The 57,671-nt window shown below is 69.4% G+C and carries 48 protein-coding genes, 2 pseudogenes and 2 CRISPR repeat arrays (1 of these 52 running past the window's edge); of the genes and pseudogenes, 17 read left to right on the top strand and 33 right to left on the bottom strand.

Annotated elements, in window-relative coordinates; translation table 11 throughout:
* Positions 1-105 carry the 3' end of a hypothetical protein gene (locus tag JKV81_RS16945; protein WP_202076580.1) on the top strand. 135 nt of this gene lie to the left of the window's left edge, so 105 of the gene's 240 nt are visible here — the last part of the coding sequence; its start codon lies beyond the left edge, outside the window; its stop codon occupies positions 103-105.
* Positions 106-242: 137 nt separating this feature from the next.
* On the opposite strand, the gene JKV81_RS16940 is transcribed toward JKV81_RS16945, so the two are convergent.
* The 10 genes and pseudogenes from JKV81_RS16940 to JKV81_RS36840 all read right to left on the bottom strand — a co-directional run bounded on the left by JKV81_RS16940 (position 243) and on the right by JKV81_RS36840 (position 11,071).
* The gene (locus JKV81_RS16940) at positions 243-623 is read right to left on the bottom strand and encodes a DUF6009 family protein (protein ID WP_202076579.1); all 381 of its coding nucleotides are present in this window, start codon (positions 621-623) and stop codon (positions 243-245) included.
* A gap of 127 nt (positions 624-750) precedes the next feature.
* On the bottom strand, positions 751-2,298 hold the full coding sequence (locus JKV81_RS16935) for a DNA primase family protein (RefSeq protein ID WP_202076574.1): 1,548 nt from the start codon (positions 2,296-2,298) through the stop codon (positions 751-753).
* Positions 2,295-3,314, bottom strand: coding sequence for a bifunctional DNA primase/polymerase (locus JKV81_RS16930; protein WP_202076610.1), 1,020 nt, complete (start codon positions 3,312-3,314; stop codon positions 2,295-2,297). Before JKV81_RS16930 ends, JKV81_RS16935 begins: the two co-directional genes overlap by 4 nt.
* 1,255 nt (positions 3,315-4,569) lie before the next feature.
* Entirely contained in the window at positions 4,570-6,312 is a 1,743-nt protein-coding gene (locus tag JKV81_RS16925) for an endo-1,4-beta-xylanase (RefSeq protein ID WP_202076573.1), read from the bottom strand.
* A 344-nt stretch (positions 6,313-6,656) separates the two neighbouring features.
* Positions 6,657-6,929 (bottom strand): hypothetical protein, encoded by a 273-nt coding sequence (locus JKV81_RS16920; protein ID WP_202076572.1) that lies wholly within the window; start codon positions 6,927-6,929, stop codon positions 6,657-6,659.
* A 95-nt stretch (positions 6,930-7,024) separates the two neighbouring features.
* Positions 7,025-7,381, bottom strand: a complete 357-nt coding sequence (locus JKV81_RS16915) for a hypothetical protein (RefSeq protein WP_202076571.1) — start codon at positions 7,379-7,381, stop codon at positions 7,025-7,027.
* Positions 7,382-7,577: 196 nt separating this feature from the next.
* Positions 7,578-7,929 (bottom strand): annotated as a pseudogene (gene cas2e / locus JKV81_RS16910) (type I-E CRISPR-associated endoribonuclease Cas2e).
* Positions 7,926-8,884: pseudogene (gene cas1e, locus JKV81_RS16905) on the bottom strand (type I-E CRISPR-associated endonuclease Cas1e). Before cas1e ends, cas2e begins: the two co-directional pseudogenes overlap by 4 nt.
* A 4-nt stretch (positions 8,885-8,888) precedes the next feature.
* Complete coding sequence (cas6e, locus tag JKV81_RS36300) at positions 8,889-9,656, bottom strand: type I-E CRISPR-associated protein Cas6/Cse3/CasE (protein WP_372444184.1); 768 nt, start codon at positions 9,654-9,656, stop codon at positions 8,889-8,891.
* Positions 9,657-10,018: 362 nt separating this feature from the next.
* Positions 10,019-11,071, bottom strand: a complete 1,053-nt coding sequence (locus JKV81_RS36840; RefSeq protein WP_372444182.1) for a CRISPR-associated endonuclease Cas3'' — start codon at positions 11,069-11,071, stop codon at positions 10,019-10,021.
* Positions 11,072-11,825: 754 nt separating this feature from the next.
* Between JKV81_RS36840 and JKV81_RS16895 the strand changes: the two genes are divergently transcribed.
* Positions 11,826-13,337 carry a S1 RNA-binding domain-containing protein gene (locus tag JKV81_RS16895; RefSeq protein WP_236056899.1) on the top strand — a complete coding sequence of 504 codons (1,512 nt, stop codon included), beginning with the start codon at positions 11,826-11,828 and terminating at the stop codon, positions 13,335-13,337.
* A 154-nt stretch (positions 13,338-13,491) separates the two neighbouring features.
* On the opposite strand, the gene JKV81_RS16890 is transcribed toward JKV81_RS16895, so the two are convergent.
* The 5 genes from JKV81_RS16890 to JKV81_RS16870 all read right to left on the bottom strand — a co-directional run bounded on the left by JKV81_RS16890 (position 13,492) and on the right by JKV81_RS16870 (position 19,010).
* A complete protein-coding gene (locus JKV81_RS16890; RefSeq protein WP_202076570.1) occupies positions 13,492-14,736 on the bottom strand; it encodes a ParB/RepB/Spo0J family partition protein in 1,245 nt (414 codons plus the stop codon).
* A complete protein-coding gene (locus tag JKV81_RS16885) occupies positions 14,733-15,890 on the bottom strand; it encodes a ParA family protein (protein WP_202076569.1) in 1,158 nt (385 codons plus the stop codon). Before JKV81_RS16885 ends, JKV81_RS16890 begins: the two co-directional genes overlap by 4 nt.
* Before the next feature lie 202 nt (positions 15,891-16,092).
* Positions 16,093-16,426: a CRISPR direct-repeat array (repeat unit 29 nt; unit sequence CTGCTCCCCGCGCACGCGGGGATGGTCCC).
* Between the two features lie 406 nt (positions 16,427-16,832).
* A complete protein-coding gene (locus tag JKV81_RS16880; RefSeq protein ID WP_236056897.1) occupies positions 16,833-17,987 on the bottom strand; it encodes a hypothetical protein in 1,155 nt (384 codons plus the stop codon).
* Positions 17,988-18,375: 388 nt separating this feature from the next.
* Entirely contained in the window at positions 18,376-18,747 is a 372-nt protein-coding gene (locus JKV81_RS16875) for a fic family toxin-antitoxin system, toxin component (RefSeq protein ID WP_147982283.1), read from the bottom strand.
* 2 nt (positions 18,748-18,749) lie between these two features.
* Positions 18,750-19,010, bottom strand: a complete 261-nt coding sequence (locus JKV81_RS16870; protein WP_147982252.1) for a hypothetical protein — start codon at positions 19,008-19,010, stop codon at positions 18,750-18,752.
* Positions 19,011-19,230: 220 nt separating this feature from the next.
* On the opposite strand from JKV81_RS16870, the gene JKV81_RS16865 reads away from it, so the two are divergent.
* The gene (locus JKV81_RS16865) at positions 19,231-19,497 is read left to right on the top strand and encodes a hypothetical protein (RefSeq protein ID WP_147982253.1); all 267 of its coding nucleotides are present in this window, start codon (positions 19,231-19,233) and stop codon (positions 19,495-19,497) included.
* The gene (locus JKV81_RS16860; RefSeq protein ID WP_202076566.1) at positions 19,490-20,482 is read left to right on the top strand and encodes a sigma-70 family RNA polymerase sigma factor; all 993 of its coding nucleotides are present in this window, start codon (positions 19,490-19,492) and stop codon (positions 20,480-20,482) included. Before JKV81_RS16865 ends, JKV81_RS16860 begins: the two co-directional genes overlap by 8 nt.
* 800 nt (positions 20,483-21,282) lie before the next feature.
* Here the strand turns inward: JKV81_RS16860 and JKV81_RS16855 are convergent.
* The gene (locus JKV81_RS16855; RefSeq protein ID WP_202076565.1) at positions 21,283-22,233 is read right to left on the bottom strand and encodes a hypothetical protein; all 951 of its coding nucleotides are present in this window, start codon (positions 22,231-22,233) and stop codon (positions 21,283-21,285) included.
* Between the two features lie 49 nt (positions 22,234-22,282).
* Positions 22,283-22,759, bottom strand: a complete 477-nt coding sequence (locus tag JKV81_RS16850; protein WP_202076564.1) for a hypothetical protein — start codon at positions 22,757-22,759, stop codon at positions 22,283-22,285.
* Positions 22,760-23,033: 274 nt separating this feature from the next.
* Here JKV81_RS16850 and mobF point away from each other — a divergent pair, with 274 nt between their 5' ends.
* A complete protein-coding gene (gene mobF, locus JKV81_RS16845; RefSeq protein ID WP_202076563.1) occupies positions 23,034-27,116 on the top strand; it encodes a MobF family relaxase in 4,083 nt (1,360 codons plus the stop codon).
* Positions 27,117-27,702: 586 nt separating this feature from the next.
* On the opposite strand, the gene JKV81_RS16840 is transcribed toward mobF, so the two are convergent.
* Complete coding sequence (locus JKV81_RS16840) at positions 27,703-28,776, bottom strand: pentapeptide repeat-containing protein (protein ID WP_307820557.1); 1,074 nt, start codon at positions 28,774-28,776, stop codon at positions 27,703-27,705.
* A gap of 219 nt (positions 28,777-28,995) precedes the next feature.
* Positions 28,996-29,832 (bottom strand): alpha/beta fold hydrolase, encoded by an 837-nt coding sequence (locus JKV81_RS16835; RefSeq protein ID WP_202076553.1) that lies wholly within the window; start codon positions 29,830-29,832, stop codon positions 28,996-28,998.
* Between the two features lie 183 nt (positions 29,833-30,015).
* On the opposite strand from JKV81_RS16835, the gene JKV81_RS36560 reads away from it, so the two are divergent.
* Positions 30,016-30,384: a transposase gene (locus tag JKV81_RS36560; protein ID WP_202076551.1), complete on the top strand. Its 369-nt coding sequence runs from the start codon at positions 30,016-30,018 to the stop codon at positions 30,382-30,384.
* On the opposite strand, the gene JKV81_RS16825 is transcribed toward JKV81_RS36560, so the two are convergent.
* From JKV81_RS16825 to JKV81_RS16795, 7 genes are all read right to left on the bottom strand, one after another.
* The gene (locus JKV81_RS16825; protein ID WP_307820556.1) at positions 30,274-30,714 is read right to left on the bottom strand and encodes a hypothetical protein; all 441 of its coding nucleotides are present in this window, start codon (positions 30,712-30,714) and stop codon (positions 30,274-30,276) included. The two genes, JKV81_RS36560 and JKV81_RS16825, sit on opposite strands and share 111 nt — an antisense overlap.
* A 136-nt stretch (positions 30,715-30,850) precedes the next feature.
* Complete coding sequence (locus tag JKV81_RS16820; RefSeq protein ID WP_202076550.1) at positions 30,851-31,180, bottom strand: DUF6233 domain-containing protein; 330 nt, start codon at positions 31,178-31,180, stop codon at positions 30,851-30,853.
* 5 nt (positions 31,181-31,185) lie between these two features.
* Positions 31,186-31,533, bottom strand: coding sequence for a DUF8825 domain-containing protein (locus JKV81_RS16815; protein WP_236056906.1), 348 nt, complete (start codon positions 31,531-31,533; stop codon positions 31,186-31,188).
* Positions 31,534-31,983: 450 nt separating this feature from the next.
* Entirely contained in the window at positions 31,984-33,543 is a 1,560-nt protein-coding gene (locus JKV81_RS36555) for a hypothetical protein (RefSeq protein WP_202076546.1), read from the bottom strand.
* The gene (locus JKV81_RS16805) at positions 33,543-33,935 is read right to left on the bottom strand and encodes a hypothetical protein (RefSeq protein ID WP_202076544.1); all 393 of its coding nucleotides are present in this window, start codon (positions 33,933-33,935) and stop codon (positions 33,543-33,545) included. The genes JKV81_RS36555 and JKV81_RS16805 overlap by 1 nt, the downstream gene beginning before the upstream one ends.
* A 118-nt stretch (positions 33,936-34,053) precedes the next feature.
* Positions 34,054-34,605 carry a hypothetical protein gene (locus tag JKV81_RS16800; RefSeq protein WP_236056895.1) on the bottom strand — a complete coding sequence of 184 codons (552 nt, stop codon included), beginning with the start codon at positions 34,603-34,605 and terminating at the stop codon, positions 34,054-34,056.
* Between the two features lie 23 nt (positions 34,606-34,628).
* Entirely contained in the window at positions 34,629-35,726 is a 1,098-nt protein-coding gene (locus JKV81_RS16795; RefSeq protein ID WP_202076540.1) for a C40 family peptidase, read from the bottom strand.
* A 276-nt stretch (positions 35,727-36,002) separates the two neighbouring features.
* On the opposite strand from JKV81_RS16795, the gene JKV81_RS16790 reads away from it, so the two are divergent.
* The 10 genes from JKV81_RS16790 (at position 36,003) to JKV81_RS16745 (ending at position 47,664) form a co-directional block, all read left to right on the top strand.
* Positions 36,003-36,863: a hypothetical protein gene (locus tag JKV81_RS16790; RefSeq protein ID WP_307820555.1), complete on the top strand. Its 861-nt coding sequence runs from the start codon at positions 36,003-36,005 to the stop codon at positions 36,861-36,863.
* A gap of 24 nt (positions 36,864-36,887) precedes the next feature.
* Positions 36,888-37,226, top strand: a complete 339-nt coding sequence (locus tag JKV81_RS16785; protein ID WP_236056893.1) for a hypothetical protein — start codon at positions 36,888-36,890, stop codon at positions 37,224-37,226.
* Positions 37,227-37,236: 10 nt separating this feature from the next.
* A complete protein-coding gene (locus JKV81_RS16780) occupies positions 37,237-38,022 on the top strand; it encodes a hypothetical protein (RefSeq protein ID WP_202076536.1) in 786 nt (261 codons plus the stop codon).
* Positions 38,012-39,883: a hypothetical protein gene (locus JKV81_RS16775; RefSeq protein WP_202076535.1), complete on the top strand. Its 1,872-nt coding sequence runs from the start codon at positions 38,012-38,014 to the stop codon at positions 39,881-39,883. The genes JKV81_RS16780 and JKV81_RS16775 overlap by 11 nt, the downstream gene beginning before the upstream one ends.
* Before the next feature lie 3 nt (positions 39,884-39,886).
* A complete protein-coding gene (locus tag JKV81_RS16770) occupies positions 39,887-41,410 on the top strand; it encodes an SCO6880 family protein (RefSeq protein ID WP_202076534.1) in 1,524 nt (507 codons plus the stop codon).
* Complete coding sequence (locus JKV81_RS16765) at positions 41,410-42,993, top strand: putative type IV secretion/conjugal transfer ATPase (RefSeq protein ID WP_202076531.1); 1,584 nt, start codon at positions 41,410-41,412, stop codon at positions 42,991-42,993. The genes JKV81_RS16770 and JKV81_RS16765 overlap by 1 nt, the downstream gene beginning before the upstream one ends.
* A complete protein-coding gene (locus tag JKV81_RS16760) occupies positions 42,993-44,714 on the top strand; it encodes a type IV secretory system conjugative DNA transfer family protein (protein WP_236056892.1) in 1,722 nt (573 codons plus the stop codon). The genes JKV81_RS16765 and JKV81_RS16760 overlap by 1 nt, the downstream gene beginning before the upstream one ends.
* Positions 44,715-44,734: 20 nt before the next feature.
* Positions 44,735-45,250, top strand: a complete 516-nt coding sequence (locus JKV81_RS16755; RefSeq protein WP_307820554.1) for a hypothetical protein — start codon at positions 44,735-44,737, stop codon at positions 45,248-45,250.
* A 67-nt stretch (positions 45,251-45,317) separates the two neighbouring features.
* A complete protein-coding gene (locus JKV81_RS16750; RefSeq protein ID WP_202076529.1) occupies positions 45,318-46,571 on the top strand; it encodes a hypothetical protein in 1,254 nt (417 codons plus the stop codon).
* Between the two features lie 196 nt (positions 46,572-46,767).
* Positions 46,768-47,043: direct repeats of the CRISPR family, unit length 31 nt; unit sequence CGTGCTCCCCGCACGCGCGGGGATGGTCCCG.
* A 72-nt stretch (positions 47,044-47,115) separates the two neighbouring features.
* Entirely contained in the window at positions 47,116-47,664 is a 549-nt protein-coding gene (locus JKV81_RS16745) for an SUKH-4 family immunity protein (RefSeq protein WP_202076527.1), read from the top strand.
* A gap of 422 nt (positions 47,665-48,086) precedes the next feature.
* On the opposite strand, the gene fxlM is transcribed toward JKV81_RS16745, so the two are convergent.
* The 7 genes from fxlM to JKV81_RS16710 all read right to left on the bottom strand — a co-directional run bounded on the left by fxlM (position 48,087) and on the right by JKV81_RS16710 (position 55,749).
* A complete protein-coding gene (gene fxlM, locus JKV81_RS16740) occupies positions 48,087-49,310 on the bottom strand; it encodes a methyltransferase, FxLD system (protein ID WP_202076525.1) in 1,224 nt (407 codons plus the stop codon).
* 86 nt (positions 49,311-49,396) lie between these two features.
* A complete protein-coding gene (locus JKV81_RS16735; RefSeq protein WP_202076523.1) occupies positions 49,397-50,563 on the bottom strand; it encodes a lanthionine synthetase C family protein in 1,167 nt (388 codons plus the stop codon).
* Positions 50,560-53,574 (bottom strand): lantibiotic dehydratase, encoded by a 3,015-nt coding sequence (locus tag JKV81_RS16730; RefSeq protein ID WP_202076522.1) that lies wholly within the window; start codon positions 53,572-53,574, stop codon positions 50,560-50,562. Before JKV81_RS16730 ends, JKV81_RS16735 begins: the two co-directional genes overlap by 4 nt.
* A 73-nt stretch (positions 53,575-53,647) precedes the next feature.
* The gene (locus JKV81_RS16725) at positions 53,648-53,830 is read right to left on the bottom strand and encodes an FxLD family lantipeptide (RefSeq protein WP_202076521.1); all 183 of its coding nucleotides are present in this window, start codon (positions 53,828-53,830) and stop codon (positions 53,648-53,650) included.
* 163 nt (positions 53,831-53,993) lie between these two features.
* Positions 53,994-54,707, bottom strand: a complete 714-nt coding sequence (locus JKV81_RS16720; protein WP_202076520.1) for a hypothetical protein — start codon at positions 54,705-54,707, stop codon at positions 53,994-53,996.
* A gap of 62 nt (positions 54,708-54,769) precedes the next feature.
* Entirely contained in the window at positions 54,770-55,108 is a 339-nt protein-coding gene (locus JKV81_RS16715; RefSeq protein WP_202076519.1) for a DUF6415 family natural product biosynthesis protein, read from the bottom strand.
* A 131-nt stretch (positions 55,109-55,239) separates the two neighbouring features.
* Complete coding sequence (locus tag JKV81_RS16710; protein ID WP_236056887.1) at positions 55,240-55,749, bottom strand: ATP-binding protein; 510 nt, start codon at positions 55,747-55,749, stop codon at positions 55,240-55,242.
* A gap of 219 nt (positions 55,750-55,968) precedes the next feature.
* On the opposite strand from JKV81_RS16710, the gene JKV81_RS16705 reads away from it, so the two are divergent.
* On the top strand, positions 55,969-57,309 hold the full coding sequence (locus JKV81_RS16705) for an NsdA family TPR-like regulatory protein (protein WP_202076518.1): 1,341 nt from the start codon (positions 55,969-55,971) through the stop codon (positions 57,307-57,309).
* Positions 57,310-57,671 lie beyond the last annotated feature (362 nt).

Below are 57,671 nucleotides of genomic sequence, written 5' to 3'. Positions count from 1 at the left end.
GGGCTCACCGACGCGGTCCTGTCCGGCGGCACCGCCTTCGGATCGACGATGCTCATCTGCCTGGGCACCGTCGCCGCCGTCAGGGAACTGCGCCGGTCGCGGTGACTGTCCGGTGAGTCCGCCCTCGGCAGGGTGTTCCTCGTGCCGCGCCCCTGGTGGAGCGCACGAGGGGCATCCGATGCCGGATCCCGGCGGAGGACACCGTCGGGAGCGCACCCTCCTGAGTCCCTCAGGAGGGGCTCTCAGGAGGGCACTATCTCGTTTCTGCGCTTCCCCTGGGAGCGCGGGGTCTTCTCCCCCACCCGCCGAGGCTCGATCGTCCTCGGGTCGACCGCCTCCCCCGGGGCGCCCTCCTTGTAGAGGCCCTCGGGGTCGTTCGGTCTGTCGTGGGGCAGCAGGAAGAAGGTACGGCGCTGGAAGAGGCCGCTGTCGGGATTGGCCTCGGCGTCCCTGTCGAGCTCCGCGTAGCCGACCATGCGTCCGTCACGGGCGTAACGGGGCTTCCCGCCACGGCGGGTGCTCTTGTCGAGCGCCTGGCGGACGTAGTCGAGGTCGTCGAGGTCCTCCAGCCACACCACGTTCGCTTCGTGTGCGAGCTGGCTTTCATGCAGCAGCGAGCTCATGGACGCAGCTCCTTGTCGGTCATGTGGTGGTGCTTACGGCTACTCGGCGCGGGCCAAGCAGTGCGGTGGTCCGGGACGCTCCCATGGTAAGGCGATGTCCGGATCCTGGGCAGGAGGCCGTGGTTCCTCATGGGCGTCCACCTGTCGGCCCGTCAGGATGGACGATGTCGTCCTTCAGCAGCGCGACGGCGGGGTAGTACTTCTTGCCGCTGGACTTCAACATCTCGGCAGGAGAGGCGAGTCCCACCTCCTGCCGGATGCGGCCGGCGAAGGCCCTGGCGGTGTCCGCCCGGATGCCTTCCGAACTGCACCAGCTGGTGTAGGTCGCGTAGAGGAGGCCCTGTTCCACACGCAGGTCACCCGTGTCCGGGCTCTGGCGCAGGCAGCACTCGGCGAGGAAGCGCCCGATGTGGTCCTCGGTCGTCTCGTACGCGGCGGTGGCCAGACGTACGGAGGACGGCCCGCTCAGGGGGTCCCGGGTGGTGAGGTAGCGGATCGCGCCCTGGATCAGCCAGTGCAGGATGCCGGGACCCTCCTCCTGGACGAGTTCGCCGGCCAGGTTGTCGATCTTCCGGTCGGCCGCGACGACCCGTTCGAACGGGATGAGCCTGATGCGGCGCCAGAACGCGTGTCCTCCGGTGCCGACCTCCGGCTGGTGGTTGCCCAGCAGCCAGAGCTTGTGGGTCGGGGTGAAGCTGAAGTAGTCCTGCCGCATACGGCGGGCCTTGATCTTGTCCCCGCCGGTGAGGAGCTTGACCCGGGCCTCGTCGAACTTGTCGTTGGGCTTGAGCTCGCTGCAGACGAAGATGCGGCGGCCGTGCAACTCCGTCAGTTCCGTCGAATGCTCGGCGAAGTTGCCCTTGTCCATCAGGAAGCCGGGCGGGGCCGCGTCGGCGTAATCCCCCATGACCTGGATCATGACGTCCAGGAGAACCGACTTGCCGTTGGCGCCCTTGCCCCAGAGGAACGGCAGGACCTGCGCCCCGACGTCGCCGGTGATGGAGTACCCCAGCAGCAGGTGAAGGAAGTCGATCATCTCCTGGCCCTTGGCGTCGGCGCCGAAGGTGTCGTCCAGGAAGGCGTGCCAGCGAGGGGTCGGCATCGCCTGGGGCGCCACCTGGGTGGCACGCGAGTGGAGGTCCCGCATGGGATCCGGCTTGTGCAGACGGCCGTTACGGAGATCGACGACGCCGGCGGGTGTGCACAGGGAGTAGGCGTCACCGTCGAGGATGTCGGGGTCGAGACTGAGCGCGGGCGCGGCTTTCGCCTGGTGAAGCAGCGCCTTCATCCCGCTCGTGGACATGGTGCGCCGACGGTGCTGGGCGATCTCACGGTCGCTGAACATGCCGCGGGGGTCGGTCGGAGACATCTGCTCGGCCATGTCGCCCGCGGCCCACAGAGCGGCCTTCTCGCCGCCCACGCGCTTCCACCGGAACTGGTCCCAGCAGTACCAGCCGAGGCCTTCGACGTGACGAAACTGGTCGCTGTAGAGCTGGGCGAAGAGCTTCGCGTTGCCGCGGTCGGTGAGCATGGGCGGCAGCAGTGCCGGTGCCTCGGCCGCGACAGGCGCCTGTACCTGCTGGGGAGGCACCCACGCGGGGGCCGCGCCCTCGAGGTCGAGCATCTGCTGAGCGGCGGCGACCGCATCGAAGCGGCTGCTCTCGGCGCTACTCATGCGAGTCCTTTGGGGTGGAACGGGCGGCTGGCGCCTGCGGAAAGGGCTGCGTCGATGATCGTCTCATTACGGCGGTTCTGGTGGGGACGAGCATAGTGAGCGGCTTCTGCGAGCTCTTGGCGGGCTTCGGCCTGATTCAGATGTCCTGCTGCGGCGAGCCCTCCCGCTGTGAACGCCGCCCGGTTGAGCTTCTCCGTGAAGCCGGTGCCTTCGGCATGGGCCGCACATGCACGAACGGTCTCGATGAGCGGCCGCAAGAACGCCTGCGCGCCACCGGTCCGGGTGGGCCTGGCCGGACGGTGCGGCCGCGGGCCGGGAACCGGGGACACACGAGGCGTCACATGGCCCGTGCGCCTCAGCTCGGCGGCCAGCCAGGCCGGGAGCGGGGCAGGCTCCCGTACGGCCCCCAGGGGCCTGTAGACGCCTGCTGCGGTACGGGTCGTCGGCGCCACGATGTATCCACCGTGCGCCCTCACATCCACCTGCCAGGCGAGCGCGGTCCTGGGACTCGATCCGGTGGAGGAGCGATAGCGCACAGCAGGTTCGGAGTTGACGTACCAGATGTGCAGTCCCCCGGACGGGGTGCGGACCCGCAGAGTGCTCTCGTCCTCGGCCGGATCCGGCTTCTGCCGGTAGGCAGCCAGCAGGGCCAGCGTGTCGAAGCCTGAAGCGAGGCCGGCAAGGTCGACCTGCTCCGGGATACGGATGCCCGGGAGAAGCCGGTCACGGTCCGGGACCTGGGCGGCATGGGCGTCGACGTCCAGGACGACAAGGTGGGCAGGCCCGCACGACACGCCTACGCCCGCGCGGGGCTCCCTGCTCCACCAGGCGTCGACGAGAGCGAGGTCGGTCGTCGCACTGTGGAAGCCGTGACACCACTTCCCCTGCGCATGGCAGGGGCAACTGGAGGGATCGTGGCTGCGGACCCGGCACTGCTCACAGTTGGCGGCCGGCGTCTTGCGGCCCGGTGCGAGCGGGTGGACCGGCCACTGACGGCCTGCGAGCCACCGGGCCACGTCCGCGGGACGCGGCTGCTGCGCGATCCCAAAGGAGGCGGTGTCGGCGGGGCGCTGCACTGTTCGTCGGTCCGTTCCTCTTGTACGGCTTGCACGGCCAAGGCTGCTCTTCAGGCTGTTCCTCGCTCGGTCCTGGACATATTGCCTGGTCAGGCGGGACCACTTGAGGGACCGGAGGGACTGAAGGGACTGAGTTTCCCTTATAGCAGGCAGAGCCTAGCGGACGGGGTTGCCGCTCTGTGGGAGGCATGAGCACTTATGGCAAAAACAGTCCCTTCAGTCCCTCCGGTCCCTGGTTCGGGGAGCTGAGAGCCCGTCTGTCGGTTGGTTGGTCGCCTGCATCGGGGGGCGTGCTCCGGCCGGCTGTTCGCTGACTGTCCGGCGGAGGGACTGAAAGCCTGCAGGGGCGGGGGGACTGAACGGTCCCCCTTCAGTCCCAGTGGTGTTTCCGCAGGTCAGAGCACATATGCCGAAGAACGGAGGGACTGAAGGGACCCATTTTGCTAGTTATCAGCGCACCAGAGATATGTAAGGGTCAGTCTTACGTACGCGCGCATACACGCGCCTGCACGCAGGTGGAACAGGGGATTTTGGTCCCTTCAGTCCCTTCGGTCCCTGGGAGTACCGCCCTGACCTGGCTTTTTACCGAGGGACTGAAGGGACGAGGGACTGAGAGAGTCTGGCCCCTCCCCCCGTAGGGCAATCTCTCCTTCAATCGTCTTTTCAGATGATCAAGGGCTCGATGCTGCGGACAGAACCCCCCGCCGGCTGCCCCTCCTTCAGGCTGTTCTTCTCCAGCTCCGCCGGGCGATCAGTCGGCCGACGAGCCCGACCTGAACCAGCCGTCCGAAGCTCAGGCCTCTCTGTGGGGGCCGCTACGGCCGTTTTTAGCGCCCCAGGCCGGCGCTGCGCTCTGCCTGTTCCGATGTCCACGAGCGGTTTTGCCTTGCAGGCTTTTCTGTGAGGCAGGCTCACATCTGCTGGACCTCAGGAGACCAACGCGGACCTGGAACAGCAGGGGGCATACCGTGCCTCGGTCCCCGCCCTCACCCGCCGGAGGCGCCAGCTCTGACCCTGCTGTCCACGTCGAGCGCTAGCCCTCGCCAGAGTTGCCGCCGCTCTCCGCACAGAGGCCGCAGCCCTTGACGGGGAACTTCTCACCTCGAAGTTTCGTGCCGGTCCGCCGATACCGTCGGCGGACCGCTTTCGTCCCGTGGACTGCGAGTGGGCAAGTTGAGGGCCACAAATTTGGTGCTTACGCCTCGTCAAAGGCCTCGAGCAGGCCCTCGTACGCCGGCTTCGGCCGCAGGGCCGCGTCCCACGGCAGGGAATCGGCCGTGCGCGGAGGATAGATCTTGGTGTCGGCGGTGGAACCGTACCGGTCGGTGATTCCCCATGTGGAGAACGATGTGCAGTTCGGCTCCTCCAGGCAGACCCGCAGCTTGCCCGCCATCTCATCAGCCTGGGTCTGTCGCCCGTCGTCCTCGTCCTCACCTATGGGGACGTCCATCTCCGACACCCGCGCCTGGACCCCGAGCTCCGCCAGATCCCGCACATGGCTGCGGAAGGTCTCCGGGTCGACGCGGTCGCCGGGTGCGTACTCATGGTTCTGGAAACCCACGCCGTCGATCGGTACGCCGCGTTCCTTGAGCCGCTTGACCAGATCGTAGAGGGCGTCCCACCGCTCGCCTTCCTCCTCGACCCCGTACTCGTTGAGGAACAGCCGTGCCTTCGGATCGGCCCGGTGGGCGGCCCTGAACGCCTCGTCGATGTACTCCTCGCCCATGGCCTCGAACCACGGGCTTTGCTCGGAGCGCAGACCGAGATCCCCGTTGGTGTAGCTCCTCTCGTCGTCGGACAAGGGTTCGTTGACCACATCCCATTCCGCGACCTTTCCCTTGAAGTGCCCGGCGACCATGGCGATGTGCCGGAGCATGGTCCGGCGCACCTCCTCGGGGTCGTCGTCCTCCCGCATCCAGTCGGGCAGAGCCTCGTGCCAGACGAGGGTGTGCGCGTGCACCTTCATGTCGTTCGCGCGGGCGAAGCGTATGAGTAGGTCCGCGTCGCGGTAGTCGTGGACGCCCCGGCGTGGGTGAAGGAACTGTGGCTTGAACGCGTTCTCCGGAGTGAGCATGGAGAACTGGCTCCCCGCGAGCGCCCGGTAGCGTGAGTCCGTGAGCAGCGGGTTCTCGGCCAGGGCGGCGCCGACGTCGAACGGCCGCCCCACGTCTGCGGCCCGCGCACGCAGCGAGTCGTCGGACTGCTCCTGGCGTAGCCGCGGCGCCTTGATCACGCGGAGCGAGTCACCGCTCTCCGCCCGCGCGAGCAGCTGCGTCAGACGCCATCCCTCGCGGCGCTCGTCTTCGCCCGCGTCCGCCTCCAGACCGAACCAGACAGTGCCCTCGGCGAACACCCCCGGGTCCGGCACGGTTCCCAGCTGCCGCCCGTCGGCTTGCACGCCGAAGGCGTCACCGATGCTCGACACGGCGAGCGTCACCGTCCCGGAGCAGCCGCAGTCGAAGTCCTTGGAGGTGGCCGGCTCATCGCCCTCGCCGTCCCATATCTGTACCTTCACGTGTCCGCCGGCGGTCACGCCGACGCGGAGTGAGGGCCGCTCCTGCCGCCACTCGTCGTAGATGACCGGTACACGTCCGTACAGCCTCAGCCATGCGTCGCCGTCATCGTCACCCACTCCGGACATGCGCGCGGTGACGGTGAAGTCGCCGTCGGACCTGAGATGCGGGCCGGCCAGGTTCAGCGGGGGGTTGGGCTGGCCGCCGGAGGAGTCCTGCTCCACGATCTGCCGATCCAATGCGCTGACCCGCAGGATGTCCTTCCGCGCGGTGGTGCCCGGCATCTGCGTCCAGTCGTGGTTCCGCAGCAGGTCTACGTCGTTTCCGCCGCCCGGACCTTCGCCCTGCCCTGTGCACCCGGCCGCCACCGCCATGACGAGCACGACGGCGGTCAGTCGCTGCCACGTCCCCCCACCAAGGCCCACGGCCCCTCCCAGCTCTCTTGTTCGAGACAAGATCAACGTCTCGACATCGGAACGCAGTTCATCACACCTGAGGTACAGCGACCTTGTGGTCACCCGGTGCGGGAAACGGACGTAGGCTGCGACCTGCCTCGCTCTTCTCACGTCGGTTTTGCCGCTGGCCCGGCCGCTGCGGGGCCAGCGCCTGCCGACCGCCCAGCAGATCAACGGGACGCCGAAGACGGCAAAAGCGTTTCCGGGTAGGCGTCCGTGATGGGTGCCGGCTGGGAGCCATATCCGGCTGCGGACACCAGTCCGCGCGCTGTCTCCCGTTCCGTCGGCTTCGACCGCTGCCATGCCGGCGGACCTCACCGCGCGCAGTCGATACCGGCGAGACGGTTCATCGTGATCTCCCCGCCCGCCAGGTCGTACCGGACGAGGTCCAGTACCGCAGGCCGCACTGTCCCGTAGCGCTCTTCACGGCGTGTGGAGACGACACCACCGATCGAGCGCTCGGGGACGACCGGCGCCCGGAACACGGCGACCGAGACATGGGCGGTGTCCCGCATGGTCGTGTAGTCGTTGCTGGCGAGCGCCCGCGGGCCTTCGGCCGTGCCGGCCTCGTGCAGTCTGGTCCGCAACTGGACCAGACCGTCACTGGGGGCCCCGCACACGAACAGCCCGCCTTTCGATCCCCCCAACCCGGACAGCTCGATCTCGATCGGTGGGCAGTCCTTCAGCGCGGTTTCGACGAGGTCTGCGAAAACGCCACCTGGTGCTGCGGCACCTGGTCTTGATAGCCCTCCAGGCTGCGCACAGTGCTGTGCAGGTTCCCGGGAAGGTAGGTGAAGTGGTGCGGCGACAGGGCCGCAGCGATCGGGCCCAGGTCCTGGGCGATCGCATCCCGGATCGCGCCGTCGATCGGCACGACCAGACTCAGCCCCCAGCGGGGATCGCCGTGGCGCGGAAGGGAGCCGGCGTTGTAAGTACCCTCCGCGAGAGCGGGCTCCGCGTCGCCCCACATGGCGTGGAACTTCGCGGCCAGATCGGGCACCCGGTAGGCATCAGGTGTCTGGGATATCGGCTCGGGCATCAGTCACTCACCAGGTGTATTCGGAGGAATCTGGCATATTCGAAGGTCAGCGATCAGCTCATCGTGCGCCGACGCCGGGATCATCCCCGCACGCGCGGGGAGCACGCTTCGTGACCTGCGGCGTTGCTAGGCTCGGGCGCTGTTTTTGAGTAGTTTCACTGAAACCGGCATACCATTCGAAACACTCATTCCGCCCTCACCTTCGCCCGAACCGACGCCGCTTTGCTGCATTGCTCCAGCCCTTCTTCTGCGTCGGCCCGGCGGAGGAGGCAGTCTTCGCGTTCGGGCGTCGGATAAGGGTCAGGCCCTCGTGGTCGACCGGGTGCCAGGCGTGGTCGTGGGTGCGGAAGGTGAAGCCCTGTTCGTTGTCCGTGGTGTGGGCGAGCAGGGCCCGGCCTTGCTCGGCGTACTGCTGGACTTCTTCCCACAGCAGGTCGCGGATCCGTGCTGACGGGTTGCCGATGAACACGCCTGCCGAGATCTCGAGCAGCCAGCGCGTGAGAGCCGCGCAGTCCGGCTGGGCAGTTGGTGAGGACGATGACCGTCACCAGGACGCCTCCACGTCGCTGTAGCCCTCTCCCCCGCCGTAGTTGCGCCCTGCCGCCACTGCCCGGCCGCCGTCACTTTGCAGCGTGACCACGTCGGGGTCCTCGTTCGAGACGGTGCCGCCGGGGGCTCCCCCGGGAAGGAGGAGTCCCTTGATGTCCTCGACGCAGCGGTCCAGCAGGGTCGTCTCGTTGATGCGGTCCCGCAGCGCGCGGCGTGTGCGTGGGCCGACGTCCTCCTCGTCCTCGGCGGCGATGTCGAAGGCGAGCGGGATGCCGATCTCGGTCTTGTACAGGTCGGCGACATCGAGGACGAACGACAGTTCGTGACCGGAGTGCACGAAGCCCAGAGCCGGGCTGCAGCCCAGGGAAGCGACGACCGCGTGGGCGATGCCGTACATGCACTGGGCGGCTGCGGTGACGGCCTGGTTGACCGCGTCGCGGCTGGTGAAATCGCCGGGGGTGTACCGACGCCCTCGCCAGGGCACTCCCGTACGGGCGGCCTGGGCGCGGTAGCAGTCCTTGACGCGGCGGCCTTCGCGACCGAGGAGTTCGTGGCGCGTGAGGCCGGCCGGGTCTTCGTCCGGAAAACGCAGGCGGTACATCGCCCGCGCGACACCGAGCCGGCTGCGGACGTTCGCCCATTGCACTGCCTGCGCCTAGGCGAGAGCGGACGAGCGCGTCAGCGCACGCCCTCCGGCGTAGTAACGCACGCCCTGTTCGCCGACCCAGCAGACCGCTCCCCGAGGACACTCATCGCCTGGTGTGTGATCCGGGTGCCCGGGCCCAGAAGCAGGGTGCCGATGGTCGCCGACGGGATGTGGGTGGTGCCCTCGGCCGTGATGGCGTTGGCGTCGCGATGCACCGTGCAGCGCTCGAGGTAGATGAAGGAGGACCGCTCCCCGGTGCGGGTGAGCTGGCGAGGGGTGAGGGCGGCGCGGCGGGAGACCGTCGTCATCGGCTCACCCTGCAGTACCGAGAGGCGCGAGGGTGAGCAAGCCGCAGCCGTATGCCTTGGCCTTACCGATGCCCTGCCGCAGGGCTCGGCACAGCAGTTCGGGATCGGTGACCTCGAGCCGGCCGTCGAAGGTGACGGTGACCAGGCTGACAGGGGCCTTGCGGGCCGCCTTCGGACCCGGGCCGCGGGACTTGTCGAAGGAGAGCGAACGCTTGTCGTGGACCGTGAGCTCGTAGCGGTCGCCGTGGTGAGGCTGACCGGTGTGCGTGGTGCCGCTGGGCAGCAGACGCCGTTCGGCGGGCTTCTCGAGGACACGGAACCCGCACCGCTCCTGCCGGTCCAGGAGCCAGCCCATCTGGTGGACGGGGGTGACGTGTGCGGTGCGCTTGGTGGGCTCGTCGTCCTTGCGGCGAATGTGCTGGATGGGGTTGGCCGTCAACCTGAACGTCCACTGGCCCCCTGCGGCGAGCTGGTCGAGGAACGGGCCGTACGGGCGGCTCTCCCAGCCCGGTGCGGTCGCGGAGGCGACTGCCGGCCGGTCGGCGAGGAGCGTCAGGTCGTCGTCGATTCGCTCCAGCTCGACGTCCACAGAGCGGCCGGAGGCCGGGGGACGCCGCAGGACCGGCGCCCCGCCAGGCGCGACAGCCGTCAGAAGCGGGTACTCCTCCGCCTGAGCGACAGTGTCGAAGTCGCGGGAATCGGCCTTCTTCCTGCCTGAATACGCCTCGACCAGCTCGCGTCGCCGGTTCGTCGGGAGAGTCGCGGAGAGCACCACCACCGGGACGCGGTAGGCACCCAGCCACGCGAGTACCCGGTCGAGGTAGACGCTCATGTAGGTGTCGTAGGCATGCGCCTCGTCGATGACGATCACCTTGCCGGCGACCGCGAGGTGGCGGAGAGCCAGATGGCGGCTCTTCAGGCCGGCGAACAGCAACTGGTCGATCGTGCCCGCGACGAACGACGACAGCATGGCCTTCTTTCGCCCGCGCAGCCATGCGTGGGCGATCAACTCGGCGGAAGCTGAGCGGGTACGGCTGGAGGGCCTCAACTGCCGCCCGCCGTCTGAGTTTTCCGGCGCGTCGTGATCAAGAGCCTTGACCTGGCCCCGGTCCATCAGGTCGGTGAAGTCCTCGTTCAGGGCGGACTTGGAGTGGGCCAGCAGAACCGAATGGCGCGTCCCATCCGGTGCGGGAAGCCGGTCGAGCCAGTCCAGGAGGCGGGGGAACATGGCGTTGCCCGTGGCCATCGTCGGCAGAGCGAAGAACACCCCGCCGCACCGGACCGCGCGGCGAGGACTTCCGCGGCAGCGAGCGCGGCTTCGGTCTTCCCCTCCCCCATGGGCGCCTCGATCACCAGGAGCCCCGGCTCGTCCATGGCCCGGGCCAGTTCCACAGCCGCTTCCTGGACAGGGCGGACCTTCGCGCCCGGCGGCAGTGCGAAGCGGGAGGCGAACAGTTCCTTCACATCAGCAGTCGGCTCCGCGGCCTGCCATGCGCCCGGCAGATTCAGGCCCTGCCAGGCGGCCGCGATCCGCTCCTCGTTGCTACGGGGGATGTCCTCAGGGAAGTAGGGGAACAGCTCGGGGTTGCTGGCGACCCAGTCGGAGACGATGACCAGAGCTGTGAGAACCACCTGGACGCGCTGCGGCAACTTCACCGACCGCCAGGCGCCTAGCCTGTCGTGCACACCGAACTCCGCCGCGCAGGCATCCAGCAGTTCGTGCTGGACACGTCGCCACAGGGTCTGACTGCCTCCGGGGGTGCGCAGGAGCTGGGGATGCCGGTCCAGGGCAGTGATCTGTCCGTGCTCGGGAGGGATGCCATGATGCCCGCCCACCGCGACGGTGAACTGCCCTGTCTGCGCGACGGTCCAGCCGTACCGCTCCTCCAGCCACTCCCCCAGTAGCACCTGCCCGGCCAACCCGTGAGGGGCCAGCTTCCGGTCAGCGCCCATCGCCCGCTGGGAACGCATTTCCAGCCCTGCTGCCCGCATCACCTGCGCGAGCGGTTCGACCTGGCAGGCGAAGGCCGGGGTGGCCTTGCCGATGTCGTGAACGCCTGCCAGCCACACAGCGAGCCGGCGCGCGTCGTCCGCGCCACCCGGTAGCTCGGCGGCGACCAGCTTGCGTACCGACAGCGGCAACCACTCGTCCCACAGCAACCCCGCCACCGCGGCGCTGTCCGCCATGTGCCGCCACAACGGCAGCCACCCATCGGAGTCCCGGTCATGCTTGGCCCACACACTGAGCGCGGGGCCGCGCAGCCTTGCCCGCAGGTCGGTGCGGAACCTCCCTCGACTGTCATGCCAGATGAATATCTGCCGGTCGCGGGGTTCCGCAGGTGAATGAAGAAGTTGCGGAGAATGTGTTGTTGTTGTGGTTGATGCCGCCTCAACTGCGGCGGGTCGTCGGTAGGGTTGATCGGTTGTTGCCGAGGGCCAGGGGGAAATTTACTTAATGTCGGTTTCTTTGAAAGTGCTCAAAACTGAGGTACTCCCGCGATAAACCTGCAGGTCGCGCAGTCTGCTCCCCGCGCACGCGGGGATGGTCCCACCTCCCGCGTCCGCTGCTCCGACTCGTCCCTCTGCTCCCCGCGCACGCGGGGATGGTCCCACGATGGCGAACTGGCCGAGCCCCTTCTCCTGCTGCTCCCCGCGCACGCGGGGATGGTCCCACGTACGCGATCGACCGGCTGGGCGTCGACGCCTGCTCCCCGAGCACGCGGGCTAGCGGTAGGCACCTGACCTCGGTTGGTGAGCTCTTTCGGTTGTTGTCCACGGACAACAACCGAAAGAGCTCATCCCGACATGGTCGTGCCTGGGCACGCGACCCGGCACGCTCCAGCAAGGCGTTCCGTCGCTCAGTTGTTGTCCGCGGACAACACACTCCCACCCCTGCTCCCTCGTAGCGGCGATCGTCCCGACCTGTCGTCCAAAGAAGACCATGACCCAGGATGGAGCCGTGCTTCCCTTTGTCTACCGCGTGACCAAGTACGACCCCGCCGACCGTGACGAGCATGGTCACTACCACGGGCCCCAGGACATCGTGAGCGATCGCGGTGAGTCCGAAGCGGCCTACCTCGAGGCGGTCGCCGCATTCGCCGCGGATGCCGGAATCGACCGTCTCGCCGTACGGGAACCCGGAGTTCCGTCCTTGGCTCACCTCGGAGTTACGGCGGCAGCGGACGACTACGGGCTGGGCGCTCTCTTCTCGAACGGCCTGCACGGCTTCCATGACGGAGCGGAAGTTCAGCTGCCCACAGCCCTGGAGCTGGTGAGATGCATGCTGCGCGAGAGTGGCGCCTGGTGCCGGCTGGAGGCGGACGGCACCTTCGAAGTGCATGTGGGATGGGACCAGTACCTGTACGTCTGCACCAGCCGGCCCAGCGAGGAGGCGGTGGCGCGGACGCGTGCGCTGGGCCTCTTTCCTGAGAACCTGGGCGCCTCCCCCTACGCCGTGGAGACGGAGTCGCCGGACGTCCAACGGCCGGCAGACGCCGAGTTCTGGTCAGTGGTGGCCTGGGCCGTTGCCTCAGGACGCGCGGGGCTGCTCGAGGAGACGTACGTCGAGGGAGCCTCCCGGTGGCACCCACTGAGCGGTGACACCCTCGGCAACGTACGCGCTGGACTGGTGCCGCGCGCCCGGCTGGCTGTCTGGCCCGCCCTCTCCCCCGATGTCGGCGCCGTCTTCGGCTCACTTCCTGACGAGGGCCTGGTGGAAGCAGTCTGGCAGGACGCGGACGGCCGGGTTCACCGTGCTCTGGCAGATGAGGAGGACCACGCGGAGTTGACCGTGCGGATGGCCGGCGCCACGGCGGCAGCCCTGATGCCCGTGTACGCCGATGAATACGTGCCACTGTTCACCGCTGTCCTGCCCGACAGCGACGGCGTCGTACGGGCACGCTGGCGGACCGAGCCGACACCGGACGACCGGAAGTGGGCCTTCCTCAAGTCACTGCGGGCCGGCCAGGTTGTGACAGGCACAGTGATCGAGACAGCCCCCTTCGGCGTCACCTTCGTCGATGTCGAGGGGCACGTAGGGATCATCAACATCCCAGAGCTGTCATGGCGCCCGCTGGCTCATCCGTCGGACGTCGTATCCGTGGGCCAGCTCATTCACGCACAGGTCCTGGGTGTGGACGCGGTCCGGGGGCGGGTGGCGCTGTCGCTCAGAGCTCTGCTGGACGATCCGATGAAGGAGCTGACAGCCCAGGTCGGCACCATAGTTCTCGGGCCCGTCACCAAGCTCGTTCCCTTCGGTGTCTTCGTGCGCATAGAGGAGAGGGAGAACGGTCTGGAAGGGCTGGTGCACAACTCCGAGCTGACCGGCCCGCAGGTGGGGGATCCCCGGTTCGGCATCGAGATCGGACGTGCTCTGCGAGTCAAGATCCTTGATGTGGACCTGGAGCGCCGACGGATCACCTTGTCCCAGCGGCAGGCCGACCCAGAGGTCTGAGCCGGCCGGGCCTACCGTATCGGTATGCCGAGGAGGCTGAGCCCTTTGCTCAGGCCGGCCACAGCCGGGCCGGCCCTCGGCGGCCCCTGCCGCAGCTGGAAACAGAAGTGCGCCGGAGGCAATCGCCTCCGGCGCACCGAACCGATGAGCCCTCTCACACGTATGCGTGGAGCTCTTCGATCAGCTGCGTCAGCTGCTCAGGGGGAAGGCCGGACGCGAGGGTACGTGCCTGCTCCTCGACCGAGGTGCCGAGCTGGCGCACAAGAAGCCGACTGCGCTCCTCCGCCGGTGTGGTTGTCCCGTTCCCTTGAGACGCAGGTTCGGCAGGGTCTCCTTTGGTGCCGTGCATGTTGTCCGCGGACAACGTCGGAGAAGGGGCGGGCGCCGCTGCCGCCGGGGGGCGCTGCTCCTCGACAGTCGTGTTGTCCGCGGACAACACGCGCTCCTCAGCGGGGATGGAATTCCTGGGCGAGAGGTTCGGACGCGGGGCCGACGGAGCGGCCTCCGTCTCGCGCGGCGTGTTGTCCGCGGACAACACGGATTCGGGTGCGGGGGAGCGGTCGACGGCTCCTGTGCTCTCGGCCGGGGCGGAGGACCGCGTCGCCGCAGTCTTCTTGGCCTGCTGCAGGAGACGCTTCTCCTCCTCGCGCGAGCGAGCCTCCTGCTCCCGGGTCTCCTTGAGGTGGGCCAGCAGCCCAGCCCCGCCCAGCGTCGGCTCCTCCTTCAGCCGCCGTGCGAGCAGACGGCCGTCACGTTCGGCGAGGGAGCCCGAGCTGAGCATCGTCAGCAGCTCGGAGGGGAGTTCGAGGAGCGCGAGCTGGTTGGTGACCCAGGAACGATCACGCCCCAACCGCTTGGCGGCCCGGGCCCGGGCCCCCTTCTCCGACTCCTCGCTGCATACCCGTACGAGCTCGAGGACGCCGCGCGCACGCTCGACGACATCGAAGTCCTCCCGCTCAAGGTTCTCCTTGAGCAGATGATCGACGAACTCCTCGCGAGAGGCGGCCAGATCGTCGCGTACGACGAAGTCCAACGTCTCCAGAGCCACGTGCACCGCGCTGCGGAATCGCCGCTCGCCATTGACGAGTACGTACGCGGAATCGCCGATCTGCGCCTCGTGCTCGGGCCACAGCCTCAGGTACGCGGGACGGGACACGGCGACGCACGCCGCGAGCTGGGCGACGCGCAGCTCCTCACCGAAGCGGGTGAGGTCCTCCTCCGAACCGAAGTTGCGACGAGGGTTGAGCGGCGTCGGCGCGACATCGTCCAGTTGCAGACGCCGCAGCTCGTACGCCGGAACATCGCCCTGCACTATGGCCTTTGCCCGACCTCGGGCGCTCCGACCGCGCGGCACGCCCCCGAAGGAGGAGCCGGTGCCGAGCCGGTCCGCGACACTCATGACATGACCTTCCGAGCGATGGCGCGCATGATCTCGGACTGCTCGCACTTCGGGGCGTAGGAGAGCAGGGGCTGCTTGAGCCGCACGGACTCGCGCTGCTCCTTGAGCTCAGGCATGACACCGATGACCGGCGGGTCGCCGATCTCCTTCCAGCTGTGCAGCGACGACGTGGCGATGTAGCCCTTGCGGCTGTCGTACATGTTGACGATGAAGCCGAGCATGGAGATCTCGACCTCCATGTCGGCACACAGGTCCTGAATCTGGTCGTAGAGCATGTCGTACGCGTCGGCGGACGAGTCCTCCGCGAGCACGGGGATGAAGATGCCGGACAGGCCCGGCGTCTCACCTTCGCGTGTGCGGCAGTAGTACAGCGCCGTGTCCATGGTGTAGCCGAGGCTGGGCGGGCAGTCGACCACGATGTAGTCGAACTCCCTCTCCAGCGGCTCCAGCGCCTTCTCGAGCGCGGTCTCCTTGATGCGGACGAAGCGGCTGGTGGCGAGCTTGGCGTCGAGCAGGAAGGCGTCCTTGCAGGCCGGCAGCATGAACAGCCGTCCGCTGAAGGCACCGTCCTCTATCGGGACGAGCAGCTCACGCAGCTCTCCCTTCGCCTCGCCCAGCATGTGCTTGGCCAGGCTGGGGGCTTCGATGTCGAACAGGTCGTACCCGAGCTGCTTGGTGAGGTGGCCCTGGGGGTCGAAGTCGATGAGGAGGACGCGGTTGCCGGCCTCGGCCAGCGCCTGCGCGACACCGGAGGACGTGGCAGTCTTCCCGACCCCGCCCTTCTGGTTGCCGAAGATGAACCTGCGGGCCCAGCTCGGCCGCGTTGCGCCTCTACGGGGGGAGGGGTGTGTGTCGAGCCAGAGACGGATTGCCTGGGCGATGCCCTGGTTGAAGGGGATGCCGCGCTGCTTGCAGTCGTCCTTGAACTCCCCGTACAGCCCGGTGGGGAGATAGGTGGAGAACGAACTGCCGCCTGTGGTGTCCACGGGGGCGCGCTCGGCGTCATCCGCACGCCACGCCTGGACGCCTTCGGTCACGGCGTCCTTGATGTCGACGCCGAACTCGGCTGCCCTGACCTTGAGTTCTTGTCGCAAGGCGGCGGGCAGCTTGGCGACTACCTTTTCCCTGTCATCGGGGGAGTATGGGACGGTCATGCGGTTACCTTACTCACCTCGGTACGGGTTTGTGGTGCAGGCGGGGTCGGAAATTTGTGGCGTGTCGCCCCGATGCGGGAGGGATGATCAGGTGAAACCGCTTGAGGTTGCGACCGAATTGAGGGGTTGGGGAACAATGTCGGAATCGATGAAAGTGCATCAGAATCGGCTTGGCGGCCGATAGAACAGCAGGTCAGGGAGTCTGCTCCCCGCGCGTGCGGGGATGGTCCCGTCACTTTGCCGGGGTACGGATCACCCATGATCTGCTCCCCGCGCACGCGGGGATGGTCCCCCGCGCAGCAGCGAATCGAACCGGGCCTGCCTCTGCTCCCCGCGGACGCGGGGATGGTCCCGACGACACGGCCAACGTCGGTGCGATCCTCGCCTGCTCCCCGCGCACGCGGGGATGGTCCCGGCGTCGTGGGGACCGCGGGGAAGTACCTCTCCTGCTCCCCGCGCACGCGGGGATGGTCCCGCCCACGCGGCATGGCGATATCTGCGGGTCGACTGCTCCCCGCGCACGCGGGGATGGTCCCCGGTTCGTGAACGTGGTGAACGCGCGGGTCAGTTGGTCCCCGCGTGTGCGGGGTGGTCCCGTGTGGCCTGGCCGACCTACGTGCCGGCGGCCTGCTCCCCGCGCACACGCGGGGATGGTCCCGCCTGGAACAGTTCCAGGGTGGCGGCCACGTGCTGCTCCCCGCGCACGGGGGGATGGTCCCTGGATGCCGCTTCTGGTCGGCACGCCGGCCCACTGCTCCCCGCACACGCGGGGATGGTCCCGAGCATCACCAGCTCGACACCATCACAAAGCCCTGCTTCCCACGCACGCGGGGATGGCCGCATGCCGACGGCGTCGGAGTCCTTGGATGATCAGGGCCTGCTCTGCGGGGGCATTCGAGTTGGCTTCATCCGCCAGGTGACGTGCTCAGTACGGGGTGGTGCTCAGGGGGCACGGAAGTCCTTCGTGTCCGGATACGTCACGTGGGTGCAGCCGCGTCGCTTGGTGATGTCGTCGACGTACGCGTGGAACAGCGCCGACAGCGTCTGGGGACCGAGTACGTTGTCATAGGTGTAGCTGGAGCTGAGGGTGTGCAGGGCAGGCTTGCCGTCGCAGATGGAGGAGGCCCACCACGCGCCGCTCGCGTGTCCGGCCGTTCCCGCCGTGATGACCTTGGGCTCGTTGCCAATGCCGTCGTATCCCACCGTGTGCGCCTCCGTGCCGAAGTAGGAGCTGGTGCGCAGCCACCATGGTGAGTGAGTGAGTGCACTGCGTGCGTAGTCGAGGTCGTCGTCGTGCAAGCCGTCGGCAATACGGCCCACCTGGTCGGGGCTGACCGCCAGGAGACAGCCTTCGACGGGGTATGAGTTCCGGGTCGGTGCCGCGAGGGCACGGTCGGGCAGCCGGCCTTGTTCTCGTTCCTTGACGTGTCGGGCAAACCAGAGGCATGAACCGCCCGCCGACCGTGCGGGGCGAAGGGCAGACGGGACGGACGCCAACTGGTCGTCAGGCAGGGCGGGCAGCTGGGTCCGGCAGCCGATTCGGTCGGTGAGTTTCTCGGCGGCCGAGCGGGCGATGTGGGCGAGGCGTTCACGGTCTGCTGCGGAAACGTCCTCGTAGTCGGCGCGGGCCGTAACGTTCAGCAGCTTCGGAGCGGTCGCACGGCTGCCCGGGCCGCACTCGGCGCGGATGGTGGTGTACCAGTTTCCGTACCGGCCCAGCGCGCCATCGCCGATCGGACGCGGTTCGGGGCGCCGGTCAGCGATCGCTGTGACATCGGATTTCTGACTCCCTCGACTGTCACTGAACGGCTCGAGATCACCGTCATCACCGACCCAGTACAACGGCGTGGAAGCGTCGCTGCCCCGCACAGTCAGCGTGAACAGGCTCGTGGTCTTGCCGGGCCCAGGCACCTTGTAGACGGCGCAGGAACCGGGCAGCTCGTCCACATCGAGTCTGTACTTCTCATAGTCGCTGCCCTTTGCCCGGATCATCCCGCCCTGCAGGTCCATCACTGCGGCCCCGGACACCAGCCGATCACACGCCGCGCTGATGTGGCGCTCGCTGGAGGCATGGTCCCGGATGTCATCGAACGTCAACCAGCCCGCATACAAGCTCAGTCCGATCCCGCCGTACGCCGTCCACTTCCACAGCCGTATCCACCCCGCGCGCATCGCTTACTCCCCCTCGGAACCCATCCGGCGCGATCACTGCCGCCCCGGGCATCGAGCGTAGATGCTCGGGGCGGCACCTATGACGCGGCCTCGGCGAACAACAGCGCCATGTCAATCCTCTTCGGGGACCCATCGGGCCCTGCGAGACCAACGCCATCTGGATCCACCGCGGCCTGCTGGCCGCGGTACAACCCTGAGCGATCTTGTGGTGGTCGCCCGAGTTCAGGGCGAAAGGGCAGCCACTGCCGCTGTGGTCGGGTCTTCAGACAGTGGTGGAGAGCGTGTTGTCCGCGGACAACACGCTGCACCGATCTCAGTCCCGCCAGGTCCGCAGAAGAGCCGCGATGCGTGCGGCTGTGCAGTGCGGGTCGTACAGCTCGTGTGCCAGGGCTGACAACTGCTCCCGTGTCGGTGCCACAGGAACGCCGCTCGCTTCCAGGTACATCACGGCGACGGCGCTCGCCACGCTCAGGTTGGACCGCTCCAGCCAGCGCAGCCGCCCCAGGGTGTGCACCAAAGCCGCAGCTCTGGCGAAGACACCCTGGTAGACCGGAGTCTCCAGGAGTTCCGCGCGGTGACGGGCGACCGCGGCCAGGGGGACTCCCAGATCTTCCGGGGCCGGGTCGTGGTGGCCAGCGCGTTCGGCTACTTCGAGGATCCAGGAGAGGTCCACGTGCAAGGACATGCTCACGCAGCGGCACCCCGGCTGGGTGCGGGGGAGTGCTGGGAGTCGAGATCCCTCTCGAGGGCGTCGAGGAAGGAGCCGTGCTCGTCCAGGAGGCGCTGGGCACCCGCCATCCCGGCGGCTCGGGCGCCGGAGGTGTCCTCGGCGATGAGTCGCTCGATGTACCGGTTGAAGTCGAGCCCGCGAGCTGCCGCCGCGTCCTTTCCGGCTGCGAGCACTCCCGGCTCCAGTCGGAGCTGAGTCTGCTTCTTCTGTGAGGTCATACACTCAAGGTAGCAGGGTGGTAGCAGTAGGGGAAGGTGTGCGACGGTCGGCCCCCACCCGCACGCGGGGGAGTCCAGCATGAACCTCTCTCACCTAGGACTGCGTGAGGAGCTCTGGCGGGTCATGCAGAACGAGCTGCCGCTCCCCTTACATCTCGAAGCGCCTGGAACCGCCACCGAAGAGCGGAGGTGAACAGGACGGAGATGAGGAGAAGGGGCGATGGAGCTCGTCGTTCTGCTGGTGCTGGCCGTGCTGGCACCGTCTGTGAAGAAGCTGGTCAAGAGCTTGGCAGCACGCCATCGCGCCGAAGGGGAGGCGGCTTTGATCCGGGCCCAGGGCTGGGCTGACAGTTCGCGGGCCCTCGCCAAGGCCGAGATCGTCCGGGCGAAGGCAGCCGAAGTGCAGCGGGCGGGGAGCGTTGTCGTCCATCCTCTGAGCCGACGCGAAGAAGCCGGAAAGCAACGGGGGAAGAAGAGCCGTGGTTGAACCGGAGCAGAAGGCAGCAGCCGCACTGGCTGCGATGTACGTGGACAAGGAGCGCGATCTCTTCGCCCACGCCCGCCGGTGTCTTGTGCAAGAGGGCATTCCGGAGTCACGGCTGGGTGCCGAGGATTTGGTGCAGGAGGCGATGGCTGTCACCTTGGCCAACTGCTCCAAGCAGCCGATCGACAACCTCGCCGGTTATGTGTACAAGGTGATCTCCAACAAGGTCCGCGACGAGAGCCGGCGGATCGGAGTGGCCCAGCCGATCGATACGACCCTGCACTCCGTGGATCAGGACCGCTTCATCCACGTCTCCACCGTCGAAGCGGTCGGTCAGGACGACGCGGCCGACTACCTCGACCTTGAGGAGGCTTTGCGAACCCTGCCGAGGCAGCAGCAGCGCATGATCATGCTCGCCAAAGGGTTCGACTACACCCATGCCGAGATCGCCGGCATCACAGGACTCCACAGGGGAACGGTCGCCCAGCACGTCAGGCGGGGGACACGTGCGCTGACCCTCCTTCTGGCCGGCACGGCAGGCTGCCTGGCCTTCGCGCTCGTGAGCTGTTTCGCGTCCTTCGGGGGAGGAGAGCTGATCCCTGCCAGCAGCCCCGGGATCAGGACTGCCGTTCGAAGGTTCGATGGGTACTCGCCGTGGGCCACGACTCTCTCGGTCCTGGTGCTGAGCGCCTTGCTAGGAGTCGTGTGGGTCATCAGGAGGACCACCGTTCGCAGGGCCGAGGACAGGAGCGCACACCTGTTTCGGATCGTCCGGCAGATGCAGGAAGCGCAGCTGTACGGAGGCGCGCTCAGCACTCTGGGGCGCGAACCCACGGACGAAGAGTTCGCGAGGGAACTGGACGTCGCGCCGGAACTCATCGAGGAGGCCAGGTTCTACGCCAGCCACGTGATCCAGGACATCAACAGCAGAGGTGTGGACATCCGGACATGGACCAGACTCCACGACCCCAAGCCGAACAGGGGATGACTTCGGAAAGGAATCTTGGCCGGGAGGTCATGCAGACCACGCTCCTGCTCCCCTGACCCCTGTGGGCTTTCACGACAGCAGTGCTCTGCGTGAGCCGGCTGGACACCGCACGGGCCGCGCGTATCTGACTCGCTGGATCCCTCCTTGGCCGACCTGTGTGCGCTGAACACAGACCGTCGAGAACCACTACCTCGCCCCCCCGAGGCCGCCGCACCCACTTCACCGCCGCCCGCGAGTCCGCCCGGGAGGCGCACGACCGGTTCGTAGGCGCGGATCGCGTTGATCCCTTGCGGGAGTTGGTCGGTCGCCCTGGAGCTGGGTGAGCATCTTCCGGAACGCGCGGACGTGCCCGGTGAGGGGATCGAGTTCAGGGCAGCCGCCGAGAACGGATCTGAGCTTCAGATGGGGCCGGGCGGCGTAATTCTCCAGCCGTTGCGCTGTCGACCTGCCGTCGCTTGTGAGTACGCGGATCGTTCCGTGCCTCCTGTGACGACCAAGGCAGGACTTACGTCCGACTCAAGATTCTCAGCGCTCGCGCGCGTATGTCACGACCCACGCGGTGGCGAGAACGAGCCCGAGAACCCCGATACCGAAGATGCCGAGAATCGTCCCGATCCCCTTCCCGTCCAGAGTGGCGCGCACCCCGCCGGCGAGCCCGCCGACGGACATGCACAGACCAAGGACGAATGACCGTGAACTCCGGGGACGTAGCAGGTGCCTCGCGCTCGGGCTCCGGCGACCGGGCTCCGGCGGACCCGAGCGGCGGCGGCCGGAGGGTGGCGTGCCTGGCAGGTGCTTCATCAATACCTCGTCTTCCCCGGTGCTGCCGGGGCATCGACATGAGTGTCTTCCGGGCCCTTCTTCGACGGGGTGTAGGCGAAGTCGACCACGGTCGCCACCACGGCTACGGGAGCGCCGAAGATCTTCCCTCCGAACTTGCCGACCGTGTTCAGAGCGGTTGGGCGGTGGTGCTTTCCCTTGACGTCGCTCAGGATCGAACCCTTCTCGAGGTGCTTGCTCGCCTCGCCGGCAGCGTAGGCGGGCGTGCCGCCGATGAATCCCTGAACCGCGCCGTTCAGGTCTCCACGAAGGAGCGACTCGCCACCGCCCATCCAGGAGCGGTAGCTGAGAAATTCAGCGACAGGCTTTACGGTGCCGCTGCCCCACTTCTCGGGAGGCACGTACTCGGCTGTGTCCAGTTTCGTCTGCGCCGCCTGCTCCTTGAGTGTCTTCGCGTCTCGCAAGGAGGCGTAGTGCACGGAGCTGAACTGGTGCGGGTCTTCGGTGAGAGCCGCCAGGCCACCGGTGCAGAGGGCATCGGCGCCGGCCGCGCGCTGGAGTATGGCCTCCATGCGTTTGACGAGTACGTCGACGTCGTCCGAGCCGGGGTCCGAGCTCTCCAGATGGATGACGACCCCGTACGGGTCGATTTTGAGGCCGTGGGGCGGGTTCTCGTAGATCTCCACGAGCTCGGCCTTGGCTTTCGTCAGTTCGCTGTAGGCGCCCTTGAGCAGGTTGGTGATGCTCTCAGCCTGGGTCACCGCGTCCTGGAATTCGCTGGCCGCCCTCGTGACGAAGGGCTTCGTGACGCCGGCGTTCTGGCCCTTCCAGGCCGTCCCTTGCGCGAAGACGTTCATGTCTTCGGCGTCCTTGGCGAGCTCCCGCAGCTTTTTGGCCATGGCAACCCAGTCGTCGATTGCCGAATCGAGCGGCTTCGTCCTGAGATTCAGAAGCTGCTGGAAGGCCAGCATCGGGCACCTCGCTCAGATGAAGAAGGATCGGATGGAGAACAGCGACGGATCACATGATCGGGCCCTGTGGCTTCGGTACTGAGGGCCGTGCGTGCTCGTCGGGGACGTCGTAGTAGTCAGAGATCTTTGTCGCACTGACCTGGGTGGCTGCCCAATCGTCGTCCTTCTTCTTCGACGCTTTCGTGTAGTCGAGGTGGTTGGAGATGTGCGCGCAGGCGTCAACGAGCATTCCTACCTGTTTTGCCCACGCCGTGGATGCGGAGGCCAGCGCCTTGCCCATCTCGAACCCGTCCGCCGTCAGACTCGTGCCTGCCGTCCTGGTCGTGGTCTGGGCGAGCTTTCCGTCCGCCTTGAGGTTGTTGTGCAGCCGGTAGGCGAAATGGCCGATTTTCCCCAGCTCGTCGTCGTGGACGACGAGATCCGCGCCGGTTGGTGTCGTGCCTGGGTCCCTCGTCGGCGCACCGTTGAGCTGCATCCGTGCGGCCGCCGCGGCCTTGAGGTCGGCCCACTCCTCTTCGAAAGACATGTCCCTCCCGGCGATGTGATGACGAACGCGCAGTCGCGCACGATTTCATCATTGACGATCTCTTCACGGTGGCGTGCAGCGGGGGCAGGGGGCGACCACGAGGCCCAGGTCGTCGCCGGATTCCGGCGTACGGTGATGTGCTTGACCTCGAACGTTCCAGCCATGATCAAATTCTGGGGAAGGACGAAGGGGGTTCCCCTGTCGGGACTCCCTGCGCTCCGGAAAGCGTAAGACGCATGCCCTGCTGACGGGGCAGCACGAACGGGGGCGGCCGGTGGCCTGGCTGACGAAGATCACGGCAGACGAGCAGATCGACTACCGGCTGCGGGAGCAGGCCGGGTGCGCGGTGGTGGAGGCGTCGGCCGAGCAGACCGTGGTGCGGGAAGGCGCCGTCGACGAGCGGACCGACCACCGGCTGCAGGGTGCTGCTCTGGTGTGGATGGGCAGCGGTCTGCAGGCGATCGGACTGACCGACGGCCAGGTCCTCGGCGAGGACGGCAAGGAAGCCGCCCGGCGCCTGATGACCGGCTGCCACCCGGAGACGGGCGCCCGGCTCATCCGTACGCAGACCTCGGTCCGCGCCCACGAGAGGGCGAAGCTGACGACCGCCCGGCTGGTCGAGGCGATCGAGGCCGCGGCGGGGGAGAAGAGCCTGACGGCCGCCGAGCTGCTGGAGGGCAAGCCGAAGCAGCAGAAGGTTCTGGCACAGCAGCAGCGGATGGTGCACCGCTTCGGGGAGACGCACCGGATGCAGGTGACCACCTTGCACAAGCTCGCGCGCGCCGCCGGCCTTTCCCTGGACGAGGTCTACGACGAGCGGCAGCTGGCCGAGGCGCGGGACCACAAGGACGTCCGCGTCGATGACCGGGTCCGCGGCTGGGACCTGGTGCTGGATCTCCCCAAGTCCGACAGCGTTCTTCAGGGTTTGATGGACGACGTGGACGAGGTCGAGCTGCGCGACCTGGTGCACCAGGCCAAGCGTGACACGTTCGCCCAGCTCGAATCCTGGGTCGGCTACGCGGTCGGCAGCGAGGAGGGGAGCCCGGTCCGGATCGCGACCGGTGGGCTGATGGGCTGGTCTGTGGAGCACCAGGCGGCGCGGCCCATGGGGGATGGGCAGCCCGGCGACCCGCACCTGCACCTGCACGTCACCATCCCGAACCTGGCGCTGTGCGAGGACGGGCAGTGGCGGTCGATCGCGAACTCCGGGCAGGACCTGCACCGGCACGCGGCGGCCGCCGACGCGTTGTTCAAGGCGCGGGTGCGGGCGCTCACCTATGCCCGGTTCGGTGTCCGGCGCGAGCAGAACGAACAGACCGGCGCGTGGGAGGTCGCGGGGGTGCCGGAGCGGCTGCGGACGGAGTTCTCCCGCCGGGCGACGTTGGTCGACCGGACCGCCGGCGCCGACGCGAGCCGTCAGGAGAAGGCGAAGGTCTCCCTGCAAACCAAGCGGGCCAAGCATTCCGCCGGCACGGCGGGGATGCGGGAGAGCTGGCGGCAGCGGGCCGAGGACGCGGGTGTCGACGTCGACGCGATGGTCGCGGCCGCCGCCCCCGGACCGCCCGGCCCGGACGGGGGTCTCGGCATCGACGGTCTCGGCAGCGGCCCGCGGATCCCGCCACCGGCCGACCTCGCCGCGCTTGTGTTCCACCCCGATGCCGGCCTCACCCGCAGCGATACGACGTTCTCCCGCGCGCAGTTGCTCGCAGCGGTCGGCAACGCCCTGCGGGACGGGATCGACGACGGATCCGGGCGCCTGGGCGAGCTCGTCGACGACGTCCTGGACGTGGCCGGGTACGCGGTGCGCGTGCCGGACTACGGCTCCACCGTCATGACGTCGACCGCCCGCTACACCACCCAGGACATCCTGGATGCGGGGGAGTACGTCCGGGACCAGGCGCTCGCCCGCCACGGTGAAGGCCGTACGACCCTGACCAGCGAGCAGGCCGCGGGCGCCATCGATGTCTTCCAGTCCGCGGTCGGCTTCGCGCTGTCCGACGAGCAGCGCACGGCGGTGGCCCGGCTGCTGGCCGGCGGGCACGGCATCGACACGATCGTGGGCGTCGCCGGGGCCGGCCGGAGCACGCTGATGGAAGCGTGCCGTATCGGGTGGGACGCCACCGGCACCACGTACGCCGGGGCCTGCCTGAGCGCCGTCGCCGCTCAGCACCTCACCCAGGCATCAGGGATTCCCGCGCGTACGGTCGCTGCCTGGCTCCGACGGATCCGCACCGGAAGCGGCCTCACCGGTGTCGACGTCCTGGTCATCGACGAGGCCACGGCGGTGGACGACCGTTCAGCCGAGGTCCTCGTGCGCGAGGCGGCCCGCACCGGCACGCGGATCATCGGCGTCGGCGACCCTCTTCAGCTGAAGGCGATCGGTGTCGCTGATTGGTACCGCGACGTCCATCGGCTGGTCGGCGGGCTCACCCTGCACGGGAACCGCCACCAGGAGGACGCCGCCGAACGCCACGCGCTGGAGGTCTGGCGCACCGGCGACCGCGACCAGGCGCTGCGCCTGCTGGCCGACCGGGGACGGATCCACCCCACCGAGTCCGCGGATGAGGCGCGCTCGCAGATCCTCACCGCGTGGGACGAGCTCCGGCGCGAGAAGTGGCCCGACACCCACGATCTCGTCGACGAGTTGGTGGTGCTCGCCGCTCGTGACGCCGACGTCGACGCGCTCAACGCCGGGGCCCAGCAGATCCGCCGCGCCGCCGGAGAACTCGGCACCGAGCACACCTACGCCCTGCCCGGCGGCGACCGGCTCACCCTGGCCACCGGTGACGCCGTACGGGTGCGCGCCAACGGCTACCGCAGCCACCGGGGCGAGGGCCTGGACCTGCTGAACGGGTACCGGGCCGTCGTAGGCGAGATCGCCGAGGACGGGCGGATCGAGATCACCTGGCGCACCCGTACGCGCGGTGAGGAAGCCACCTTCGTATCCACTTGGCTGACCCCGGACCAGGTCGCCTCCGGGGCCCTGTCGCTGGGATACGCGATGACGATCGCGGCCTCGCAGGGGATGACGTGCGACACGAGCCTGCTGTACGGGCACGGCGCCAACGCGTTCGCGACGTATCCGGGCCTGACGCGGGGCAGGCAGGCCAACCACCTGTGGTTGCCGCTGGCGGTGATCGAGAGCGGGGATGCCGGGGCCCGGCTCGGTGAGGCCCGTACGGAGAAGGAGCGCCTGGAGCGCGCCCTGGAGGCCTTCGCCCGGTACCTCGGACAGTCCCGGCCGGCCGTGACGGTCTCCGACCTGCTCCACGAACCGCCGGCCTCTGCCGTTGTGCCGTCGCCGGCCCGCACCCAGGCCGTCAGGGCCGGCGCGGCACGCGCCCGGTCGACCACTGTCCACGACCAGCGCCGGCGCGAGGCCCAACCGCAGGCAGGGGAGTACCGGCTGACGGGCGAGCAGAAGCAGCGCCTGGCCGATATGCAGGAGGAGCGGGAGCTCGCCGGGGTCCAGGCCTGGAACCGCCGCCCGTACGGCGACCGGACCGACGAGGAGCTCACCCGGCTCATCGCCAACGGCCCCGTCGACGCCCGGCGCGAGGAACTGGCGGCCGCCGAAGCCGAGGAGACCGAGCGCGCGCTGCTGGAGCAGATCGCGGACGGCCGGGCTCGCGGGGAGACCCGGGGCGAACGTGAGGTCGCGCCCGTCTACCCCCTGTTGGCCCGCGCCGACGAGCAGCTGGCCGCCGCACGTACCGAGCAGGCTCGCGAGACAGCCGCAGCGCAGGCGGCGGCCAAGGCCGACGAGCGCCTTCGCCTTCTGGCGACCGCCGACGACAAGGGCCGGATCGCACTGCGCCTGGCGGGCACGTCCCGCAAGGAACACCGGCAGCTCACGCAGCAGGCCACCGAACAGCGCGCCGCCGGGTGGAGGGAGGCGGCCGATGCCCGGGCCGCGGCCTCCCGAGCAGCCGAAGCCGCGTGGGAGATGCTGCGCAGCAGCCCGTACGCCGCCGCGCTCGGTGCCACCGAGCACCAGGCGCCGGACGTCGACACCCTCACGGCGCGGCTCACCGAGATGCGTGAGGTCCGCATCCCCGCCCGCGTCCAGCAGATCGACACCGGCGACGCGAAGCGCGTCTCCCACGCCCACGGCCAGGCGGCCCGTGCCCGGGAGAACGCGGCCATGCACTGGGCTGCCGCCGCCGACGCGCGGACCGAGAAGGCTCTGCGAGCTCGGCTCTCGGAGCAGCACCCCAGGCTCCACGAGTCCGAGGTACGGGCCCGAGCCGAACTGCAGCAGGCTCAGGGGGCCCAGAACATTCGTGTCGCCGCCCGGAGCAGCCACTTGTACCGGCCACCGACTCAGAACCGTCCGGGGCCGCGCCATAGCCGCTGACAAGGAGGCCCGCCCAGTGACAGCTGTGGGCGATTCGGCCGTGGTCAACCGTGTGTGCGGGAAACGGTTCGGTTCGTGAAGACGCGCGCGTCGGGGCTGCATCACGCTGGGCGAGGTCGAGGTCTTGGGGTGGGGACGAGTCCGGCCCAAGAGCTGTCCCGTAGGGGATTCGGCTCTGGCAAGATGCCCGGGTGGTGAGTGCACAGGACTGGGAGGCGGCACGCCGCCGACTGCATTTCGGGCAACGCTTCCTTGGAACCGTGGTCCGGGTGCCAAGTCCCGGCGCGATCGGCATCTTCGTGGGCATCGGGCTGCCCGTAACCGGTTTCGTTGACGTGTTGCTGCTACCAAGCGAAGCCGAGCGCTGGCCCACGACGGGCACCGAGTCGGAGTTCGAGGTGTGGTGGGCCGATGAGCGACCCCAGATTCGGTTGAAGCCGGCGGACCCTTTGTTCGTGCGCGAGGACTTTGCCCAGTGGCTCACCAGATGGCGGCCGGGATGGCCCCAGGAGCAAGGCCTGCCGGTCACAGTCGCCGACGTTCCGCCTTCGGCATCCGAGGCCGCCGGTGGAGATGCTCACGCTCCTTAGGCGCCCGTCGGCGTATGAAGAGGACCCCAATTGAAGGAGGTCCCGCTGAAGGTCGCGTCGTCGAAGATGACCACGCCGCCGCTGAACCTTGCGCCGACGAAATCGATGTCGCCGCCGTTGAACGTCGCGCGGCCGAAGGTGACCATACGGCCGCTGAATATCGCGGAGCCGAAGTCGACCGTGCCGCCGTTGAACGTTGCGCGGCCGAAGTCGACCATGCCGCCGCTGAACGTTGCGCGTCCGAAGTCGACCATGCCACCGTTGAACGTTGCGCGTCCGAAGTCGACGATGCCACTGAAGCTGGTTCCGCCGAAGTCGACCATGCCGCCTTCGTTGAACGTTGTGCGGCTGAAGTCCACGTCACCGTTGAATGTGGCGCGTCCGAAGTCGACGTCGCTGTCGAACCTTGCGCGTCCGAAGTCGACATCCCCGCTGAACGTCGCGCGTCCGAAGTCGACCGTCCCGTAGCTGAACGTTGCGCGGGAGAAGGTGACTGTGCCTCGAAAATGGCTGGTCGAGAAGCTGCAGCCGTCAAAGACCACGTTGGTGAAGTCGAAGTTGTGCTCGCACCAGGCGGTGGGCCCGTCGGGTTGTTGAAGGTGGTCACGGATGACTCGGATGATGGTCTGCCGAACCTCCCGCTCACCGGCTTTGTGCTCGGCACCGTGCGGGTCGGGTTCGTAGGGCATGCGGAGGTAAGCGCACAGGACGTCGATGCACACCTGGCGTTGTTCTGCCCAGTCGTCAGCGAGGCGGGCGAGGGCGTAGACGCCCGCCAGGCGGACAGCGGCCTGGTCGTGGCCGAGTTGTTCGGCGGCGGTGGTGTAGCGCTCGGCGAGCTGGCTTGCGTCTGCGCGGTGGGCGTCGCCCTCGGCGAGGAGCTGTTTGCGGTAGGCGTAGAGACCAGCGAGAACGGCACCGATCAGGGTCAGTGCGGTGACAGCGGCCTTGAGGACGTCATTGATGTCGACCGGCTTGGGCGGCTTCTGCTCGGCGGCTGCCTGCGCGAAGTAATCGTAGGCGTAGTGGTAGATGACCCAGCCGAGGGCGCCGGCCACGACCAGCGCCACGGGTGCCACGATCCAGACGGGCCAGAGGTTCGGTGCGTACGTGCCCCGCGGGGCAGCGCGCTTGCGCCGGAGTGAGATTGCCACGTCAGAAGCATGGAGCCCGCCTGCCGTCCAGGACAGTCACTTGACAGAAGACGTGGGCCTCGGACGACCTGGACCCCATCGAATCCGAGTGCCAGGAGGGGTGCCAAGCGCCGCCGAACCGATCGAACGACAAGCTCATCCCTTGAGGAACTCGATGATCTGCGGGGCGATCTTCTTCGGAGCCATGACGACGGCGCCGTGGTTGAGTCCGGGCAGAGTGCGGTGGTCGGCCTGCGGCAGGATCCCGGTGACGGCGAGGGCGGCGCGCTGGAACGCGGCCGGACTTTTGCCACCGGTCAGTACGCGGGTGGGTACGGCCACCCCCTTCCACTCCTCGGCATCGAGCGGCTTGCCTTGCTGGGTATCGCCCATGACCGCGATGTCATAGGGCAGAGTGCGAGCCAACTTGGTGAGATTTGCCCAGATCTTCGGCATGCACTTCATGAAGAACACGGCGATGCCGGGCATGCCCTGCACCCTCGTCATGAAGTACTTGACCGCGTCGCTGGGCCGGCCTTCCGCAAGCAGCGCGGTGATCCGCTGCGCGAGATCTTTGGGCGGCCCGTCGTCGCCTTCGGCGACCACGAACGGCGGCTCGTACAGAGCCAGGCGGTCGACGTTGACTCCGGCCGCGGCCGCGCGCAGGGCGAGGACCGCTCCGGAGGACGAGCCGAACAGCGACGCCGAACCGCCGACGTGTTCGACCAGCGCGGCGATGTCTTCAATCTCACGGTCAGGGGCGTAAGTACTGGCGTCACCGCTGGCACCGCGTCCGCGCCGGTCGTAGTTGATCACAGTGAAGTGCTGGGCCAGGAGAGCCGCGAGTTTGGTCGTGTCCGAGCGGTCTGCCAGTGCCGAGGCAACCAGGACGACGGCCGGCCCGCGGCCCGACTGCTCGAATGCGATCTCGGTGCCGTCGGCGGAGACGACACGGGCCTCGGCTCCGGCCGACTGCTCTCGCGCTGTTGCCATGCTTGTCTCTCCGGTTCACGTAGGGGCCGTACCGCTGTGGTGTGCATTGCTGCCAACAAGACCCCCGCAGTGCAGGAAACTCATCGGTGCGCCAGGTGTTCGGTGCCGAAGCCTCGGGACAGCCCTTAGGGCCTGTCCGGTCGATCATGGGACTACTCTGCGCCCGCGTCGTTGAATGTGGACATGGGGCGGGGTGATCTCACGGATGCCGAGTGGAAACGGTTGCGGCCGTTCCTGCCGGTCAGTAACGGTCGTTGTGGCAGGTGGCGGGACCACCGGCAGGTGACCGACGGGATTCTGCACCGGGTGCGGACAGGCATGCAGTGGCGTGACCTGCCCGAACGGTTCGGGCCCTGGAAGTCCGTCTACGAACGCCATCCGGCAAGGTGCCGCGCTGCCGTACCCGAGGGTCTGCACCTCACAACAGCGTTCGAACCGCCGCTATGCGGGGCGAAGGACGGGATCGATCTCTGCCAGGCTCGCATGCAACCGACGGCCCCCCTGGGCAACACGATCGTCGGTGTCGCCCGACATCTCGTCGCAGATCCGTAGCGCCTCGTCCAGATCGTCCGAGAAGATGCTGAAGACATCGACGATCGCGGTGTGGATGTAATCGGCGTGGTTGTCTTCGGCGACTGCCAGTGCGGACGCGACGATGGTCAGTCCGACCCTGTCCTTTCGTCGAAGCAAGCCCTCTGCGGTCCGCCGGGTGACGAAGGTGTCACCACGGTCGAGCACAAGGCCCAGCAGTAGCTCTACAGCCTCCGGCATCTCGGCGAACCCTGCCAGGCTGTGACCGGCATCCGCCCGGTCACGCCAGTCATCGCTTCGCCCGAGTTCGCCAAGCGCCGCGACCACCGCACGCCGCAGGTCACTGTCCACGGATTCGTCCGCCCCTCCCCGCGATTCCGGTCAAAATATCACCGAGGCGCCTTACCGGATGATCGCCAGGACAGCCCCCAGGGCTGGAGCGGTCTCGGCGCGGGGCGCCGCAGCTGATGTGGCCGCCGCGTGGCTCTCACCGGAGGCCCGTCTGCGGGTTGCAGATCTGGCAGGCCTCGATGTCGGGCTCGGCCAGCGCGATGACCGCGTCCTCGCGGTTGATGTAGCCGAAGTCGTTCTTGTACAGCGTGCAGTTCCCCCGGTGCAGCAGCGCGCTGCTGCTGGAGCGCAGGGGCTGGATCTTCCATGACTGCTCCGCCCGCGCCTGTGCCCTCCGGCGCTTGTCCTGCTGCTCCTGAACCTCGAGCTCGCGGACCTTCTGGTCCGCACACCGGAGCTGCCACGCGAGGTACTCCCGGGTGGCCCGCCACTTCTCGAGCCGGGATATCCCGCCAGGGTCCGACATCGCGCTCAGCCCGTCTCGACAGCGGCCGGCGTCTCGTGGCTGTGCTGGAGAGCCATCCGCCCTCCGACCGTCTCGCTTCGCTCCAGCGTCGCCCAGAACGGATGCGTCGCCACCACGGTGCTCAGACGCAGGAGCTCGGCGCGGAACCGGGCCACCTCCCGGTGCTGCTCCTCGGTGTAGCCGGGGCTGTCGGGTTTGGCGGACCGGTATCCGCTGTGCAGCTGCTTGTCGCCCTCCCAGCCGGCCATCGGTTCGGCCGACCACGGCAGGGCTCGGGCGTACTGCTCGTAGGCGGCGCGGGTCTGGTGCAGGGCGAGCTGGGTGTCCCGCAGGTCCTGGGGGAAGTCGTACATGGGCACACAGGAATGATACGTCTGTTCGAATTGCTGGGGCGAGGGCTCGCCGGGCCGTGCGAGCGGTGTCACTCGAACGGCACCGAGCGATGACCGGATGGCAGGGCGAGGACGGAGCCGACTGATGGCACGCCTCTCCGCGTGCTCCGCCGCACCGGCCGGGGTCTGCCCGCCCCACTCTGTCGTCGAGTGGTCCACCTCACGCCCCCCGGTCGAACACGTCCGGAACATCTCCGTGGGGTGCCGCGTTCCTTTGCGTGTGGGTACGGAGGGGACTGTGTCCCCGGGCCTCACCTATAGCCCATGAGGAAGATCGTTCGGCTGAAGCCTCATGGAGCCCTCCGCCGAGAGGCGACCACCCTCCGCACCCACACCCCCTATCGGCCCCGGCTGGCCTCCCCCGACCAGTCGGGGCTTTCCCGTGCGCCCGCACCGCCCACCGGCAGCCGACTACAGAGCCCTTCGCCGCGCCTGCACCTGAGGCTGCGGCTGCTGCACCCGAAGTCCGGGCCGATCCGGCCCGACCGCACTTCGGCGGTCGGCCTGTCCCCACCCCGCGCCGGCCGCCAGACGGCGGTGGGCTCCCGCGTCCAGCAGGGCGCGGGGGACCGGGGTGCCGGCCTGCTGGGCCATGTCCAGGAGGGACTTCGCTGACGCCTGCTCCATCGGCAGGACGGCCTTGTACGGGTGGGCCAGCGCTTCCAGCTGCTGGGAGTGGATCGGACGGAAGCGGTGGTTCCTCCGTCCCGTCGGTGCCTGGCGCTCGAGGACATCGGTGACCAGGCCGCCCCGCGCCAGGCTCACGGCCTGGGGCGCGGCGAGAGCGAGCTGCCAGCCCGCGGCGGGCAGCCGGTACAGGGCCGAGGCCAGACCCCCGGTGCCTCGCGCGTCGGCCAGGATCTCCGAGCCTCCCCGCGGGTCGGGCCGGGTCGCGGCCTCCGGCCGCCACTGGGGTCCGTACAACAGCTGTCCGACCCGGACCGCTGCTGTCTGGGCGATCACGGTGGCCGGGTGGGGGACGACCTGCGGCAGACGCACCACCTCTCCGCGGCGGACGATCTCGTAGCTGGGCGCGGGCAGCTTGGGGTGGGCCCGCGGGTCGGCGATGTCCACGACCCGGTGCCACGCCGTCGCGGCCTTCTGCCAGGCTTGCGCCGACCCGCGCAGCGCGCCCGCGCTCTCCCGCAGGGCGGCGGCAGCCTCGTCCGGCAGCTCTTCGGCGACCCGCAGCAGGACCCGGCCCGCCAGGAGGCGCTGCATGGCCGTCCAGCGCGCCAGCTGCTGGAGATCCGACCCGCTCATGCGGTGATCGGAGCGGTGGTGCAGGGTTTCGAAGGCCGCCCGGGACAGCCGGTCGCAGTCCTCCGCGAGGTTCGCCGGTACGTCCTGTGTCCGGTCGGCGGGATCGGCTTGGACAGGGCTGACCGGAAGCGTCGGCGAGAGGGCGCCGATCGCGGGGTCAGCGTCGCGGGTTCCCTCCTGGCCGAAGAGAGCGGCCTCGGAGAGGAACTGGCGAGCGTCCCCGAAGGCTGCCGCCGCGGAGGGGTCCAGGGTGTCCCGGGCGAGACCGGACGCCACCTGGGCCGCGCCCCAGGCGAGTCCGGAGCAGCGGCGGGTGAGGTAGTGGTGGGCCGGACCCGTGCTGAGCGCATAGGCGTACGCACTCAGCGGTACGCGGTCCGGCCCACGGTGGCTGTCGATGACGTCGCGCACCGCGTGCAGTGCGACCAGGGCGTCGGGCAGGTGCTTCTCCGCCGGGCCGGCGCCGGGTGGGGGCAGCGTGCGCTGCGCGGCCAGTACGGCGTCACCGGCCCGACCCAGCTGATAGAGGAGGTCCTTCGTCACGGCCGACTGACGGACGGTCTTGTCGCCCAGGCCCAGGGAATCGGTCAGCGCGGACAGGAACTGGTCGAGTTGACGGGCCGAGGAAGCCCGGTCCGACGAGGGCGTCGCCGCTGCCGTCCGGAGCCGGTCCTGGGCCGTGTCGAAGAGCTCGTCGAGCGTCGCCATCAGTGCCCCCGGACGGCGGCCAGCGACCGTGCGGCGGCAGCCGTATGATCCGCGGCTGCACCGAGCTGGTCGTCCTGTTCAGCGAGTCCGGTGAGTGCCAAGTGCGCCCTGTCCAGGAGAGCGACGTAAGGCTCCAGACCGCCGGGACCGGTCTGGATATCGCTCGCCTCCAGGGCGAGCGGGCCCCCGGTTTCGGGCAGCGGCAGCAGGGAGCGGGCGGCCGAGCATTCCTGTGCTGCCGTGAGCGCGAGGAGATCGTCGCCGGCCTCGTCCCAGGTGACGGCGTCGGCCACCCGCTCGCCGAGATCGAGTGCCTCCCAGGCACCGGCCAGCACCGTGAGGGGATCCGCTGATCCCAGGGCTGCTTCCAGGGCGTTCATCGCGGTGTTCATGAGCGGCCTCTCGATCTGTCTGTCGCGCGTCGTGGTGGGGATCGTGGCACCGGATCCGGCGAGGGCTCCAACTCCCTGTGGATGACGAGGCCCTTGTGGACAACGCCGGCGCGGGTGCTCAGGTGATGCTTCTGGCCTCGCGTGAGGCGGCCAGAACTTGAAGTCGCTTACGGGTCCGACGAACCACCGCTGCCTCGGGCCCGTGGATGTCGGTGACGGCACCCAGCACCTCCGCGCCGAGCGCGGGCGCGTCAGCGTCGGGGACGGTCCGCCAGAGGCTGTAGACCCGACGGGTGGCCTCCTCGGTGTCGGGGTGACCGGGCCCCTGGATCGTGGCGCGCAGCCGGGCCGTATGCAGGTACCACCCGAGCGACGTCGCGTGGTCGCCCGCCAGATAGGCCAGATGTGCGCGGACCTCCCGGATATGAACGGTGTTGAGGTGCTCCGGGCCGTACTCGCCGGTGACCTCCGTGTCGAGCTGGTACGCCATCCAGGCGGCGTCCGGGAGCCGGCCGCGGGCGGCCGTCGCGGCGATCTCCGTCAGCCGGCCGCGCAGCACCTGGGGGATGCGGGCCTCGGACCGGGTCGGCGACGTCTCGGGTTCGAGACCCCAGAAGGCCGGCGTGACCGTGCCCCAAGGCTGGTACAGCTGTTCGTGATCGACGTGCATCAGCCGTCCTTCGGTTCCGTGGCTCACCACTGCACCACCCGGCGGACCTCGGTGACCCGGGTGATGGCGCTGGTGGAGTTGCGCCAGCTGCTGTACGAAACGACGCGGGTCCGCACACCGGTGCGGGGTGCCTCGATGACCATGTCGTCGCCGATGTACATGCCGACGTGCCCCGGGCGGGCGTCGGAGCCGTCGCTGCCGGGGTTGAAGACCAGGTCTCCCGGCTTGGGTCTGTCCACGCTGACGTGGGTGCCGACGCGGACCTGGTCGTAGGTGACCCTCGGGATGCTGATGCCCGCCGCCCGGTACGCCTGCTGCATGAGGGAGGAGCAGTCGCACCAGTGGGCAGAGCTGGCGCCGTGGGCGTCGGTGCAGTCGCCGCCGAGCTGGTACCAGCCGCCCTTCTGTCTCAACGCCCAGGCAACCGCGGTGCGCACCTCGCGGGGCGTGCCGGCGGGCAGGGCGTAACCGGCGGGCAGCTGAACGTCGCCGCTCGATGCCGGGGCGGTGAACTGCTTCGCCAGCGCCAGGATGTTCCTGACGTAGTGGTAGGTCTGGCCCTGAGCGAAGCTCACTGGGGGTACGCCGCCGTACTCGTCGACCCTGCCCCAGCCCGCGTTGTAGCCGGCGAGGGCCAGCTCCGTCGGTGATCCGTCGTACTGGGGGTGCGCTCTGCCCTTCCGCATCAGGCTGCACATGAACTTCCCCTGACCCGCGATGGCGTCCGCGGGCTCCCACACACTCTTGGTGCCGTTCCCGTTCCCGTCGGTCGCCCAGGTGGACCAGGTGCCCGGCATGAACTGGGCGATGCCCTGGGCGCCGACTCCGGGGGATTGAACCCGCGGATCGAAGTTCGATTCCTGCTTCAGCTGAGCCCCCAGCACCGCAGGCTGAAGGCCCGCGTCACAGTCGGCGGCGGCACCGAGGATCATCGGCGCGTACTCGGAGGGCACACCGCCCCGGCCGATGCGCAGACTGCCGGCGGTCGGACCGAGGCTTCCGCCGGACTCTCCGTCCCCCTCGTCGAAGGCGGCGATGAGCAGGACGACCCCTACGCCCAGCGCGACGGGGGTCATCACGGCCCCGCCCACGGCGACCGCCAACCAGCGTGTGACGCGCACAGTCCCCCCAGGCCTGCACTCGGTTTGCGTAAACGAACCCGCATGCCCGGTCCGCTTCAAGGCGTCGCGCTGGATGCAGACGGGTGATCGCCTGTGACACTATGCCACCACTGCTTATCGGGGCCCATGTTGGCGACGTAAGTAAACCGTCTGAGTGACCGGGTCTGTTGCCTGGATCCGTTCCGATATGACGAGATGATGGATCGCATTAGCGTATGCGAATGGTTGGCGCGGTGCATGGGGGCAAGCATGGGTAAAAGGGAGTTATCTCCTGGTGTGCTCTCTTCGGGGGCCCGTCTCGTCGTGCCGGTGATGGCGGCGACGGGCGGCAGCGGCCGGTCGACCGTGGCGGATCTGCTCGCAGGGCACCTGGCCGCGGCGGGAGCGTCAACAGTCGTCCTCGACACCGCTCCACGGCTCTCGTCCCCATGGCCGTCCTGGACGGCCGGGCAGTACGCCGGGGGACTGGGCGCACTGCCGCCGGACAGACCGCTCACCCGTTCACAGGTACAGCGCGCGGCCGCGCTGCGACCTGGTGCGGACCGACCGGGCTGGCAGGTGCTGACCGACGGCCGTGACTGGCACAGCCTGCCGCTCGCTCTGCCGCACGCCCCGGCCGCGTGGCTGCAGCTGGCGGCCATCGGCGGCTGGCAGTGCGTCGTCGCCGACACCCCGCACCCGGTGGCGCACGACATCCTCGAGTCCCGGTGCGCGGGGCAGGACGGACGGACCCGGTCCTGGTGCGAACTGCCCTACGCCGTGCCCGTGCTGTGCGCCTCGGCCACCGCAAGCGGCATACAGGCCCTCCAGCAGGCGGTGATGGCCATGCACGCGGACGGCATGCCGCTCCAGCGCACCGTGGCGGTCCTGGTCGCCCAGGCGGACGGACGCCTTCCCGCGGTCGTGCGTGCGGGCGCAACGATGCTGTCCGCACGGACCGCCGCGGTCGTCCACTTCCCGCACGACCCGCACATCCGCGCCCACGGGCTGCGCACGGTCTCCCGACTGCGCTCGCGTACGCAGCAAGCGGCAGGCCTGCTCGGCCAGGAAGTCCTCGCGGCGGCCGGAGCCTCCTGGGGCACGCCGCTTCCGGACGCACCCCGACCCGCGCCCCTGGCCGTGGTCTCCCACTCGTAGACGACCTTTGACGAGGTGTTCCCGATGACGTTCATGGACGCAGTCCGCACGCTTGCCACCGACCCGGGCCTGCAGGCGCTGGCCGCAGACCCGCCGCCGGTCGTGCCGAAGCCCTCACCAGCCCTCCCCGCGGCGGTGAACACCCAGGTGCAGACCGTCCTGAACTGGACCGCCGGGTTCGGGCTCGCCGCCGCGGTGATCGGCGGGCTGACCGGCTGGCTCCTGGTCGCTGTCGGCCACAACACGGAAAGGGCCCAGCTGGCCGCCAGGGGCAAGCAGTCCGTGCTGTGGAGCCTGTGCGGTGCCGGAGGCATCGGTCTGACCAGCTCCATGGTGCTCGCGGTCTACAACATGTCGATCTGAGGCCGTCGTCATGGACAACCACGAACGCAGCGCCCGGCGCGCCAAGCTCCTGCTCGCGGGGCTGGCCGTCCTGGTCGTCGGCGCCCTGGGCGTCGGCGGGATCACCGCGTATTCACTGATCGACGGGGACAGCTCCCGTACGCCGGCAGCAGGGCCGACAGCCGCGGGGGAGACGAAGCCGTCCGGCTCCGCCTCGGCCGCCGGCGGTGCGGAGATGACTCCGGAGAGGGCCAAGAAGGTTTCGCTGGACGCGCCGGCGGGCCAGGAGGGCGGCGCCAGCACCGGCTTCCCTCACAGTCCCGGAGGCGCGATCTCCGCGGTCGTCCACTTCTGGGAGGAGTACGCCTGGATGGACGACCAGAAGGCCCGCCAGCAACTCGAGGTCGTGACATCGCCGGACGCCGCCGGGTACATCGACAAGCAGATCTCCGAGGTCCGCAAGCTCAGGGAAGGCGCCGGCCTGCCCGCCTCCGGCGGCACACCGGCAGGGGTCACCTTCACCACCACGGTGGATGCCGTACGGATGCGGAGCCTCGCCGCCGACGACCTGCCACGTGGAGACGTCGTCCACATCTGGCTGAGCTTCGACCGGTACGCGACCACACCGGACAAGGCCACGGACGACAACCCGGTCAAGGGCGACACCACCGACTTCATCGTCAAGTGGCAGGAGGGTGCCTGGAGGATCACCGACGAGGAGGCGTACGTCGAGCAGCGGACCCTCCCCGTCGCCTACGACCCCGATTCGCCCTTCGCGTGGCGTGACCAGTGGGTCCAGGTCAGGCATGAGGACTGAGCGCCCGCGGCGTCCTGCGGCACTCCGGGTCCGGCTCCTCCTGCTCGCCCTGCTGTGCTGCGTGGCCGGCGGCGCAGTGGCCGCGCCCGCCGCAGTGGCCGACCACGGCGGCAAGCACGCCGCGTACGGACCGCCCGAGCCGCCGCCGGCGGAGTGGGCCGAGGACGGCGACGTCGCGGGCGTCGACACCCAGGGCCACTGGTGCGTCATGGACTTCGGGGCCACCGACGGGGACTGCCGGCCCGCCGAGGCCGGCGAGCTGCCCGGCACCATCGGCGAGTGCGAGGGGGCTGACGGCAACGCGGCCAGGAACTGCGGCGAGGCCGATCGCCAACGGTACGAGGAGCTTCGCCTCGACAAGTGGCGCAAGGCCTACGACCAGGAGCAGGGCAACTTCGAAGAACTGAACACGTACGTCACCGCCTGCGTCGAGAAGGGCGGCCTCTTCCAGGAGTGTCTGCGGGACGGTCAGAACAAGTACCCCCCGGACGCCAAGAACCCGGTGGCCTGGGCGGAGGGCAAGATCAGCGAGCTCGCCTCGGACGCCCTGAAGGAGGCCGCCCGCTACATCGGCAAGGCCGTGGTGTGGCTGCTGGAGGAGTTCGCGAAGGTCTTCAACAGCTCGTCGACCATCGACCTGTCCAAGGTCGGCATCGGCTCCGCCACCGGGGTCATGACCTCCCTCTCGTTGGTGGTTGCCACCTTCCTCCTGCTTCTGCAGTTCGGAAAGGTCGCCCTCAGCCAGCGAGGCGAACCGGCCGTCACCGCCCTCACCGGCCTGGCGAAGTGGGGCGTCATCTCCTCCGTGTACGTACTGGCCACCCAGACCGCGCTGTCCTGGTCGGACGCGGTGTCCACCTGGATCGTCAACTACACCTTCGACGGCGGCGGATCCGGCGAGGCGGATGCGACCGAGGCGATGCAGCACCAGCTCGGCACCCTCTTCGGAGGGCTCATCACGGGTGGCGGGGGCGCCGCGACGGTCGGCACCGCACTCATCACCGGCGAGGGAGTGGCCGCTGCGGCGGTCGGCGTCATCATCGTCGTCGGGATCATCTGCATCCTCGCGATCGCGGCGCTCTGGCTCGAAGTGCTGCTGCGCCAGGCCGGGATCATGATCCTGGTCGCGACCATGCCCGTGGTCCTGGCCGGCCAGCTCTCGGACTCCACCCAGGAATGGTGGCCGAAGGCGCGGAACGCGCTGATCGCCCTGATCCTCATGAAGCCGATGATCGTGCTCTGCTTCGCCATCGGGTTCGGAGCCATGGCCGAAGGCCAGGGCGTGCAGAACATGTTCGTAGGCCTGGTCATCTTCATCCTGGCCTGCTTCGCATGGCCCGTCCTGGCCAAGTTCATGACGTTCTCCACCGTCGGCGGGGGCAGCGCGGTCGCCTCCGGCCTCGTGAGCTCCGCCGGGTCGTCCGCCGCATCGGTGAGCGGCGGCTACCGCCCCGAGATGGGCGGGGCCGGCGCGGTCGGCGGCGGCAGCGCCTACACCCGGGCCCTGGAACAGGACACCGCCCAGACGTCGGCGAGCGGCTCCAACGCCGCCCCGGTGCCCGGCGGCGGGACAGGTACAGGTGCTGCGAGCGGTGCCGGACGCTCCTTCGGCTCGAAGGTCTTCGGCACGGTCGCTCTGCCCCTCCAGCTCCTGGCGGCGGGCAAGGACACCCTCGAGTCCGGCATGTCGAGCACAGCCGGTCACGCAGGACTTGATCACGGCGCCGCGGGAGGCCGCCACGTCGTCATCTCCCAACGTCGCGTATCCGCCGGCCCGAGGCATCCGTCCGAGGCCCAGCCCGAAGGCGGGGACGCTCCGCTGCCCCCGGTGCAGCCTCCCAGCCCTCCGATTCAGGAATAGCTCATGACACAGCCCGTCACGTACAGCGGGTGGCAGTCGGAGAAGTCCGGCTTCATGGGACGCCTCTCCGGTCCCGGCTTCGCCCTCGTCGCCGTCGGCTGCACGCTCCTGCTCATCCCCGTCAACCTCGCGAGCTGGGCCGCGGCCGGTGTGTGCGTGCCGGTGGCCGCGGTGCTCCTCGTCCTCGCGTTCGGCCGTGTCAGCGGGCTGAGCGCCGATGCATGGATCCTGCTGGCAGTGAGGCATCAAATCGCCGTGGCACGGAATCAGAATGTCTTCGTCTCGGGGCCGTTCGCCCCCCGCTCGACCCGGACCGGGCAGCAGCCGATGGACCTGCCCGGCACCCTGGCCAGGCTCCGGATCCTGGAGGCGCCGGACGGGCTCGGCGGTCTGCTGGGAGTCGCGCACGACCCGGTCGCCGGGACGTACACCGCGGTGTCCCGGGTGTCCTTCCCCGGCCTCGCCCTGGTGGACACGGACAAGCAGGCCGCCCGGGTCTCGTCATGGGCGGCGCTTCTGCGCACCTTCTGCACCGAGGACTCCCCGATCGTGCGGCTGTCCGTGCACCAGCGCTGTCTGCCCGACGACGGCGCCGCCCTGCGATCATGGACCGCTCACCACATCACCCCCGACGCGCCGCCCGCCGCGGTGAGCGCCCTGTCGGACCTGATGGAGGGCGCCGGCCCCGCGGTCACCAACCGGGAGACCTACCTGTCCGTGACCCTGTCCGCCGGCCGCGCCCGGCTCGCGATCAAGGGTGCCGGTGGCGGCCAGGTCGGCGCGGCCGCCGTCCTGGTCAGGGAGATCCACGCGCTGGGCGGGGCGCTGAGCACCGCGAGCCTCCAGGTCATGGAATGGCTCTCCCCCCGGAAGGTCGCGCAGAGCATCCGTACGGCATTCGACCCCGACGCCCAGGTCGCGATCGCCACGACCGACGCGGCCGCCCGGAACCCCGGATGGGAGGGCGTCGAAGAGGGCGTCGACCCCGCGCTGGCCGGGCCGGCGGCTGCGGAAACCGGGTGGGGGACCTACCGGCACGACGGAGCCTGGACCGTCACCTACCAGGTCCGCACCTGGCCCCAGGCCCAGGTCTACGCGACGTTCCTCCAGCCCCTGCTGCGGCCCCGGCGCAACGCACGACGGTCCATGAGCCTCGTCTACGAACCGCTCGGCCCCCGCCGCGCCCGCCAGGAACTGGCCCGTGAGAAGAGCAAGCGCTCCTCCGCCCGCTACCTGCGGGCCAAGACCGGACGGGACGAGAGCGAGGACGAACGCCGCGAGGTGAATCTCGCCCGCACCCAGGACGCTGCCCGCGCGGCCGGCCAGGGCGTGGTCCGGATGACCGCGGTGCTGTCGGTGACCGTGACGGACCTGGAGGAACTGGAGACGGCCTGCGCCGAGATGCAGGCCGACGCCGCCGCGTCCGGTCTTGAGCTACGGCGCATGTGGGGAGCCCAGGACGTCGGATTCGCAGCCGGGGCCCTGCCACTGGGCCAAGGACTCCCGGACCGGCGGGTGGGCTTCTGATGGGCCTGCGGACACGTCTGCCGGCAGGCCTGCGCAGCCACCTGCCGGCACGCCGTCGTGCCACGGACACCGAGCTGCACGCCTCCGGCCTCGGTGAAGCCACCGGGATCAACACCGCGTACGTACTGGGGCCCACCGGCCCGACCCCTGCCGAACAGCGGGAGTCCCGCCGGCTCGAGGACGCCGAAACCGTCATGCGGGTGGCACCGCGCAAGGGCTGGCCGCACCCCTTCGCAGGCCGCTCCGCCTCTCTGCCCCGCACGGAGGTCGTCCGTGCCGACACAGGCAACGCCGCGGGGGCGTACCCCTTCCTGCACGCCGGATCGCTGCCCCCGGTGGGCGCGTACATCGGGCACAACACGCTCACCACCCAGGCCTTCAGCGCGCACCCGGCGGTCTGGGTCCGCGAAGGCCTCTGCACCAACCCGAACGTGATGATCACGGGCATCCCCGGCAGCGGGAAGAGCGCGCACATCAAGGCCCTGTGCTTCCGGCTGATGGCCTTCGGCCACCGGACGCTGATCGCGGGTGACGTGAAGGGTGAGTACGCGGGGCTCTGCCGCCACCTGGGAGTTGAGCCGGTACGCCTCGGCCCCGGCCTGCCCGGCCGTCTCAACCCGCTCGACGCCGGGCCGCTCGGCGCGGGCCTCGACCGGATCAAGGATCCCGCCGAGCTCCGGGGGCGCCTGCAGGAGATCCACCGGCGCCGCCTCACCCTGCTCAAGGCCCTCCTCGAACTCCAGCTCCGTCGCACCCTCGAGTCCCGCGAGGAGGAGGCCCTGGACGTCGCCGTGCGCGAGGTGACCGGCGAGCTGTACGGACAGACCAGGCTCGCCGTGCCGACCCTGCCGCTGGTCTACGACAAGCTCCGCGACCCCACCGACGCGATGGCCCTGGAGCTCCGGGTCCGGGACGGTGAGGTGCAGCTGGCCCGGGAACAGATGGTGTCGATCCGCTCGGCGCTCGGCACGATGGTCAACGGGCACCTCGGCGGGCTCTTCGACGAGCAGACCTCCATCGGCCTGGACTGGGATGCACCGATCCAGTCCGTCGACATCAGCGCCCTGGAGCAGTACGGCGACGAGACGGTCGCCATGGTCCTGTCCTGCGTCTCCTCGTGGGCCCAGGCCGCCATCGACCGGCCCGGGCAGCGTCCCTGGATCGTCGTCCGGGACGAACTGTGGCGGCAGATGCGCTCCGGCGGCGCCGCGATGGTCCGCAAGATCGACGCCGACCTCCGGCTGTCCCGGGCGACCGGGACCATCCAGATCCTGGCCACCCACCGGCTGTCCGACTTCGAGAGCGTCGGCTCGGCGAGCTCGGAGGCCGTCGCCATCGCCAAGGACCTGATCTCCTCCTGCGAGACACGGATCCAGCTGGCACAGGACACCCGCCCCCTCCAGATCACCCGAGAGGCGATCGGTCTCTCGGACGCCGAATGCGACCTGATCGGATCCTGGGGCGCCGGGCAGCGGGGCCGCGCCCTGTGGAAGATCGGCCGCGGCGGCGGTCACGCCGTCCAACTGGTCCTCTCCCACATCGAGCAGAAACTCTTCGAGACGGACGAGCGGATGTCCGTGTGATGGCCGCGGAGAAGACCGGCCCGTCCACCGCGAGCCTGGACGACAACACCCTGCTCGCCGCCTACGGGTTCGGGGCGGCTGCCTCGGTCGGCGGCGCGGTGCTGCTCGCCGCGCCGGCCGCGGCCGTGCTGTCCGGGCGCGGGTGGGCCACCCGTACCGACAGCATCCCCGCCACCGTCCTCAAATCCCTGGTGAAGGGCCCCGGCGCGGCGTACGACCCGGCCCCGCCCAGCTGGCTGTTCTACGTGCTGACCGCCCTACTCGTCCTGGCCGTACTCGTCCTGGTCGTGAAGGCCGTCAGCCTTTTCGGCCGCGGCGGCCGGACCGGCGGCGCCCAGTGGGGCGGGGCCAAGGTGGAGCGGAAGCTCCAGGCGCCCCAGGACCCGGTCGAACGCGCCAACCGGATCACCGCCGGGCGCGGGATGCGCACCGGAAAGATCGTGGCCGCACAGCCCAACATCAGCGCCACGGTGTTCGGAGTGCCGGGATCCTCGAAGACCACGGGCCTGGTGCTGCCGAACGCAGCCGAATGGCAAGGGCCCCTGGTCGTGACCACCACCAAGGCCGCCGACCTCGACATCATCTACGCGCGCCGTCGCTCCCTCGGGCCGGTCTGGGTCATCGCCCCGGCCGGTATCCCCGGCCGGCCCACCCAGAGATGGTCGCCCGTCGACTACTGCACCGATGCGAAGGCCGCCGACCGGATGGCGTCGTGGATGGCGGAGGCGTCCGCCTCGGGCGACAGCAAGCGCGCGGCGCCGTGGGTCGACCAGGCCAAGAGCGTCCTCAAGGGCGTACTGCTGGCCTCGAACCTGTCCGGCGGGGGAGTGGGGGCGATGCGCCGCTGGCTCAGCCTGGGCAAGGACGCCGTCGACCACGTCCGGGCCGTCCTGCTGCAGCACGGCTGCAACGAGGTCGCCGACGACTACGCCTCCCCCTGGCTACGGCTCCACGAGGACGGCATCGGATCGATCCAGTTCACCCTCAACGTGCTGGCCCGGGTCTACGCCGACGAGGAGGTCCGCGAGACGTGCGCCGGCACCGACTTCACCGTCGAGGAGCTGCTGGACCGTAACGGAACCGTCTGCCTGATCGCGTCCGAGGCCGATGCCGAACGGTTCGCCCCGCTGCTGACCTCCCTCATCGCCTCGATCATTCATGGCGCCGAGGTCCGCTACAACAGCACGGGCAAGCCCCTCGACCCGTCGCTGGGCGTGATGGTCGACGAGGCCGGCAACATGCTGCGCTACCCGAGACTGCCGAACATCCTGACCACCGGCCGCGGCATGGGCATCGACGTCCTGACGGTGTGGCACGACCTCTCGCAGCTCCGGGACCGGCTCGGTATGCAGAAGGCCAACACGGTGCTCTCCGCGAGCGGCCTGCGGATGCTGCTTCCGGGCTGCGGCGACCTGGAGACCCTGCGCTACTTCTCCGGCCTGTACGGACGCACCGAGGTGATGCGGACCTCCCACGGCCGCTCCCGGGGCGAGTTCACCACGAACACCTCAGCCACCGAGACGGATCTCGCCCCGGTGCACTCGCTGCAGCAGCTGCCGGACTTCACCGCGATCGCGCAGTACTCGAACCAGCCCCCGATCAAGATCAGGATGCGGCTCACGTTCCGCGACAAGGACCTGAAGAAGCTACTGGCCCCGTCGGGAGGACGGGCGCCCATGCCAGAACCGGACCACGACAGCAGGTCCTTGGAACAGCGCTGAACAGAAGGCAGGCACTACTCGTGTCCTCAGATTTCGACAACCCGGCCTCGCTGTGGCCCACGATGACCCCCGAGGCTCAGCCTGAGCCGCAGCGGTGGGTGTGGGCCGCCATGGACCCGGTGGACCGGCACCAACGTCTTCGCGAACTGGCGACCTGGGTCGACTGGCTGCGCACCACGTTCGAGCTGCACAACAGCATCCCGCCGTGCTGGTACCGCCACCCTCCGGTCGTGGAGCACCTGACAGCCCTGTACGCCGGGTGGATCCGTACGTACGCCGGCGAGCCGACCCCGGGCCGGGAGCTCGCCGAGGCCGACTGGATCAACACCCTGCACGCCTTCACCCCACGCCTTCAGCTCGCCGCGTGCGCGACCGGCGTGCACCAGGCCCCGCCCCCTGTCCCACCGGTCATGCCGGGGACGGAGACCGACTTCGACCACTACCTGACCTCCTCGGAGACCACGAACGCCCCCGCGGCCCACCCGGCCGCGGCCGAATTGCGCCGCCGGGCCGGCGACGCCGAGCTGCCGCTATGACCCGGACGGTGCTCGACAGCCCGACGACCACCACGCGCCCGGCCGAACCGACATCTACGGAGGCACCATGGCCACGAGTGCAGACACAGACACCAACCCGGAGAAGGCCGAACGTCCCGCAGCCCGGGCTCCGCTGCCGCCTGCCCCGTCGAACGCCGTAGCGGCGACGGAACACCCCGATCTGCCTCTGTGGCCGGGCAACGATCTGCCTGGCGGTCGGTGGGAGCGCAGGGGCGACGTCCTCCACGAGCCGTCGGACGGCAACCCCATCTGGCGCCTCAAGCACGACCCTGCCGAGGGCAGTGTCGCGCTGCCGCCCATCGACTGGGAGGAAGGCCTGGAGAGAGCGCGGCGGGCGTGGAAGGAACATGTGCCCGAAGCCCACGGCAGTGCCGACGACATGTGGGCCGTGGTGGTGGAGGACCTGGAGACGATCGATCAGGTGACGCCGGTTCACAATCCGCCGCGCAAGGGCGAGATCCTCACGGAGGCCCCCTCCGCCGCCGCAGCGTCGGACCTCGTGAACGGCGCCCTGCACGACGCGGCTGCCTCGGATCTCCGGAGCTCGCCGGAGTGGCAGCGGATCCAGAGCGTCCGGGGCGCCATGGGGCACCTGATGACCACGATCAGGGAGCGGGCCGGCGCGTACTGGAAGGAGCTGCGGACCGATACCCGGTTCCAGGGCTTCTGGAAGTCCGTCTCCATCCGCACGTGCGAGGTCATCAGCCGGCTGGCTGCGGCGGGCGCGGAGAGGATCCGCCGCACCACGGCCGGCGCCCTTCCCAGCGCCGACGCCTTGCTCAAGTTGGGCGACGCGGGCCTCACGTACAGCACCGCCGCCGCGCGCATGCCGGTCCCGTACGGCTCCCGGAAGGAAGCGATGGCCGGCGCGCGATCGGTGGCCGAGTCCTTCCAGGCGTGGATCGCCGGCCCGATGGGGCGGACGCTGGCCACGTCCGACCATCCGAGGATCGAAGCGTTCCGCGAGGCCTGGCAGCAGCTGCCACCGTCCACCACGCTCCCGGAGGGGGCCGGCCGATCCTCGTCCCCGTACGGCAGAGCCGCCGAGGAGGCCGGCGCCTTGGCGGAGGCGGCCGCTGAGTCGACGCGTTTCGCGGGGGCTGATCTTGCCGCTCTGCGGGAGGTAGCAAGGGCGGCGGACGACCACGCCGCCCGGCTCTCGGTGACCTTGCCGGAAACGAAGGGCGAGCCGCCCGCGCACCCAAAGACCCCTCGCCCCGCGGCTGTTGCTCCACGTCCGCGAGTTGCTGCACCGCCCCTGACGGCTGCACGAACCCGATCGTCGAGAGCGGGGGTATGACTGGTCGGCTCGGCCACTGCTCAGGGGGGCATGCGAGGGGCGGCTGAGAGGTGCATGACTGGAAGGCGCGTTTTGTCGGAGTCGGTGAAACCGGTGCGGAATGGCTATCACGGACGATGAACTCGCAGTTCAGCGAAAGTGCTCCCCGCGCGCGGGGATGGTCCCATCGACGCGGCTGGCTATCTGTGGATCCAGGAGTGCTCCCCGCACGCGCGGGGAGGGTCCCCACGTCGTCACCGAGGCCTCCGGCTACCTCACGTGCTCCCCGCACGCGCGGGGATGGTCCCGGGGTTCGCCTCACGGGCGCCCAGTGGAACGCGTGCTCCCCGCACGCGCGGGGATGGTCCCGACGATGGGGAAGACGACATCCTCGACTAGGGGGTGCTCCCCGCGCGCGCGGGGATGGTCCCGGGCCGACCGGGGGCAAGCCGGTAGAGGACGCGTGCTCCCCGCACGCGCGGGGATGGTCCCGCGCCCTCGAGACGGGTGGCCTCCGCCTCCATGTGCTCCCGCAACTGAAAAGAGTTTAAAGTAGGGTGTCCGTGTGAATTCCCCTGTGGCATACGGCGATCTGACGCAGCTTTATGCGTTGGATGGTGTGGTTCTCTATCCCGCTCTGAGTTTCGGCTCAGTTCATGCTGCTACCGCCCAGTTTCTGGCTTCCATCGGTCTGCCGAACGATAAGTTCTTCACCTCCCGTACGGGAGTGTCGGGATCAGTAAGGGACCCTTACGTGCTGGCCCCCTTGTTCGCCTTGGAGGATCGCTATTGCCCGGAGGAGTCACAGTCCTGGCATGTCCTGGGTTACCTTCCTGCGGCGCTTATCGCTATTGATCCGTCCTCTGGAACGGTCTACATATTCCAAGAGGGCGCGCGTGAGTACCAGGTTGCGCACCGGGATGTCGCTGCGCTAGTTCACTGCCTGATCGAATTCAGGAAGCTCGAAGACGCTTACAACTCACCCAATCCCGATGTCGAGGAGTTGGTCGAGACGTTCCGTGAGGCGGTGGCCGCATTCGACCCGACTCCGCTGACCAACCCAGAGTCTGAATGGAATCGCATGCTCGATGAAGTGCTTGAGGAGTTGTGGTAACAGAGCGTGCCGGAGATTCGGGGTCTGAGGAACTTCGGCCCCGCGTCGACGCTCTCGGCTCAAGTCGTGGACCCTGCAACCCTCGAAGGATTTCAGCAGCCGACCACCAAGGGGGGTGTCGCCGCACCTGTGCTCCCTGCGCGTGCGGGGATGGTCCCAAGGATCCGCGTGCCGTTGCGGCTCTGATGCCGTGATCCCCGTTTTGGCGGGGATGGCCCCATGGTGGTGATCTGTTCGATCAGTCCGGTCAGGTGGTCCCCGCGCAGGCGGGGATGGCCCCGACGCCGCAACCCTCGTCATCGGGTCCGGCAAGTACTCCCCGCATCCGCGGGGATGGTCTGCCGAGCTTTCGCTCCGGCAGAGCTGAGGCCCCGCCGGAGCAGACGCCTCAGGTCCCCTGGGCTTCAGGTGGTGAGGCGTCGTCAGTAGGCGATCACCATGCGGGCCGACGGCTTCTCGATGACGTAGCCCTCGGTGAGTTCATAGTCCGGCGTGCCTGCCGGGTACAGGCTGATCATGGGTTCCGCCGTCCGGTCGTCGCCCCACGCCGTGATCTGGGTGCACAGCCGCTCCGCGAGCGCATGTCCGCGTGGTCCGTAGCCGGCCGCGCCGAGTCGGAAGCGGGGTTCGGTGCTGTCCTCGGCCGTGATGCGTTCCAGGGTGAGGTAGGCGATCGAGTCTGCTTCGACGAGGGCGGGGCTGAGTGCGGGCGCCGCAGGGCGTCGGAGGCCCGCGGCGATGGCGGCCGGCTTGACGGTGATGCGGCAGGTGGTGGGCTCGGTGGCCGACAGGCGGAGCCAGATTCCGTCGAACGACTCGACGGGCCCGACACTCGCTTCGGTCCAGACGACCGTTCCCGGCTGGGAGACGGCCGTCGCCAGCGCCGGCGGGGCGATCGCCTGGTCGTCGTCCCAGAACAGGCGGATCAGGTGCTCGTCGTCGACGTAACCGCTGTGTTCGCCGTCCTGGCCGATCATGGGCAGGAAGCCGCACATCTTCACCGAGTCGGACAGCAGCCGTTCGGGCCGCCGGGTGAAGGCGACGCTGCGGGTCAGCCCTCGCCACCGCAGTGGGAGGACGAGCCTGCCGCCGGGCGTGAGCTGGTTCTGCAGGGCGGGGGAGGGGTCCCAGACGCCGACGGTCGCGATGATGCGGTCGAACGGGGCCAGCTCCTCCGCGCCCAGCACTCCGTCCCGGGTGATGACCTCGACGTCGCGGAACCCGGTCGCGTCGAGCGTCTTGCGGGCGTAGGCGGTGACCTCGCCGTCGATGTCCGCAGTGACGACGAGTCCGGAGGGGCCGACCAGGCGCCGGATGTACGCGGCGTTCACGCCCGTGCCCGCGCCGATCTCGAACACGCGGTGGCCGGCTTCGAGCTGGAGCTGGACGAGCATGAAGAAGACCACGTCGGGCTTCGAGGCGCAGCTGAAGGGGAGAGCGTCCTCGGCCGGATTGTCCTTGATGGACACGGGCTGATTCGCGTACGCGGTCTCGACGCTTACGGCCGGAAGGAACTCGTGCCGTGGCACCGAGCGCATGGCTTCCTCGACCCGCGGGTCGTAGAGCCCGGCGACCCGTTCCTCCACGATCTCGTCGAGCAGCCGGTTACGCAGGACCTCGGTCGAGGGGTGGGCGGTGGTGTTCATGGGATTCCTTCCACGACGTGCCCGGCGGTGACGAGGGGCACGAGCCTAGTGGTGCGTTCTCGGGGTGCTGGTGTGCTGGGCGCCGGTCAGCCGTCCAGGAGCAGGCAGGCGTCCCAGCGGGATATCGGCGGGGTGTTGACGCCCGTGTCGAGCTGCGTGAGGTGGACGCCGTCGGCGCCCTCCATCAGGCCCGGGGGAGGGGGCGACCCCGACGGCTCGAAGGAGTCGCGCATCCGGGCGTGGAGCCCGGGCAGGGAGGCGCCCAGCGCACTGCCGGGGCCTGCGTCCGCGGCTGCTCGCTGAACGGTGCGTACGAGGCCGGCCCAGCCGTGGCAGAGAGAAGCGTCGGTGAGTCGGGCGAGTTGCTGTTCATCGGTGACGCAGGCGGCGAGTGCCGCCTCGGCGTGGTGCCGCAGCGTCGCATCGCCGAGGGCCAGCGCGGCGAGCTGCCGGGCGCGGGCGATGCCTGGGGTTCCGTAACACCATGAGGGGCGCCCTGGGCCCTGCTGCCGGCGGGGCGTACGGGCCTTCCATTCGTCGAGGGAGAGCGTCTCGGGCCACCAGGGGCGTCCTTGGGTGCCGAGGCACCACTGATCGAGCGTGGCGCAGATCGAGCGGATGGCTCCGGCCTGCCCGGGAACGGCGATTCCCCGCCGCAGGGTGATCGCCAGGAAGGCGAGCGGGCCGCAGATGCCGTGCGCCAGGCCGAGGTTGCCGTGTCCGTCCGGCCACCGGGGGGACGGTCGGAGGCCGGGTCCGTCGCCGGTCCACCAGCCGGGCAGGAGGTCATGACCGGCCGGGACCGGATCCGTGAGTGCGACGAGGTAGTCGAGGACCTCGAGCAGCAGCGCGTCGTTGCCGCCGCGGGTCAGGAGGTGGACGCCGAGCCCCGTGAGGCCGCTGATGAGGTCGTACTCGCGCAGGCGCGGCAGCTCTTTCCGGTCCATTCGTTCGTGGGCGGCCCGCAGCCGCAGACGCGTCATGGCGGCGATGTGGTGGTCGAGCGTCAGGAGGGCGGGGGCGTACGAGGGCCGGTCCGCGAGGTGGAGGACGTAGGCGATGGCCGGCGCTCCCTCGAAGAGGCCGCACGCGTCCGGGTCGGCGTTCACCGGGTGCCGGACCATGGCGGTCACCCACGCGTGGACGGCCTCCCATCCCCCGCGGCCTGCCTGTACGTCGGCGATGTGGCGAAGAGCGATTCCGGGAGCGCCGGCGTAGAGCGACTGTTCCTGTCGCAGCGGTGCTCCGGTCATCGCCGGGCCTGCCGAGCGCGGGCAGCCTGCCGTGCCACGCGGCGGCAGACCTTCTCCCCCGACCGGTCGAGGCCGAGCATCCGGTTGTGGTGCATGTGGAACAGCGACTCCAGGATCGCGTCGAGGTCCGTGTCGTCGGGGAGCTGACGGCGGTAGTGGGCCAGAGCCGCGGTTCTGTCCTGCCAGGCGCGGGCGACCTCGCCGTTCCAGCCGGGCAGGTCGAGAGGCGTCCGGAGTCGGGCGAGACGTACGGCCTGTTCGGACACGGCGCGCTCCGTTGTGGCGGTGGCGGTGGGCCGGTCGGCGAGCCACTCCGTCCCCGCCTCACGGCCGAGGAAGCCGCGCGCGATGTCCACCATGCCGACCGCGACGAGTGCCGTCGGGTGCAGAAGGGGGCCGTGGACGTGGCGCAGGGTGCGGGCGACGGCGCGGGAATCGGCCGTGAACACCGCCTCCGCCGCTGCCAGCGCCTCGCCCTGCCCGTATCGGCCGATCTCGGGGCTGTACGTCTCCAGGACCAGCCGGCTCGCAAGGGATTCGCTGCGGAGCCGAGCAGCCCACCGCGCTACTGCTTCGGCGAACGTGGCGTACCGGCCGGCGCCCGGGACGCGGAGGCGCAGTCGCAGGTGGGGGGATTCGTGTGGGCTCCGGTAGCGCAGGAACCACCACTCGGCGTCGCCGGGCAGGGCAGCGAGAAGCTGGGGGAGACGCCCTGTGATGATCTCGGTCATCTGCTCGGGGTGGGTGTGGAGCTTCGCGTGCAGCCATGGGGCATCCGGTGCGCCGGGCATGGGGCCCAGCGAACCGTTCAGCAGCGTGGGCAGTGGCCGCCCGGACAGGCCCGACGGGGCGGGTGCGCGGGTCGCGACAAGGGGTACGGCGATCTCGTGGGCGTGGTCACCGATCCAGCCGAAGGCGCCGTCGGGGGCGGTCTCGGTCAGGATCGCCTCGTCGTGGCGGTCGAGATGGGCCCGCAGGATCGCCGCGTGGAGGGGTTCGTCCAGGGTCAGGCGCAGGGTGCGGTCGTCGTCGCGGAGCTCCACCGTCCCGGGGCACCGCCAGCGCTCCCGCCACCGGGCGAGGGACTCCGTCACGGGGGCAGCCAGATCGGCGCTCGTGAGGCGCCACCGGGCCGGTGACAGGACGGTACGCCGGTAGCGGACCCTCGGCAGGAAGGCGAGCCGGAAGGCTTCGGGCCCCCAGTCGAACCCGGTCCACGAAGCCGTGAAGGCGCGCGGCAGGTGGGCGAGGAACCGGGCCATGGGCGGCGGTTGCTTCTCCAGCGCCATCGCGTGGAAGACTTGGGGCTCGATGACCCGGCGGCGGGAGACGCTCACCAGATGCAGACGGCTGTGCGTCGCGGTGACGGCGAGATCGTCCAGAGGGATCGTGATCACGTCCTCCTCCGGCCCACGGTGCTCTCCCAGCGAGATGACGTGCGGCAGATAGGCGGGGATGCGACAGACGTTCTCCGTGTGCGGGTACAGCGGCGGAAAGGACAGTTGAGCCGGCAATGCGTCGGCGACGCCCGGGGGGAGGGTGCGGTAGACCTCCCGAAGCTCGGAGCCGCCTGCGACCGGCGTGAAACGGGAGGTGAGCGTGCCGGCGGAGCGCGCGGGCGTGACCGTGAGGGTGAAGTCGCCCCGGTCCAGGGCTGCGATGTCCTCGGCGTGGATCCGGGCGCACATCTCGACGTGCGGCGGGCCGGTGGTCGGCCCGTTCCCGGCGACCGCGTCGAGCACGTCGTCGGTGAGGACGATCTCACGGCTTCCGTCGACCGCGGCCTGCCAGGCGAGCGCGAGCAGCCGTCGGTCCCGTTCGGAGGTCTGCGTCGCAGGGGTGGACATCACGCTGCCCGGGTACTCGGCCGGGAAGCCGAGTCCGGCCGCCGGGTCGAGCACTTCGCTAAACGGGACGAGCGTGCCCGCGCCGTACCGCTCCCAGAACGCGGTCTGGAAGTCGTGCCAGATCGCGTGACCGGTGGGTCGGCGGGTCAGACGTAACAGGGCCGTCGCCGCGGCCTCCATCTCACGCGCCACGCTGAGCGGGACCGTCACGGCCGAGTCGAGCAGCAGATCAACAGCGAGCGGTGCCCGGCCGGCATCCGACATGATGCGCAGCTCCCGGACCAGCGCCTCCCGCATCCGCGTCTGCCCTGCACCGGGGGTGCGGTTGTGATGGTGCAGAGCGGCCGCCACCCTCTCAAGACCGTGGAGTACTGGGGCCACCGCCTCGATCGTGTGGGCCTCGACCCCGTGCAGACGATCGAGGAGATGGCCGAGCGGGTCGGTCACCGTGAGTGGAGCTCGCAGGCTGGTGACGAGGAATCCCTGGCGGACGAGATCGGTCAGCATGGTGCGGATCCGCGCCGGCGCGGTGCCGGGAAAGACCTTCGTAAGGGCTTCGAGTACGGCGCTGAACCGGGTCGGCGTGGACGCGCAGGTCTCGAGCGCTCGTACCGCGCTCGTGTACTTGATGCTGGTGCCGTGGGGGCCGCCGTGCGGGACCTGGAGGCGTCCGCCCCGCCGGGCGGCGAGGCTGTTCAGCACCACGTCCAGGCGTTCGAGCAGCTCCTGGCAGTTCTCCAGGCCGTCGATGATGCTGCTGAGCCACATCGTGTCGAGGCGGGCAACCGCCCGGTGGCCGCTTCCCCAGCGCACTTCGGTCCTCGACCCGAGTGCGGCCGGGGCGATGCCTGCGAAGAGGCCGAAGGGGGTGGGCCGCCCGGTCGCGCGCAAGAGGTAGCGCGCCGTCGAGAGCGCCGCCCGCCGCAGCTTCTTGCCGGGGACCGTCCGCCCGCCACGCATGGCATCGACGCTGCGCGCCAGTTCGGGGTTCGCCTGCCGGATCGGTCCGGCGAAGTCGTGGCGGGACCAGACGTGGTCCAGCCATTTCAGGCACTCGTCGCTGTCGGTCGGGTCGGGCCACCAGTCGGGTAATTGACTGCGCGGTGCGGCGGCGGCCCGTAGGAGAGCCGTGCCCTTGTGTGCGTACAGAGACGTGTTGCTCATGCGCGACTTGCTCCTTCGTCGTGCAGACGGATGGGAGGGCCGGGGGAGCCCGGCCCTCCCGGGAAGCGGTGTGTCAGACCGCGCTTGCGCAGGACGAGGCGCAGGACGCGGCGCAGCCGTCACCGGTGCCGCACGCGGCCGGCATGCCGAGGCCACCGAGGTCCGTGGTCACGGCCAGGTCCAGTGCGAACGGGTCCTCGGTGATGTCGGCGAGGGTCTTCGGCGGGGCGGTCTGTTCGGGCATGACAGCGGTCATGGCAATGCTCCTTCGTCGGATCGATGGACGTGCTCTTGTGCACCTCGGTGCTGGGGCTGACGTGACCGGCAACGAGGGGTTGTGCCCGTGCTCGCTGGTGGGCCGCGGGGGCGGAACCGTGGGCGAGGACGGAGTCGGTGGTAGGGCTCGAGCTCGGGCGTCCTCAGGCGGAGGGCCGTAGCCGAGGGGGAGCGGTCTGTCCGGGAAGCTCGGCCAGGTCCTGCTGCAACTCGCTCACGGTGAGGACGCGGAACCTGGCCAGGCGGCGGATGAGCTGTGAGGCAAGGAGCGTAGGGAGGTTCGGGTGCCCGTAGGGAAGGGGCTCCCTGGGGTGCGCCACGACCTCGACCCTGCCGTCGACCAGGCCGTACATCGTGCCCAGGACTCCGTACACGGGCGCGCTCGTGGCCAGGAACACGACGGGGTCCTCCCCGAGGTGCGGGCAGAGGGCGGCGGCGGTTGCGACATGCCGTGCGCACACGGGGGGCTGGTTGGTGAGGAGCGGCGCTTCGTGGCTCGCGTAGTCCGCAGGGCCGGCGAGGAAGATGCTCCCCAGAGGAGTCGCCGCCGGGGCGGTGCAGATCTGGCAGCGCATTCGTTCCATCGTGGCCCGCTGCCGGAAGGGGTGCATGAGCTTCCACTCGGGCTCGCCGGTGGGGCGCCGACGCTCGTCGTACGGCGTGAACGAGACCCGGGCCCACAGCACCTGCCGCAGGTCGCGGTCGAGGTGGGCGTCCTCGTCCGCGTAGAACAGGCGGTAGGCCCTGCGGCCGCGACTGCCTCTCGACGGCAGCAGGACCAGGTTGTCCCGCGCCGCTTCTTCCCCCGCGCGCTGCGTGATGTAGGGGACGACGGCCGGGCGAAAGGTGGGGCGCACAGGGCGGTTCGTCTCTCTCGTCCGCGTCTCGGTGGGGTGCTCGGGGGGCTCGGGGGGCGTACTCATGCCACGTTCACGTTCGTGAGCTGCCCGGTCGCCAGCAGCCGCTCCAGGAGTTCGTTGACGGTCCAGGCCGTACGCCGGAGGTGAACGACGGCTCTCCGCGGATCCATCGGCATGACCTCGCAACGAGTGGCGCGGGCGTTCTCGATGAGGGTGAGCGTGGCTGTGTCCTTACGGTCGGCACCGCCGCTGATCGCGATGTCGACGAGCTGCGCGAGGTGGCCGCGGAGGCGCTCGGCGAGCTCCCGTCGGTGCTCCTCGGCCGGTGGTACGTCGTCGAGCGCTGTCCCGACGTCGTCGAGCAGGGCGTCCGCGTCGAACGGCTCCCACACCCGCATCCTCCGCAGGATGCGTCGTAACTCCGTGGGATCGAGCGTCGGGGACCACGCTGCTTCCGGTGCCTCTCCGTGTGGGAGGGATGGTGACGCCAGTTGGCGACGGGCGCGTGGGGCCGCGTGAGCGGGTGCGATCACGACTGCTCCTCCGGCACGCTCAGCCGGCACCAGGTGCATGTGCCGTCCTCGGTGACGCCCCACGATTCCGCGATGGCCTCGACCAGGGCCAGACCGCGGCCGCTCTCGTCGTCGACGCCGGCAACGCCGAGGACAGGCCTGTCGGGAGATCCATCGGTCACCTCGATGCACAGGTGCGAGGCGGTCCCGTACAGCCGTACGTCCACGACAGGGCCGCTGCCGTACCGCATCGCGTTGGTGACCAGTTCGCTCAGGCACAGCTCGACGGGCTCACACAGGCTGTCCAGCCTCCACCTGCGGAGCTGCTCCCGGCCGAGGCGGCGGACACGACCGGGCCAGAGCCTATCCTCCTCGGACATCTCGTCGGCGCCGGCAAGGCCTGGGCCGGAGGAACGCGGGATGCGGAGCTCCACGCCGCGGCCACCGGCGCCGAGCTGTCGCACAGGGGATGTGCTGCTGAGGCCCTGCCGGCCTGTGGCCGCACTGCCGGTCGCGGTGGCGGTCATACCCAGTCCTTTCGCACGTCGTGAGGCGGCGTCGCATGCGCTTCGTCGTCCGTTCACCCGGTTCGTCCCGCACGGGGGCGACGGGACGAACCGGGCCGTCGGGCCGCCCGGAAGAGGTCCACGAACGGCCGGTAATCACTCAACTCCCCGACGCGCCGGTGGGTAAGGGAGCAGAGTGGAGGCACGGTTGAACTGGTTGAACGCACCAGGGGGTCATCGATGGCACGTCGCCCGCGAACACCGAACACGGCCCTTGCGGCCCTGATGCAGTCGGGGGGAATCGGAAATGCGCAGCTCGCACGGCGCGTGAACGGCGCAGGCCGCGAACTGGGCGTCCGCCTTCACTACGACAAGACCAGCGTGTCGCACTGGCTCGCCGGATCGGTGCCGAAGCCCGAAGCGCGCCCTGCCCTGACCGAGGCGCTCTCGCGGCTGCTCGGACGGCCCGTAACGTGCGCTGAGATCGGCTGGCCGGGCGAGGACGAGCCGGCCTCGAAGCGCGACCTGGTGGCAGGAGTGATCGACCTGAGCAGGGAAGACATGGACCCCTCACGCCGGAGGGTGCTCAAGACAGGGATGTACGCCGCGGTACTGGCCGTTCCGCGCTACGAGGACCTGACCGGGCGGCTGGAGGCGGCGTCGACCGGGCGGACGGTGCACGTGGGCAGGTCCGACGTGGAGACCGTCCGCACCATGACCGACAAGGTGGCCGACATCCTGGACCAGGTCGGGGCCGGACACGCCCGCCCGATGGCCGCGGCCTTCCTCGTCAACACGGCCGGGCCCTACCTCCGGGCCGACGGAACGGACCAGGTCACCCGCGACATGCGGGCCGCCGTCGCCGACTTCGTGTACCTCACCGGGTGGATGGCCATGTACGAGGACCAGCAAGGGCTGGGCCAGAAGTACTACCTCCGCGCCCTGGAGCTCGCCGGCGCCGCCGAGGACCACCTCACCTATTGCCGGACCCTGCGCGGAATGAGCTTGCAGGCGACGCACCTGGGTCACGGCAAGAAGGGCCTGGAACTCGCCGAGGCCGCCGCCGAGGCGGCCCCTTCCGCCGGCCCGCGGCTCGTGGCCTTCCTACGCGGTCAGCAGGCCGCGGCCGCGGCGATGACCGACGCCCGCCACACCGCCATGGGCTGGCTCAAGGAGGCGGAGAGCGCACTGTCACGCGCCGACGACCGGCGTGACGCCGTGGGCGGCTACGACCAGGCCGCCTACTTCTTCCACGAGGCGCACGTGCGCTGGCACCTGGGCGACCAGGAAGGCTCGATCGCTTCCCTGCACCGTTCGAACGCTGCTCGCTCCCCGCTGGAGCGGCAGGGGCGCCTGCACTGCACCGGGGTGATCGCCGAACGACAGTTCCGTATGCGCCACATCGAAGCCGCCTGCCAGACCTGGGGAACCTTCCTCGACGAGCACGTGACCATCTCGTCCGCGCGCGGGGACGAGCACCTGAAGACGATGCTGAAGGCGCTTCCCGCCTACCGCCGCGTCCCAGGAGTCCAGGAACTGGAGGAACGCGCCCAGCAGGTCGCGGCACTCAAGGCGGCGTAGGGGCGCCGGATCGGCGGTCCGCGAGTCGCTGAGGACCCGCACTTTCGCGAGGCGCGTCGTACGGCCCGGAGGAGGCGAGGCGGGCCAGATCGTCGGCCACGGTGCGGTCACCTCGTGCGGCCTGGACTCCAGGGACATCCACCTCGGAACGGCCGCGGTTGAACCGGCCTCGGGGAACATCGGTACAGCGGTTATCGGTGAGAACGATCTTGTTCAGGGAGTGAGGGTTCCGGAGCGGTTCTCGTGGGCTTGGAGCCCGACCTCGGGGAACATCGGTACAGGGGTTGGCGCTGAGATTGATCATGGTCAGGGCGTGAGCGCACTGACCCGGTTCTCGTACTCGCGGCGGGCCTTGCGCTGGG

It is taken from the genome of Streptomyces silvae, assembly GCF_016745505.1.
Lineage (GTDB): Bacteria > Actinomycetota > Actinomycetes > Streptomycetales > Streptomycetaceae > Streptomyces > Streptomyces silvae.
The sequence above is the reverse complement of the archived record's forward strand: the minus strand, read 5'-3'. Positions and strand labels throughout refer to the sequence as shown.

Bases quoted from the DNA above. Each gene is read 5' to 3' on its own strand.
- JKV81_RS16735 (WP_202076523.1), bottom strand. From the start codon at position 50,563: ATGACCGGAGCACCGCTGCGACAGGAACAGTCGCTCTACGCCGGCGCT.
- JKV81_RS16765 (WP_202076531.1), top strand. From the start codon at position 41,410: ATGGGCCTGCGGACACGTCTGCCGGCAGGCCTGCGCAGCCACCTGCCG.
- JKV81_RS16800 (WP_236056895.1), bottom strand. From the start codon at position 34,605: ATGCACGTCGATCACGAACAGCTGTACCAGCCTTGGGGCACGGTCACG.
- JKV81_RS16835 (WP_202076553.1), bottom strand. From the start codon at position 29,832: ATGGCAACAGCGCGAGAGCAGTCGGCCGGAGCCGAGGCCCGTGTCGTC.
- JKV81_RS36560 (WP_202076551.1), top strand. From the start codon at position 30,016: ATGGGGCGGGGTGATCTCACGGATGCCGAGTGGAAACGGTTGCGGCCG.
- JKV81_RS16805 (WP_202076544.1), bottom strand. From the start codon at position 33,935: ATGAACACCGCGATGAACGCCCTGGAAGCAGCCCTGGGATCAGCGGAT.
- JKV81_RS16760 (WP_236056892.1), top strand. From the start codon at position 42,993: ATGGCCGCGGAGAAGACCGGCCCGTCCACCGCGAGCCTGGACGACAAC.
- JKV81_RS16785 (WP_236056893.1), top strand. From the start codon at position 36,888: ATGACGTTCATGGACGCAGTCCGCACGCTTGCCACCGACCCGGGCCTG.
- JKV81_RS16775 (WP_202076535.1), top strand. From the start codon at position 38,012: ATGAGGACTGAGCGCCCGCGGCGTCCTGCGGCACTCCGGGTCCGGCTC.
- JKV81_RS16850 (WP_202076564.1), bottom strand. From the start codon at position 22,759: ATGTCTTTCGAAGAGGAGTGGGCCGACCTCAAGGCCGCGGCGGCCGCA.
- JKV81_RS16780 (WP_202076536.1), top strand. From the start codon at position 37,237: ATGGACAACCACGAACGCAGCGCCCGGCGCGCCAAGCTCCTGCTCGCG.
- JKV81_RS16715 (WP_202076519.1), bottom strand. From the start codon at position 55,108: ATGCGGGTGTGGGAGCCGTTCGACGCGGACGCCCTGCTCGACGACGTC.
- JKV81_RS16770 (WP_202076534.1), top strand. From the start codon at position 39,887: ATGACACAGCCCGTCACGTACAGCGGGTGGCAGTCGGAGAAGTCCGGC.
- JKV81_RS36555 (WP_202076546.1), bottom strand. From the start codon at position 33,543: ATGGCGACGCTCGACGAGCTCTTCGACACGGCCCAGGACCGGCTCCGG.
- JKV81_RS16875 (WP_147982283.1), bottom strand. From the start codon at position 18,747: ATGTCCTTGCACGTGGACCTCTCCTGGATCCTCGAAGTAGCCGAACGC.
- JKV81_RS16815 (WP_236056906.1), bottom strand. From the start codon at position 31,533: ATGTACGACTTCCCCCAGGACCTGCGGGACACCCAGCTCGCCCTGCAC.
- JKV81_RS16915 (WP_202076571.1), bottom strand. From the start codon at position 7,381: ATGCCCGAGCCGATATCCCAGACACCTGATGCCTACCGGGTGCCCGAT.
- JKV81_RS16865 (WP_147982253.1), top strand. From the start codon at position 19,231: ATGGAGCTCGTCGTTCTGCTGGTGCTGGCCGTGCTGGCACCGTCTGTG.
- JKV81_RS16870 (WP_147982252.1), bottom strand. From the start codon at position 19,010: ATGACCTCACAGAAGAAGCAGACTCAGCTCCGACTGGAGCCGGGAGTG.
- JKV81_RS36840 (WP_372444182.1), bottom strand. From the start codon at position 11,071: ATGGCGGACAGCGCCGCGGTGGCGGGGTTGCTGTGGGACGAGTGGTTG.
- JKV81_RS16895 (WP_236056899.1), top strand. From the start codon at position 11,826: ATGACCCAGGATGGAGCCGTGCTTCCCTTTGTCTACCGCGTGACCAAG.
- JKV81_RS16820 (WP_202076550.1), bottom strand. From the start codon at position 31,180: ATGTCGGACCCTGGCGGGATATCCCGGCTCGAGAAGTGGCGGGCCACC.
- JKV81_RS16940 (WP_202076579.1), bottom strand. From the start codon at position 623: ATGAGCTCGCTGCTGCATGAAAGCCAGCTCGCACACGAAGCGAACGTG.
- JKV81_RS16890 (WP_202076570.1), bottom strand. From the start codon at position 14,736: ATGAGTGTCGCGGACCGGCTCGGCACCGGCTCCTCCTTCGGGGGCGTG.
- JKV81_RS16725 (WP_202076521.1), bottom strand. From the start codon at position 53,830: ATGACCGCTGTCATGCCCGAACAGACCGCCCCGCCGAAGACCCTCGCC.
- JKV81_RS16935 (WP_202076574.1), bottom strand. From the start codon at position 2,298: ATGAGTAGCGCCGAGAGCAGCCGCTTCGATGCGGTCGCCGCCGCTCAG.
- JKV81_RS16885 (WP_202076569.1), bottom strand. From the start codon at position 15,890: ATGACCGTCCCATACTCCCCCGATGACAGGGAAAAGGTAGTCGCCAAG.
- JKV81_RS16750 (WP_202076529.1), top strand. From the start codon at position 45,318: ATGGCCACGAGTGCAGACACAGACACCAACCCGGAGAAGGCCGAACGT.
- JKV81_RS16855 (WP_202076565.1), bottom strand. From the start codon at position 22,233: ATGCTGGCCTTCCAGCAGCTTCTGAATCTCAGGACGAAGCCGCTCGAT.
- JKV81_RS16705 (WP_202076518.1), top strand. From the start codon at position 55,969: ATGGCACGTCGCCCGCGAACACCGAACACGGCCCTTGCGGCCCTGATG.
- JKV81_RS16730 (WP_202076522.1), bottom strand. From the start codon at position 53,574: ATGAGCAACACGTCTCTGTACGCACACAAGGGCACGGCTCTCCTACGG.
- JKV81_RS16710 (WP_236056887.1), bottom strand. From the start codon at position 55,749: ATGACCGCCACCGCGACCGGCAGTGCGGCCACAGGCCGGCAGGGCCTC.
- fxlM (WP_202076525.1), bottom strand. From the start codon at position 49,310: ATGAACACCACCGCCCACCCCTCGACCGAGGTCCTGCGTAACCGGCTG.